We start from the raw sequence: 57,671 nt of genomic DNA on the forward strand, positions 1-57,671 counted from the left end.
ATGGGCTAGAGTGCTCCCAACTTTTTGAGGCTATCTAGGGATTATCTAGGCCGCATCGAAAAACGGTTGAACCATATTGGTGCAACACACTGAACAACACCCATTGAATTAAAACATATCAATAACAATTCAAACTAAGGCAGCATGAGCCTAAAAACGCGTTCAATCACTCAGAAACAGTGTGCAGATCATCCCACTTTGCCTGCTTTTAATGACCAAAAACGGCGAGCGGATAGCACCCAAGCAGGATGAGGCAACGACCTAAACCGTGAGCCGAATAGAAGGATCCATTTAGGCGCCATCAATTCACCCAGAACTACCAAAAAACTCACCTTTTGCCCTACCCTTTACGCCCCTCAATCGTTAACACAAAAGCAACAAAAGCGAGTCGTTGCATCCTCCTCTAGGGTTGATGCAACGACTCGCCTGTAGCCCTACTGCTGCATAGGTTTGAGTGCTCCCAACTTTTTGAGGGGATCTAGGGATTATCTAGGCCGCACCGAAGAACTGTTGAACCCTAATGGTGTAATCCCCCTATCACCACATAACATATCAGCAATAACTGCAACTAAGAAAACGTGTAGAATTCTCACTTGTCATCGTCGCACAGCACGTCAATATCTGCCCTATCAATGCAGGCTGCACCCACAGACATTAGCAAATGCCTAAACGACTAATACATCTGCAGGTAAAACAGCTGGCAAACGTAATACGCCTTAGTGGAGGCTTGAGCCGTATGCTGTGAAAGTTGCACGTACGGTTCTTGGAGAGCGGCACTAGGTAACAAGTGCCGCTTATCCGACCAAAGCTTGCTAACGTAAGTACTCTATTAACGTAAAAAACACGCCGTTGAAAGGCGTGCTTCTTAACGAGAAGTTAAGTATCAGCTAAGCATCAACGAACAAGACTTCACCATTGATAAAACCATCAACTGACCTTTCAAACGCCTTACCTACTAGTTTACCTGGCACTGGCTCGAAGCCAGGCATCATTTCACCATAAACCTCCCATGCTTCCTCAAGTACAGTTGGATTTACGACGTTGATTCGCGTCCCTCTTGGCATTTCGTGTGCGACACACTTAACAAAGGTATCGATTGCACCACTTGTTGTTGCATCCGCAATTGCATAAGGGATTGGTTTAACATTTAAAATGCCGCTAATTAGGGTGAATGAACCATTATCTGCGATATAATCTTGCCCAATACGAACAAGGCTTATTTGTCCCATCATTTTGCTCATAACCGTTGCCATCCATTGTGACTCTGTCATATCGGCAAAACTGGCATATTCACAAAAACCAACCGTGTTTACTACAGCGTCAAAGTGACCTACTTTCTCGTATAAGGCTCTGATAGAGTTTTCATCTGTAATGTCAACGATATGATCTACATCACCAGAGCGTCCTGCGGTAATAACTTTATGGTTACCTAAACCAGATAAAGCAGCTTGTCCCATCTTACCTAAAGCGCCAATTAGAATTACTGTTTTCATGACTCTCTCCGTCTTGCTGATTTGTTTCGACAAGGGCTATGTTAGTGCGAGATAAAAACAATTAGAAACAACATTTCTTTGTAAGTGATACAATAAAAATTGGTAATGAGTTGTTCAGCAAGAAGGGGACTCGAATGAACAAGCTTGATAGGTTGGATATTAAACAGCTCAGAGTTTTTCAGGCGTTAATTCGTGAGCAAAGCGCATCGAAGGCAGCTAGTCAGCTAGGGCTTACCCAACAAGCCGTTAGTGAGCAACTTAAGAAATTAAGGGACGTATTTGAAGATCGATTGTTTCTTCGAAAAACTAATGGTTTTGTACCAACGCCTTTAGCAGAAGAATTATCGCGAGAAATCGACAAACTGCTTAGAGGATTTCAGGAGCTTCTGTCTCCCAAAGTATTTGATCCAACAACGGTTCTAGGAACCTATGTCATAACAGCAACAGACTATGCACAACAAATCGTTCTACCACAGTTAATTGCGACATTGAGACTTAAATCGCCGAACTTAAAAATCATTGTTAGAGATTTTGAATTAGATAGGTTAAATGACTTAATGGAAAGCGGGAAAGTGAACCTAGCGATAGCATTTCCTGACTATATACCTAAACCTTACCCAGTAATTAAGTTGTTTGAAGAACACCATATATGCATAACATCAAATCATTCAACGATTTCTAAAGTAAATCCCTCATTAAAAGAGATAGCAAGCTATCCGACGATTATTGCTTCACCATCCAGACCTAATTTTAAAGGATCAATAGATGATTGGTTCAAGCAGTTTGGTTTAGAGCGTAATGTCGTTGTATCTGCACCTTGTTTTTCCGTAGTTCCACTTTACCTTGAAACAACGGATTCTATTGCTTTCTTGCCTTCTAGAGCGGTAGAAGGATTAAACGTGACACAAATAGTAATGAGCGAGTCACCTGAGCCATTTGATGTTATCGCTGCATGGCATCCCAGGTATAGCAATGATCCGCTACAGAAATGGATTGTTTCTCTGTTAAAAGAAAAATATCTCACATAGGTTGCACTATCTTCTAAGGATGGACAACTAACACGCTTATGTCCCGAACTGTTGTGTAGATTGAGCGCTTAGAGCTCACACTAGACAGCTCAAAATCTCGCAATTCCCCTGACCTATTCGAGCGGAAATAATTAACATCAAAAAAACAAAAACACGTCATTGCATCCTCCTGTAGGGTTGATGCAATGACTCGCCTGTAGCCCTACCGCTGCATGGGTTTGAGTGCTCCCAACTTTTTGAGGAGATCTAGGGATTATCTAGGCCGCATCGAAGCACGGTTGAACCCTAATGGTGCCCCCCCCCTATCCCCAAATAACATACCAGTAACAACTAAGGCTAAGAAAACGTGCGCTATTCTCACTCGCCATCGTCGCACAAAGCCCTATCAATGCCAGCTGCACCCACAATCATCAGCAAATGCTTGAACGACTAACGCACCTGCAGGTAAAGCAGCTGACAAAACGTAAACATGCACATTGATGCTAGGTATCAACACTTATCCGCCTAACTAAATCTCCCTGCCTCACAAAGACTATTTAGCCAGCGTGAGATTAGCGGACACATCGGCAGGTAAACACAGCAGGATCATAGGACCAGACGGAACAACACCCTTAGGTACCGGCGACATAGATCACCGGCATTAACGTATTACAGCCCACAGCTCATGAAGTTCATTGGGATTGGTTAAAGCTGACTACATGGTATGAAGCGTAAGGTGATCGAGTGACACGTCTGCAGGTGAAAAAAGTGGTCTAAGAATAGGTTAAACCGAACGCACGATTGAACTGGATTAGTCTTAACTTAACCTGTAAATATTCAAATCACGATGCAATTAGACCCGATAGATGGCTTTAACCCACTTCTACCCAAAGTTTGCCGCAGCTCGAAGTTCAGGCATTTGTTATCTGATAATTTGAGATACATAATGTAATGACTACCAAAGAGTAAGGTGTGATCATGAGGGATTTGATAAACCGTTACATTGAATCAGACTTGCCTAGTCTGGTTCACGCGCGAACGCGATCATTTTTCATGAGCTTTGGGCTAACAAATCTTTGCCCTATTCTTGGTTAGAGTAGAACCCCTAACTCATACTGCTAGTGCGTATTTGCCCTACCTCAAGTTATCCGTAAAAGTCAGCCTTTATAAAATTATTAGCCGTTTTGTAATCTAATCTCTAAATCTTTTCATTAACCTATTTGACTCTCTCTGGTTGAAGTTCGTCATGAGTTTGTGGTTCTCTCTGAGCGATAGGGACACAAAGGGTGATTTTCAGTATAATTAATGATTATTGAAAATGTATTTATTAATAATTATTGGTTTCTAACTATGCTCAATCCTATTTGGCTTAACACTTTTAAAACATTGGTCGATGTTGGACACTTCACCAAAACGGCCGAATTGCTCCACATGACGCAACCTGGGGTAAGCCAGCACATAAATAAACTAGAAGCTGCATGCGGTTATCCTCTAATAAAGAGATTTAACAAAAAGTTTGAGTTAACAATCTATGGGCGTAAAGTTTACGATTATGCTGTCAAACATTTTGAAGAAGAGTCTGAACTATTACAGAATTTGGCACACGACGAACCTTTCCGAGGTCGCTGTACTATTGGCTGTTCGGGAACTTTCGCCTGGTTGATTTATTCAGAATTACTTTCTTTGCAAACGAGTTATCCAGACTTATCCATTGAGTTAGAAGCAACACCAAACCAACGTATATTTGAGCAAGTACTACAGGGAAAATTGGATATAGGTTTAGTGACAAAAGAACCCAATCCTAAATATTTTGCGAGCCGTATTATTGGTGCGGAGTGTCTTGCTCTTGTGCTGCCACTTTCCGCAGACGAAAACTTATCTATAAATGAATTGTTAATGGAGTTGGGAGTAGTTCGTCATCCAGATTTGGCTCACTATTTCCAAACTTATGTTAATCAAGCCCACAATGATTTACTTAGTTTGGTCGATTTAGAGAATGTTTCGACACAAAGCTACATTAACCAAGTGCATCAAATATTGGTTCCTATAGCTAAGGGTATCGGTTTTACGGTGGTTCCTCGATGGTGCGTCAACCTGTTCGCAGCCAAAGAACAGCTAAAAATATTCAATATTACCGCAGAGATACAGGAGCCTGTGTACTTGGTTAGCAAACTTAATTCACCACTTGCTAGGCGTTATGAACAGATCATTAAAGTTATCGAGAACTCTTTTGATATTGGTTGATGTAAGTTAAGAACTACTATTCAGAAGCTATTAGCTTTTTGATCTTATATCTGACCTAGGAATGAATACAAAAAGGTTGGCATCAGAGCCAACCTTTTGTTTTACGTATTTACTTATTCATAGTCTGAAGCGTAAGTGTCTTCGTAAGAATGTGAGTAGAACTCAAACAGGTTGCCAAACGGGTCTTCCAGATAAACCATTTGTGCTTGTTTTAGCTCGTTTTCTGGATGGTAACGCATGATGTCCATCCGAACTTTACCGCCATACTCTTCAACACGTTTGATTGCTGTATCAAACTGCTCTTTAGGTAGCTGTAAGCAGAAGTGGAAGATACCTAGGCGAGCGAAGTCTACTTCATGACGTTCTTGACGATCTTTCATCTCAAACAGTTCAACGCCGATACCATCTGTTGTTACCAAGTGAGCGATGTTAAAGCCTTTAAAACCTTCACCGAATACCGCAATGCACATACGGCCAATCGCAGATTCTCGTTCTTCAATCACTTTAGTCTTGTTCATTACAATACGAAGACCTAGCGCTTTAGTATAGAATTCAACCGCTTTGTCCATATCACCAACCATAATACCTACGTGATTCATTTTCATAATGTGCTCCAATACATTTCTTTTTGTAACTATCGTTTCGATGGAATGGAATATATGGCTTAATCATTAGCAATTAAAATTATCGATATTTATAAAAATGATAATTTTAAGTTATAATAAAGGTAAGGTGTTACATATCGCCGCCTCAGCGCGATCTAGGCTAGCACGAAAATGTCCAAAAATGAGCCAGTGAATCACTCTACACCAGACTGATTCATGCTGACCTTAAAGCAGACCCATTTCGCCCCGTTTCTTCCTTTCAACGGGGCTTTTTTTTGCCTTAGCATGAATCAGATCTCTAGAGAACTGATTCATATCCCTGTTATGCCTATTCCAACTGGTGATATCGAGAGTTGATTAGTTTGTAGCCCAAAGAGGCGTTACTAATAAAATAGCTAATCCGAATCTGGCTAATAAGGTTTTGTCCCAGAAGTGTGGTGTTAAATAACGACTCTTCAATGTCTACACAATCAAGCCGGCCTAATCACACACACCAGCGCGGCCATAATGTAGCCCGCGACAACCACCTCATCTATGACAAAATCCAATCCGATATCAACGTCACATATACAACTAATATGTTGTATCCATACGCATAAACAACAAATTGGTTGTATTTATACAAATAAACATCTCATTAGTTGTAATCAATAGTAAATAACAACTAATATGATGTTTATAAGAAAAAGATAACCGAGCCAACACCATGAAGCACCTCAGCGAATTAGCCACAGAACTCAAGCACTACCGAGAAGAATTGGCACTAAGTCAGAAAGACATGCTGCTGAACATTGGTATGTCACAGCAACAATACCAACGAATAGAAAGTGGCAGTGATACTCGCTTATCGACATTACTGAGAGTCTTGGAAGGATTAAATCTTGAAATGATGCTCGTTCCTAAACAGCACATAAGTGCAGTAAAAGCACTCATTAACCAAGCAACTTTAGAACCAGAAATTGACCGTCATTCGCCTAACAACTTAACGAGAGAGACGGGCACATCTTGGGATAAGGTCCTACATTCAGTTGATGATAAAGAAGATAACCTATGAAACCGACTGAATCAGTAGAGGCCCTCACGCTTTATTTAAATCATCAACGGATTGCGATACTCACCCATTATTCTGGGGGTAAAAACATTCTGAAATTTGACCCTGAATATATCGCGATGCCAAAAGCACTTCGACCAACATTAACGCTCACCCAACTGCTAGACCCCCACTACATCGATAAAATACAAGTCAGAACACAAAGATTATCATCGGTGCTGTCCAACTTGCTCCCCGAGGGCGCATTGCGGCATTGGATGTCAGCCGCGCTAAAAGTACATGAAAACAACGAATTTCCCATACTGGCATGGGTGGGGAACAATCTTCCCGGCGGCTTAATCGCATCAGCCATAGCAAAAGAAGATATTCCAGCCTGGGCACTATCACCACGGGAAAGAACAGAAGCTATCGTAATCGACATCACCCACACCAGTAATAAGTTCTCACTTGCTGGTGTTCAAATGAAATTCTCGACAAGCAGAAACGATGGACGATTCAACATAAATGCCGATCAAGATGGCCGAGATAGTTGGATTATCAAGACGCCTTCAACAGTACATCGCAATGTCCCGCAAAATGAATACACTGCAATGAAGTTGGCACAAATAATCGGGGTGAATATCCCTGAAATTGAGCTCATTTCACTTAATGCATTGGATATTCTACCTAACATCAAACTCCCAGATGAACCAACGGCATACGCAATTAAACGCTTTGACCGCAGTGATACAGGCCGCATTCATGCAGAGGACTTTGCCCAAATATTCGAAGTTTACGCCCATGATAAATACGGAAAATACAACTACGAAGCCATCGCGAAAGCTCTATACATGAGCAGCTACAATGGACTAAAAGACGTGCAGCAAATGGCAAGGCGATTGCTGGCTAATATCTTGCTCGCCAACGGTGATGCCCACTTAAAAAATTGGAGTGTTATCTACCCAGATACCCAAAATGCGATACTCTCACCCGCTTACGATATTGTGAGCACCTTACCCTACATAGAAGGCGAAACCGCCATTGCCCTCAACATGAATAAACAAAAGCTATGGTACGCCATTGATATCACCAACTTCCAAGCATGGGCAACGAGAACAGGCCTACCATGGCCTGCAATAAAGGCTCATTTACTGGATGCCATGCAACAAGCCCGTACTCTTTGGCCAGAGGCACTTGCTGAACTCCCCATGCATGAAGAGCATAAAGCGATATTAAAAGCTCATTGGGCCAAACTACATAACGACTTTAAAATCCTCTGCTAGCTAATGATATCAGCCCCAATAACAATATTGATTTCGGTTGTAACATCGGGGGTATCAGTGTGAATCAGTCTGGTAGAATGACTCACTAGCTCGCTTTTGGACAAAGCGCGTTAGATTTTTACTATAATTCGTGAGATTCAAATTAAGTCGGTTGTTTGGATAGAACCTTTAGAAACACAAGTTTTCTTACAGCGAATCTCGCATTTTCAGAAATGTTCTCTTACCTCGATTCGGACTATCCGCAATCATACTGATAGGTGATTTTTCGGGATTGAAATTTTCATACCCAATTAACATTTTTCTGACTGTATTTTCATCGAGCACTTTAAATGCCATAGACCATTCAGAAAATGCTCTATGGTCAATATTCCCCTGATAAAAAACTTCGACACTAGTATGTCTTTCGTCCTTAAAAATAGTTTGAAAAAGAGCCCTGACGTTGAGTTCTTCACCCTCAAGAATTTGCATTATCTCCCGATTATGATAAACCAGCATTCCTGTTATACCTGAAGCTTTGTTTTTTGCTCTGGCTTTTTCTAATATGCTTAAAAGTTCAGTTTCTGATAAACCTGCCGGTGCGATACTCGTATAAAGTAATTCAAACAGCATTGTGCTTACGTCCCTTTTGGTTGATTGAAGTTAAATTTACCCTAACGCTTTATTTTTTATGCGCTGCGCTGTTTGCAGGGCATAAATCGTTTGTTGGACTTGGCCGCAGCCAAATCACAATTAATTGGTATGCTTAATGCTATAGGAATTTGAATTTTTTGAGGCAGGTTCTATCGTATCGAGCATTCTGAATTGATTGGATTGCTTAATTTGTAAAAGTTGCATTGAAATATCCTTGTCATAGTAGTGTTCCATCACATCTTTTAAGTCTAGCAGGTACTGGCAGGCTTACACATTTAGCTGAATCACAGTTAAGTGCCGCGCAACAGCTTTGTTCAACAACGTCCAGTTTAAGACCAATCTCCGGTGAGTCGTTTTATTTCAGTTTCACGAAGACAAAACGCTGTATTAATCGACGTTAGGTTATCAAACTTCTCACGGTGAGAAAGTGCAGCATCTTGTTTAATTTTACGTTCCGCACCAGTCACTTGTATTGATAACGTATCAAGATTCTTACTGGCTTTAAATTTACGAAACCAATGTAAATCTAACTCTGTCAGGGTGTTTCTATTAATATAATTCATAACTTCTCGTAGATACTTACCAAATATTGACTTACTTAAAGTGACTATTGATGACTTCATTATCATTGAGCTGAATAATGGAAATTTTTAAGCCCAAGCACTATATGAGTAGTAAAGCCTTGCAGAAAATTACCCGTCATTTTGCATCGAAACGCATAAAAAAGTATTCTACGACACCCCAACACATCACAAACTATTTTTGCTCGATTAAACAACTAATGACCAGCATTAAAATCAACAACAAAGAAACCATAATAAATAGCATATACAAACACTTATAGTTTCTAAGTTAAAGTTATTGCTCATTTTTTTACCATGGTATTATTAAGCTTAAACGTACTAAAGTATCATTATCCCAAGGTAGAATTGGCAAATATCCGGTCGAATTTACATCCATTTTTGCATAATTATCTAAATTGTATTGAGTGTGTTCCGTGTACAGTACTAACTGATCACCAAAACCTAAAAAATCAGTCTGATAGCTTAGCTCAAGTCGGTATTGATTCTCTAACCACTGCTCACTGTCTTGCCAAGTTTGTACGGCAACTTGCATATGTAACTTATCAGTCAAATCAACGCCTAATCGGCCCATAAAGCTATAGGCAAAGCCATCGTTACCAAAATCACCTCTATCGTAACCTCTTGTCCTTGGTACATCATCATCGATTTCAAGTGAGTAATAACCCGCCCCCACTTTTAATTGAGCCTGTAATTGCTGTCCTTCAAAGTTAGCCGCAATTCCAGGGAATACCTTAATTTGTTTTTCAACAGAACTGACGGTATTACGCTTGCCTTGCAAATCGAACTGCCAATCAAATGAATATTCGGAACTGAGGCGATATAGCTCACTTCCTATTGAGTAATCTGATTTAAACCAAAGAGGAATATGATCAGGATCGAGTTTATCAACATCCACGTCAACATAAGCGTCAATCGATGCTGCAAACAAGATGTTGTTTTGGGTTTTATGATCGATTAGCAAGCTTACATTCACACCTAATGTGTGAGAATCCTGTACTGCAAAATCATGACCACCTAAGCTGTAATGCCACTGAGTTTGTTCCTCAGCCACGACCGCAAAAGGTATACACAGGGTAGTCGATATTATTGCCGCGCTGAATTTTTTCAATTGTCCTCCTAATATATTTGATACTTACATCATGAACACGACATAAGTTAAAACGGTATAATCTAGCATGAGCTAATGAGACATACTGTTTTCTTTGTTTATTTTAATAGCTAATTTAGCCATCAAAAAATGTGTATTTGTAATTAATTTCACCATCTATTACTTTTTATCTTAACTAATAAAATGCATAACAAGCACCATATTTTCTCGCTTTTTAACACCTGCACTCATGATCATCGCCTACAAAATGTTAAAATTAACAGCTTTTAATTTATCTTTATGCTCGTTTTTTGTTAAAATTCAGAGCCATTAAGCTAGTCAAGGGGCAAGTATCTTATTCATTCCGTTAGTCATAAAAATCACAATATTACGATTCTCTTTTCATATTGACATTTAAATCTTAGTGTATAAGTAAATGTGATACATTATTTATTCACACAAATAGCACGCCAACTTAATCGGCAAATTTCATTTAATTGAATAGCATCATATTCAATCGCATCCCTTCTCAAGTATCGAGCCAATGCAACTGCTGACTCTAAAGATAGGGCAATTAAGTAATTGATACCAACATCAATTACTTCACCTTTAATTATTGCTTTTTGATATAAATCATAAAGAGGAGAGAAAAGCAATTTCTCGTATTCATTCGATTTTTCATCTGATGTGCCAGGGATTTTTAAGTATTGTTCAAAGCTGAGTTGATCGGCATTTCTTTCTTTAGCAAGTGTTAAAATATTAAACCATACAATACGATAATTATCCCAAGATGAGTTCTCACTTTTTATACCGCCAAGGACTTTTTGTGAAATTGTTGTTATTACCTTTTCCCTAAGTGATATAATCAAATCATCTTTGCAAGTGAAATGTAAATATATAGTTCCGGCCGAAATCCCGGCTTCTTTTGCTATCAATTGCATCGATAGTCCATCAAACCCGTTTAATACAACGATCTTCTCTGCGGCTTCTAAAATTCTATCTCTCTTAGATAACATATTAAATCCTTAAAAATAAAAACAACCAAGGTAGCATTGGCCTTGTACTATTTTATTCTGCAACATTATGTAAAGCATCATTTTTATTAAAAAATTACTTAATCAAAGATCTATCTATATCCAATCATTACTAATTCTGGCGTTAAAAAAATAATAAATTAAATCAGTAACCTCATTTAAAAGTAGTGATATAACATACCGTTTTTCAAAAAATTCTATTCCTCGGCGATAATTTATACAGAGAAATAATGAAAACTTGCCAATAGTCCAGAAAATTCTAAATATGGGATCTGCAAGTTACATCCCTCAAAAATATGCTCTTCAAAATGGGAGCCTTTCGGGCTCCCTCTGTAAGTTATTTTGGAATTCTAAATAACACTGCATAGAGCAATGGGATCACAATCAGTGTCAATACGGTTGCAAACAACAATCCAAACATGATGGTGACTGCCATACTCTTGAAAAAGGGATCCATTAATAAAGGTGCAACCCCCATAATAGTTGTTGCAGCCCCTAATACAACTGGCTTAGCCCGGCTTAAAGAGGCACCAACAACGGCATCGAATGGGGTCGTGCCATCACGGATATCATTATCCGCTTGATCAACCAGCACGATAGCATTTTTCACCATCATCCCTATTAAGCTTAAAAAGCCTAAGATAGCCATAAACTCAAAGGGTGTTTGGTATATCACTAGGCCAATAACGACACCAACGATTGCTAATGGCACCGTCATCCAGATAACGATAGGCTGTTTAAAAGCGTTAAACATGAAAATAACAGCCAAAATCATTGCTGCAAATCCATAAGGCGCAGATACCGCAATTCCTTCATTAGCATCGTTTGAAGCTTTATATTCTCCGTACCATTTCAGTTCATAACCTGAAGGAAGAATGATTTGTTCCATTTTGTCTTTGATACTGAGGAACGCATCGTTAGACAGTACTCCAGGAGCGGGATCAGCCTGAACAAGGATAGTTGGGATCCGATTGATCTTGCGTATTAGTGAGTCCTCCCATTCCAAACCTACAGACGAGACAAACTGGCTAATAGGTATAAAAGCCTGACTTTGTGCACTATATACATTAACGTTTTCAATGACTCTTTTATGTTGGCGCTCAGTTTCCGGTGCTCTTACCACCATTGGAATAAGATCATCATTTTGCCTGAACATCGCGATTTGTCGGCCTGTTAGCGATTGTGCTATTGCCTGATTCAAGTCTTTTGCGCTAAGTCCCTGTTGTTGCATAACTTCAGCAATATAATATGGCTTAATAACTGGGACTTGTTGTCGCCAATCATCTTGCACAGCAATCAGACTATTATCTGCATTCATTAATGCTTTAGCTTCTTCTGCAAGTGCTCGTAATACTTTGGGATCAGGACCTGAAAATCCCGCCTCAATTTTTTTGCCACCGCCGCGACCTAACATAAATTTCCATACTTTAATTGAAGCATCAGGAAAGTTAACAGAAAGTTCGGTTTGTAAGTCATCCAGTAAAACATCAATGTTTTTATAGTCATCAACATCTATCAATAGCTGACCATAAGCTGAGTTTCGTGGCTCCGGTGCATAGCTGAGCATAAATCTCAAACCGCCACTACCAATGAAAGAAGTCACATTTGTTACATGTTCTTTCTGTTTCACAAACTGACTCATGCTAACCATCATATCGGCAGTTTTGTTGATGTCGGTGCCTTGGGGTAAAAATGCATCCACCACAAATTGTGCTCTTTGGGATTCAGGCATAAAACCAGGAGGAATACGTCCCATATTGGCAATGGCGATGAGTAAGAGCGTGAGCAAAACCGCACCAGTGATTAATCGATTACGTAAAACTAAGAGTAAGATCTTATGATAAAAAGTTAAAATAAGACTTTCTTTGGCAGCCTTAGCATTTTTATCAACGGTTAAAAACTGATAGCACAGTAGTGGGGTTATTGTGATAGCAAATAGCCAACTTAAAAACATGGAGTAACAAATCACCCAGAATAATGACCCTGCATATTCCCCCATATCACTTGGCGATAACCCAATAGCGCTAAAGGCTAGAATTCCAACAACAGTCCCTCCAAGTAGGGGCCAGATTGTAGAGTTCACGACTTCTTTAATCGCCGAGAGTTTATCTTGGCCTTGTTGTAAACGAACTAACACACCATCGGTTACGACAATGGCATTATCAACCAGCATTCCAAGGGCAATAATTAACGCGCCAAGGGAGATCCGTTGCATGGCGATATCATCAATCAGCATAATGATAAGCGTACCGGCGACGGTCAGTAGTAAAACAAATCCGATGATAATTCCCGATCTCACTCCCATAAAGATCAATAAAACAACAAATACAATAACCACTGCCGCAATAAGATTATCGATAAAATTAGCGACAGAGGCACGTACAGAGTCCGATTGAATCGATATTTCATTGAGTTCCATACCAATGGGACGTTGGGATTCAAGTTCTGCTAGGCGTTGTTTAACAGCATCGCCCATTTCGACGACATTTCCGCCTGAAACATTAGAAATACCTAAGCCGATAGCATGTTCACCGTTGTATGACATCAACACTGAGAAAGGTTCTTTGTAGTCTTGATACACATTTGCGATTTGATTGAGCTGTAAAACAGTATTAGTGCTATTAATACCAATCTTTAGATTTTTTAAGTCATCCATTGTCTTTAAGGTGTTGTTGGGGATAACTGGAAGCCTCATGCCATCAAGTTCAATATCTCCTGCAACTGTGACTAACGTTTGATGCTGTAAAGTTTGGTATATCTGTTCAAGGCTGACGCCATATTGTTGTAGGCGTTCAGAGGATAGCTCAATAAAAATTTGCTCTGTTTTTGTTCCTAATGTCGCTGTCTTGGCGACACCTTTGACTAATGCAAGTTCCTTTTGTAAAAATTTTACATAATCATTGAGTTGTTTATCAGTATAGCCCGGCCCAGTTATTGCGTAGAACAGGGCATACACATCCGCAAAGTCATCATTAACAAATGACGGTCCAGCCCCAGTAGGCAGATTTCTTTGTGCATCAGAGACTTTGCGGCGCAATTTATCCCAAACTTGATCAAGTTCCGCTTTTGTTTTTGAGAATTCGAGCTTGATTTCAACGGTGACCTCAGAACTACCTTGTTTAGATATCGATTTTACTTCTTTAAGCTCTTGTAAAGATTGTACAGCAGTTTCAATCACTTCCGTTACTTCGTCTGCTACTTCTACGGCAGATGCACCTGAGTAGGGGGTAACAATAACGGCCTGACGAATAATAAACTCAGGATCTTCGAATCGCCCTAAATTTTTATAACTAATAAAACCACCAATTAATAGCAGAATTATGATTACCCATAGACTGTTCTTTTTCTGAATAGCGTAATTTGCAATATTCATTACTTGGCCCCTTCAGAATCTAATGGTCTAACCATATCCCCTTCTTTGAGTGAGTTTACGCCAGCGATTACCACTTTATCTTGCGGTTGTAATCCACTGGTAATGATTATTCTGTCTCCAAGTAATGTTCCTGTTTCAACCATTTTTTTGGTAACTTTGCTATCCATATCCACTAGCCATACATATTTTTTACCCATGTTATCGGGAGATATGGCGCTAAGAGGAAGCGATATTTGCATTGCATCAGTAGAATTTGCCTCAGGTGTTACATTTATCGACATGCCTGGCAATACATTTTGATTTTTCAAGTCAGAAAACCCTAGGATCACATTATATGTTTGCGTCAACTGCTCGGATTCTAAAGTGAAATATTTATAGTAAAGAGGAAAATCAATGTCATTAAGACCTTCAATATGTCCGACGGCATTTTTATTCCGACTACCTTCTGCAAAAAGTTTACTTGGCACATCAATGACTACTTCCAAATCATTCAGATTTTGCAAAATAAATATCATTTGATTGGGTTGAACGACAGAGAACTCATTCATGAGTTTTTTTGTGATGACACCGGAAAAAGGCGCTTTTATTTTAGTGTGTTCGAGGGCCTCAATAGCTGAATTGAATTTATTTTTGGCGAGATCACGTTCGGTTTTTAACTTTTCAAGATCACTTTTGGATATAGCTTGAGTTGAGTTATAAATGGACAAACCGCGCTGATAATCAGCTTCAGCTTTGCTGAATTGAGTTTTTGCAGAGCTTAAAGCAATTTTTTGCTCATAATCGTCGAGTTCCGCAAGTAGTTGCCCTTGGTTGACCGCGACACCTTCTTGAGCATTGATTTTAGCAATTTTCCCCGCAACCTTAAAAGATAACTCAACCCTCTGTGCTGCGCGGACTAGGCCAGTGAAGCTTAGCCCTGATACATCAGAAGCAGCGATTTCTTCTATCATTGCTGGGCGTGAAAATGAAGTATCAGTTGTTACCGTGTTGATTTGTTTATCACAACCGGTGGCAAATGAAGCTAATGCTATGATTAAAAAAGATTTTAAATGATTATTCTTACTCAAAAATGTATTCATAAGTTTTCCTAGTTAACCGTGTGATTAAGCCTATATCTCGTAAAAAATAATTATAAAACATACAATTACAATGTTACTAATTTGTTTTTTATAGCTGCAATTTAGGTCATACTAAATTGTGACAGTTTCACAATATCCTTCAATCAAAGAGTGAGATTAAACACACAAAACAAAGCACCTATAGAAATAGGTGCTTTGTTATCTAGGTCTGTTTTACTATTTTTTAGAAAAGCGTTTCCATTCACTGAGTTTTAAGAGTGAACGACATTCATTTTTATCTAACTTATCGCCTAAATATTGACCTTTACGATTAGCATTATCCCTTCCTAAGGCATAGCTTAACTTTTCTGAGCTCGACATCTTCCTGAACTCATCTGCTGCTCGTAAACGTGCCCATTTATAGCGTCCGTCATCCTCATATTTCTCTTCACAGTACTTCATTGCCCCTGTAAAGGCACCAAGTTTATATTCATGAGAATTAGGACTATCCGCTACTGCAACCCAAGATGTGAAGACGATTAAAATCAAAAATCCGCTTCTTACTATCTTATTCATATGTTACTCATACCCATTATGAAATTTTACGATTTAAATTAAACTTAAAACTGATACACAATTGAGACCATTGCCATAGTGAAACTATCACTATTAACAATCGGGGAGCGAGTAATATCATTATCTAATACAATATGTCTTAAAAATGCATTGGCATTTAATGATTTGGTCAGTTGATATGAAACTATTAAGTTTAGAGCTAAGTCTGTTGTACTATCTAGCTCATAGTTACTATATCCATAGTAATAATTAGCTACATCAGCACTCTTAAAGTTCACACCTACAGAAGGTATCAATGTTAAATCCTGAGTTAGTCTCCATGGATAGCTATAATTAACTTTGAAAATACTGCCTTCACTGTGGCCTGATATGTCATATAAAGCTGAGGTATTAAATATGCCTATGGCAGAGCTATAAGTTAGCTTAGCTCCAGAGTAAATAGATATCTTACGGTCGCCCAAAGCATTAACTACGGGATTAATAGAATCTGAAGCCTTCAAAAAATCTTCACCTAGTTCAGTGGCGAATGACAACTTGAGTCGATTACTCTGCCATAAATCATACTCTAAGTTAAAGATACTCGCTTTGAGTCTTTCACCTTTGTAATGAATTAAAGGGAGGCCATAGTTTTGATCATCAATACCTTTGTAGGGGGATGTTAAAGCAAGAACTCCGGCACCAATTGACCATTCAGCTTCATTAGCGATGGAATTTGTTGAAAACCCTAAAATTAATATGGACGTAAATATGACTTTACTGCACAGCTTGAACATAAAAAAACCTAATTTAAGTTAAAAATCACGAAAGCACCATTTTGGTGCATATATGAATACTCATTCATTTTGATCGGAATGCTACATTTCCAGCAACTTCTTGTCAAGGTGTTTGAAATTTAACCTACAAGTAAACAATAGAATCGAGAGATAAAAATTTTAGATAAAAGACTATTTTGTTTGAGGTGGTTATAAGCGTAAGAATATGAAATATTGAGATAAATTGTCAGTAATATTTTTAAATGATGGTGGCGTAGCTCATCTAATATTTCATTAGATGGCACTAGTGTATTATCTGGGATTTGTTTCCTAAATCGGTTCAGTGAACAAAACTTTCATCACAGTTTAAATAAAACGATATACTGGGTTTCAGGCATACCCTGCCCTATGAGCTTGTTCAGCCCCCTTATAATGACGTAAGTCTTTCCCACCTGTGCATGGCGGTTTCTGAGATCGACTGGCGATGATAACCTTCTGTTTCTTCTATTACTTATTTGAGGCATGAAGCTGTTGCCAACTGACGACTAAGTTTCGTGGATGCCCTTATTCCCATAACGCTGCGCCTTCCCGATGTGGGATCAGCGCCAAGGCACGTTTTCGGCGAACTGCTCCGTGACAGGCTTTCGTGTTGTAAACGTCATAACCCAGGATATTGAGGATTTTTAATGGATTCGTTTGAGTCAATTGGCCAAGACTTCAGCGTCTGTCACACCTGATAAACTGAGCTCTGTAGTTATAAACATATTTATTGAATTAAAAATGTCAAATAAACACGAACTATTAGCAACCATCCTCTGTTGTAAAAAGGTATTTATCGATTAGCACAAGATTAGTTTTAAACCAAAGAACTTTGGCCTTGCTAAACCAGAAGTAACTATATGTATCTCGGGTTTATTGATTTTTGATAAAAATGCAAAGGAGGTCACGCAAATAATGTCTTAGTCACATGCAAGGTTATGTTATCTTGCGGGCTGTTTTTTTGATTTGGTTATCTATATGAATAAATTAATATTATCTAGCTTTTTAATCATCATTGCAGGCTGTAGCGCTAAGCTTCAATACATTCCAGGAGCTACAGGAATCCAAGCTTTATCCAACAGTGATGATGCGATTGCGAAGTGTGTCGTGATTGGTACATCGAGTATCGAATCACAACACCCTAATAACTTCAGAAAAGCTATTGCTAATACGGTTTATATGGAAGGCGGTACTCATTATAAGATTATATCTACAGATGAAAGTTTAAGGGGGAAAATTACTGGAGCTGCATTTGATATTTATAAATGCAGTAACATTTAATATTCTGATATCTACAAAAATGATCACCTCGGTCTTGGCCGCATGCCGTGATTTAGGTTTTCAAAATCTGACTCGATGTGACCGATATAAGCCATAAGATCATCAGCGTTATCTAATTAAAACAGTTTTCCAAGACAAGGATGTTAACTGCTTAATATGCAATTCCCAAAATGGCAAGAAAGCTAAAAATAAGTTAAGTTGTATTCTTTTATGATCTGTATATTGAACGCGATATACAGATCATAAACTCCTTGTGGGAAATGGCGTATTTTGACAAGAGAACCATTCAGACAATTCTACATTCATGCACTTAATTACCACTGCACAACCCCATATAATACAAAGATAAATCCACAAAACAATCATTTGTAAAAGCATAGTTTCATTGTGGTCAATATAGAGATCACACCTAAGCTCAGTGCATCATTTAATAGCGAATGAGTTTGCATAGGTATCTGTCTGCATATTTGATAAAATCCGGTCAACGGGTTAGTAGTCTTGGTGGACAACCGTCTAACCCGCCAGCCCTCGTAAGAGGGCGTTCTTTCTAATTCATCCTATCTAGCAGTGCCATTTCGGCTTTTCTTAGCCAGAAGATGTAGGACTTTTTGCTGTCAAATCCCATTAAGGCCCACTGCTCTTTGCACAGATAATGGGCGCGGATAGCGCGTTTGCAGTTTATCGATAACTGCTCAACGAGGTGGTCAAAATGGGCGACGTGGGCAGGCACGTTGAGTTCGTGCTTTAGGTTGCCGCCGCCCAAGGCTTCACCTAAGCGGTCGCAGGCGCTGCGGTTTGAAAAACCCTTGCCCAACTCTTGGTGCACCCAATAACGGCCCCAGCGATGCAACCCTAACCGCAACGCCTTAATGTTCATCCTCTGCTCGGGTTCATCACTAAAGCCCATTGGCCACCTCATTTATCTTCTCAATCGAAAGCTTAAACACATCAAGGCATATCGATGTCACATCGTCATAGGGCGCAGTAGTACGGCCATTTTCCCAACGTTGGTAAGTGTTGCGGCTAATGCCGTAAATCTCAGCCACTTCGTCTTGGGTCATGCCCCGTAAACGGCGCCCTACTTTCAATACATCCGCGGCGCGATTAGCCATAAATCCTCCTGCGTGAAGTCCATAACCCAGTTGTGCTAATTGATATTGTTATTATTAGCGTCATAACCACCCCACTAACATTGGCTCGTCCGGCTCGCTCGGCTCAGTGGTCGATTGGCGCATAATCTCGGGCGCCACATCATCAAACCCTAGCGTGATTAAGTGCGCGTGGTAGGCATCCAACGCCATCAACATGCCCTTATCTAAGGTGCTGTTGACGTAAGTGCGCAGCAGTAATGGCAAGGTGTGATTCAAAATCCGCTCACCGACCATGGTATCTACGCCCATATCCGCAATAATGGTGCGGCACAGTTTTCTTAGTGCGTGCGAGGTAAACGCCTTAAACCGAATCGTTTCACTCCAATACTGTGCGGTGCGAATGCTCACCGGCCCCACCTCACCTGGGAACAAAAACGCCCGCTTGCCCACATGCGTGTATTGCCACTGGGCGTAATGGGTTATCAGCTTCTTGGCCGTCGGCGTCATGGGCAGTCGGTGCTCTTGGCGGTTCTTGGCATTCTCGGCGGGAATAAACCAATAATCGCCGGCAAAGTGGTCCCATCTGGCTAAACGGGTTTCACCAATGCGGGTCCCGAACATCAACATCAGCACAAACAACATGGCCACCGGTCTTGCTGCATTTCGCAATGCACTGAATAACGGGCCCACATCCGACTCGCTTAATTGCGTGCCCACCAAAGGCGGCATCTTCAAACTCATTTGCACCCGATACCCCGCCAAGCTATTGGTGTCTAACACCCGTAAATCGGCCGCAACCGATAACGCCCGTTTCAACACTTTCACCGCGGCTTTGATGTAATTGGCCGAGTAGCCCTGCGCTAACATGGGTTTGATTAAATAACTGTCCACCGCGATAAAGTTCAGCTCATTAAGCGGTAACTCAGCAAAGCAGCCGCTGAGATGTTTACTCACTAACGATTTACAGTTACTGCGCCAACTGTTGCTTAAGGTGCGGTTACACTCCACATGGCTTACAAACCACGCCAGCAATTGCGAAACAGTGGTAAATTCGTTGCTGATTACCGTTTGGCCCATGCTACGTTTGGCGAGCAAGCTAGGTAACTCGGTTAAAAAGGTCTTCAAGCACATCACTGGCCACACACCCTGTTTTTGCCACACGGTTTTGCCCGCTTCGTTCATCACTAAATACACTGAGGCTTGGCGTCTATCGGTTGAGGCCCGTAACCGCACCGCCGGAAACTGCGTGTCCCGAAAGTCCCGCGTTATCCCTGCCCGCAACCAACGGCGCAATACCGCATCGTTCAACTTGCCTTGCTCCACGCCTGTTGCTGTCACAATCTGCGCCATCTAGCCCTCCAACCGATATTCAAAGGTGTGATGGGTACCCGAGCGTATGCGCTTCACTCGCTGGTTAATCGGCATATCCCGAAACCGCGCACTTAAGGCTGTCTCACTGTCGTGAACCCCAAAGCGGTTAAAGCTCTCTTGCTGGATTTCAAACAGGGTCCAAAACCGTTTACCTGTGATGATGCGCATCAAGCGTTCGCGCTGTGTCAGTGGTTTATTCGCCATCGTTTGCCCCCTTAAGCCCAAGGTTGGTTCGTAAATTGGCAATAATTGATTTCGCCTTTGCCGCCTCAGTGGGCCGCGTCACCGTTTCAGGTAGTGCCTTTGGCAATTCCACATCGGTCAACTCGCCACGGCTAAAGCGCCGACACAACACTTTGTAATTGCGCTCAAAGGTCATTAACACGTCCTTTTCAAGCCCAGTCGCAAACATCCAACTGCCCGTCTCGCGCACCGCTAACCGCACCACATCATGGCTCCACGTATGCTTGTCGGGGTGATGGTAATGGCGCGCAGCCTCCTTAAACGCCGCCTCCAACTTGGGCAGCCCCAAATCACAAGCCGTGGGTTGGCACCAAAGCGCAAACTGGCGCGGTGTCGGCCAAAACTGCCTATCGCCCTGCTCGCGTCTAGCACGATTCAGCCCCGCTTGCACTTGCTCGCGGCTGGCAATCCCCTGCGCCGCCAACGTTTTAAGCCACTCGGCTTTGTGGGTCGCTTCATCCTCAGGCCGCGGTGCACTCACAGGGAACAACACCCGCAACTTGCTAAACACGCTGTCCACAATCGCCATGTCCATTGCCGTGGGCTCAGGTTGGCTAACACGCCCCTGCCCAACCAGCGGCTGGCGGATTAAGGTCTGCAGTGATTTCATGCTCGCATTTTGATTAGCCGTCATATCAAGGGGTCCTCTGGGTCATACACCGCGTAGCTCCAATCCACTTGCCCAACGGCGGTACCCATTGGTCTTGGCAACGGCGTTAGCCAATGGCGTTCGCGGATAAACTTGGTAATGCCGAGCACAAACTGGCCGTTAGCGCTAAAGCCCCAACTCGCATCCAGCGCCGCAGCCTCCTTCAACCACGTCACCGCCAACACACAATCAGCATCGGTCAGCTTTTCGGCCTTCCACGCTTTCCACGCAGCCGCATCCGACCCGCCTTTGCGATGGGCGGGGTACGCTTTGAAAAACGCATTGAAAACCGACTTAGCACTCGTTGCTGGACAAGAGTCTTTTAAAGATTCTTTGATAGATTCAAGATTGATAGATTCTGGGTGAACCAGATTCACTAGGGGTGGTGAACCACGTTCACTAGCTAGTGAACCATATTCACTAGGGGGTGAATTTGCTTCACTAGGGGGTGAATTTGCTTCACTAGGGGATAGTGAAGCACATTCACTAGGGGGCAAATCTGCGCCATTGGGGGATAGTGAATTTGCTTCACCCCTTAATACAGCAGCGTCTCCGTTGCATTTTGGCGCCACAGCCTCAAAACGAATGTGGAAAATATTGGTGGAGTTACCCTTCTCGCCCTTGCGATATTCGCGCCGTAAAAAGCCGTCGTCCTCCAACGTTTTTACGTGGTTCATCACACTGCGGCGGGTTATCTCACACTGCTCAGCAATGTTCTGGTAACTCGGCCAGCATTCGCCTTGGTCATTGGCGTTATCAGCAAGCTTGATCAACACCAGCTTGCGCAGTGGATTACCCACCTTGGCCTTCATCGCTTTTACCATCAATTCCATACTCATAAGTCACCCCCAAACAGAGCAACCCACAAACTTGAATTGACGCAAACTCTATGCTTCAGTAACATAATATTGCCTCACTTAGGTATTAAGCCCGCACCTAGTCGCCAAACTTTAGCGGGCTTTCTTATGTCTACAGCAACGGGTCAACTGCAATGCGCCCCGTTGCCCTCCGCTCGCTCGCCTTCACTGCCAAGCAAGTAAACCTTGTGCGCCAAGTTACTGCGCAACTGGCTAAAAAAATCACGCCGTTTAATGTGCACGTTGCGGCTAGTCGCTATTGCACTCATATCAGCGGCATTCACATTAGCTGCACTCGCATCAGCAGCGCCTACTTCCTCCGCCAATAGTGCAATAGAACGTTCCGCGCGTTGTTCTTCCATCAGCAGATAATTCATAATCCAATCAATGCTCACCGTTGGCAGCAACAACTGCTTACTACTGCCCAGCAACGCCTTATCCACGATGTCGGTCGCGATAACCGCCCAACGCTCGGGGCGACTATGCTGCAATTCATCGCAGCTCCTTAACACCTCAACCATTCGGCCCACCTGCGTTCGCTTAAACAACTCCGCCGTGGTATGCCCATGAAAACAGGCAATGTCTTTGCCCATGTTCACGCCACTTAACGGGGCCCGTTCAGAGCTTGCCGCGCTAAGCTCATTGGCGTTACGCTCAGCCACATTAGGCTCAGTGCTATTAGGCATGTTCGACTTAGATTTAAGCGCCATCGCCTTAAGCATTAACTGCTTTGCTTGCATCATGAGTAACGTCACTTGCGCGGTTTCCATTTCGGTAAGCGCGGTTACGGCGGGCCCATCATCACTGCCAACTTGCCCATGTACCGAACACGCGGCGCCACCCTCCAAACAACAAATTAAACATTCAGGATCAAACATCGTTATCCTCCTCACTTCATCTTAGGTATCAAGCCTGCATCGGTCGCCAAACTGTGGCGGGCAATTTGATAACGGCGTTTTTTACGCGCCCAGTTATCACTTAACTGATTTGTGAACATGCCATTCACTCCTTCTTTCATTTCAACAGCTCATTCCAACAAGTCATTTCAACAACTGCCACTTATGCCCATTGGCACACACGGCGCGTTTCGAGCCCGACTTGGTTTGCTTTAAAGCCAAACCGCACTGGCCACACGGCACATCAGCCACCCGCTTAAGCATCACCGCATTAATCTGTGCGCTGTGATCCGCCCGTTTAGGCCGATACCCTAACGCCCGCGCCACTTTTACATACTCTTTCGCAATCCATTTGCCATCGGGCTCCAAGTGCAAACCGTCGCCGATCATGTCGCCCAAGCGGATCAACTGCTGGTGCAACTCGGTTTTAGCACTGGCGATAACATTGATGTTTAGGTTCGATTGCGGCATCGCTATCACTTCTCGGCCGCGTATTGCGCCGCCTTGCCACCGTGACTCGCTAAATACGGATACGCAAGCTCTAACGCCGCCATGCTCGCTTGCGTGGTCGCCGCCGATTCTTTTAACTCGCGGTGCGCCGCCACTAACTGCTCGCGCTTGGGCGCCGGCCCCAAATGGATCACCGCCACTTGTGCCTCGGCGTTCTCTTTGGTGAGCGACGCCGCCATATCGGCCACATGCAACACATGACCATCATTCATGCGATCCGCAATTACCGTCACCCCAGTGCAACCAAACACATCGTTGAGATACTGCACCCGCAAATACTCAGGCAATGCCGCCACCAGTGCTTGCTCAACATGAAACAAGCGATCCGCCTGTGGATGTTGGCCCTCGTACTGGCCGAGCCAACGGAACAGCTTTTGGGCATTAATCCGCGCATCGTTGTGCACGTCTTGGCTGCTGGCAAAGCTAATGCCCTCCGCCGCAAGCACCTCACTCAGCCCGAGGCGCTCAACTGCCGCAACAAAATCTATCGCCAGCGCAAAGCGCGTCATCTTGGGTAACTCCAATACCCGATGAATCGTTTTCATCAACAAATTCAAACGGCTATCTTTTTTACGTGAATTGGTTTTCATGCTAATAAGCCTCTCTCTGTTAACTTACTGTTATTGAAGATTTGAAATTAATTAAACCGATGCTCTGTACTTACCAACTGAATCTCGGTTCGCGTACTAATGCATGTAAGTCGCTAATAGCAAGCCGTAACAGTTGATACTTCAATGTGCTTACTGGCATCGGGTTCGCAAACCGGTTTAGAAGTGGCAACGCTATCATCTGCTGATATATCCAATGGATTTGGAAATACATCAGCAAAAGAACATTGGGCGCCAAGACGGTTAAGTGCGTTTACGATTTTCCAGCATTGATTGAAGTCAGGAGTTCTTCGCCCTGTTTCATAGTGATAGAAGGTTGACACATCCGTACCAATGATTTGAGAGAGGGCTTTAACGGAAATTCCGGCACTCTCTCTGATGTTTCGAATCTGTTGCATGCTCACCTCAGAATTGACACTTTACGCAAATGTACATTATGTATATTGAGCAAGCAACAATAATGTACATTTTGTTCGTTGATAGTATTTGTACATAATGTACATTTTGGGGATGAAAATGAATTGGACTGATCTGGTTAAAGCCAGAATTAAAGAAATTGGGATGACCCAAGAAAAGCTCGCAGAGTTGATAGAAGTAACTCCGGGAGGAATGGGCCATTGGTTGAATAAACGCCGTGAACCTTCATTAAGCCAAATAGCAAAAATTCTAAAAGCTGTCAGTCTTGACTCGCTTTTACTCCATTCTGATGGAACTTTAGAATATCCTGATGAAGCGATTTCAAACGTGGTACACACGAAATCACCTGTTGCATACCAGAAAAAATTTCCCGTTATTAGTTATGTGCAGGCTGGAGTTTGGACTGAGGCTTTAGAACTATGCATGTCGTCTAGCACAGACGAATGGTATGAAACAACAGAGCGAACAAGTGATCGATGTTTTTGGTTACGTGTACAAGGAGATTCTATGACGTCTCCCGCTGGAACAAGTTTTCCAGAAGGGACGCTTGTCTTAGTGGATACAGAGAAAGATTTCCAAAATGGGTCTTTTGTGGTTGCAAAGTTAACGGATGTAAATGAAGCAACGTTTAAAAAATTGGTGATCGATGCAGGTCAGAAATTCCTAAGACCACTTAATTCAGCATATCCAACGATGCCAATAAATGGGGATTGCAAAATTATAGGTGTTGTTGTAGACGCTAAAATTAAAATTTTTTAGATAGTGATATAATACATAAATCTTGCGACATTGTAACACTATTAAAAAATAGCATAAAAATTAAATTTATATCATGCCATTTGAGTTTCATCCTTGAAACTCATTTAGCCAGTGCCAAATTAAATTTAAAATCAATAACACATTATAAATATGAATAATACAACCTACAAACCATATTTCAATTCGTTAAATGCTTCGTCAAAATAATCCATAAACTCTTTTGGAAGCCCCCCTACACTTATCAGATAGGCAGCCATCTGCTGTGAATATTGTCTAATTCGATTATTCTCAACGATAATTTTTTTGCAATACTCTTCTTTCAATACATTTTTTTCAACAACAGTTCTAAAACCTAACTCACGCATAGGCGTTATACATTTTTGAATGTCATTTGGTGAGTCTAATAAGTTTCGACATAACTCAATAAACTCCATCCACTTATTCATTTTTAGTTCAGAATCAATTTCAGGATGCATTTGATTAACAGCATTATAAGCTTTTTGCAGATTCTGCTTTAAAGTATAACTCTCCCTTCCGCCCCATATGTAATATTTAAGGATTTTTTCAAAGCTTAATTCATCAGCATCAAAATCAACAATATTTCTTAAGTCATGCACTATTTGAGACATAATAAATGAGAATATTGACAACGTATAGTAAAATATTGCTTGATGCTTTGGTTTTTGTGGATCTAACTCACCTTTTACTTTTTTTAAGGCACTTGTAAATTTTCGATAGGCTTTTACATAATCAACTTCCATAGGTACAACATTTGAAATAAATTCAACAAAAGTTTGTAATTCGACATTGCCTTTTGAGCAATCATATAGTTTTAACCAACTACTAATGTTTGAGCTGTAGCAATAATCAATATTGAAATCTATTGAACAAGATTCACCGTAGTTATTGAATTGCTTTTCGTCGAAAAGATGAACATCTATCTGCCGAGCTGATAATCTGTGTGCCTCAGACGCTCTTTTTCGTAAAACTATAAATGCTTGTTCACAATTTGAAAACCTCATTAACCCAGAAGCCCAAAATGCTCTATTAATAGGGCTTGTTTTATTAAGTGTTTTACAATCAAAAATAGTTTTTCGAGCTTTCCCTGAAGGTAGACTCTCTATCCCCATCACATCAATATCAGTGATAATTGTGGATGTATCAGATAACTCACGATGATTTTGTATATTAACCTCAAGGAATGGAGTCATATCGTTTACTAGACAAAAACGAATTGCCATTTCTTTTTGATGAATATCCTTATCTAGTTTTCCCATTATGCATCCAACCCCAAAATTAGTTGCTGAAATTGCTCATTCGCCTCACTAGCAATAGGCATAAGTTGTTTCTTTTTAAGATCTGATGCAGAAATTATAGACTGTATATATTTATCATCTTTTGACAAAGCAATTTGAGCATCTTTCTTGATATCCATCCCAGCTAAATCCCCTGTTTTAAGGAGGTTTATTGCAAGTTCTAATGCATCTCTATTTTCTTCTGTTTTATTGAGAACAAAACGGTGTCGGTTGCCGACATTTGTTTTTTCGAGATAACCTACCTTTAGAAAAGCTAAGTTTTTATATTGATTTGCGGCTTCTGAGTTTGAGCCAATATATCCTCTATCTCTAAGTGCAGTAAGTATCGATAAAGGACTCCATATTCTGAATTGTTCAGCCAGTAACTGTCCTTTCCGCACACAAGAAACTAGTGCCATAGCTCGTTCGTAAATTTCACGCTGTGATACGTCTAATCTTGAGTTACCAGGCCTTGGTGTGAAAACAAAAGTCTCACTCTTATCTCTAAAATTAATAGATGGTGGTTTCAAAATGCCTTCTTGGCATAACTGCAACAAAATTTGACTTTGTGTATTAGTAAGTTTCTTTCCACCTAATTCCAGTTGACTCTGAATAATTGAAAGCGGCCAGCCTTGATTTTTCTTGATAATATCCAATACAACAGCAATATCCTCTGCCCCTGATTTTGCAGACATATCAACTAAACCATCAAGATTATCCGCAAAATAAAATGGGCTTGCTATGATATTTTTTTCTCTTGCTCTAAATGTTTTAAAGTAATTACCAAAGTTACCAATCTCAACACAACGATTGAATACAGAATAGTCAAGCCCGATTTTGCTTTTGATTCTATCGACATTTTCAGGCTTTTTTTGTAGTGCAGCCAGTATAGCGAGAGTCCCTTGCTCGTGCTCATTTAGCTCTGAAAAAGTAAAGTAGTTCCCAACTCCTTCGTAAAGGTCTTTAAATCTTGGAACCTGAGGAATGATACTTAAAATAGTAGATCCCTTTTTATTGACTTTTACGTATTCAATTTCAGCTAAAGTTACTATTATTTCTTTAATTGCCATTGACGGAATACTGAAGTAATACTCACTAACTTTTCTCAATACTTCATATTCAATTTCAGGCATACCACGAAGGTGCATCGCAAGAGTTGCAGCCATCCCCATAACACGTAATCTTTAGAAATCAGGTATGTCACTACTACCTAGTCCTGATTGAACATCATAAGAAAGCTCTACAAGTTCACGACCAGCAATCATATATAATCCTTTAATCTTATTGTGTTAGTAACATCCTTCGTCAAATAATAACAAAATGCCATGTTTATGCCACTGTTACTGACATTTTGACAGGTACTAAATCAAAAATCAGTTTTTGGCGGTATGACTTCAAAGCTTTGAATCGAATATGACACAAGTGGAACTTGGAATTTCAGGTTAAATTACATCTTCTTAATCGACATACTTTTTCGTACTTTCTTCACCAGAGTTCCATAGGCTAGAGATTAAAACTCAATTTTTCCCAAAAACAAGTCTACGAAGTTAAACATCTGTTCTTACAAGCTTACAAAACCAATATCTAAAATTTTATCCTAAAACACAGAAGTTCAAGCAACTATTACTTAAAAATCTAGTTTTCCACATGGAAACGCCCCTCCAATTGACACCTAATATCAGTGCCCTAGGCTTGCCAAATTCTACCCGTTAGATACATCCCAATTTTTTAAAGTTCCTTTTCCCACAAAAAAGAATACATTTTGTATTGACCCAAATATGTACATAATGTACATTTAACACAAGCATGATTAATCACTGCTTACCCACTACCGAGGACAAGGAAATGATTCTAGCGAAAGTTCACACCACACCTAAGCAACGCGATGAGTTTCGTCTACTGGTTGCAATACGTTTTGCCTGCTTGATGGCGCTGGCCAAGGGCCACACCGACCCAATGGATTGCCCACGGGTGCAAGTCCGTTGCGCCGAACTGGTCAAGCATTTTGCTTATCACCACCCAAGTCCTGCCTTTTACCGCCAGTTTATTCGCCACACGGGTGAACTCGGGCTCAACTTCTGCCTGCGCTTCACCGAGCCCCAACAAGGTTTGTACGGCAAGGTGATGGTGTGGCGTAACGACCCGCAGGCCGCCACTAATGTGCATCCGCTGCACACCATGACGCCAGCCGCGCCAATCGGCCGCTAAGCAGTAGAGCCGCAGCGCACATTCACGATTTAGGCTAGCTAAGCAAAGCAGCCAAAGCAAAGCAACCAAGGGGTGATGGTCCATATCCCGATAACGATAACGGCGACAGTTTCACCTTGTTGGAGGCAATTATGTTTTTTGTTTACGGCGTGTCCATGACCTTAGCGAAAAAACAAGCGGCCAAAAAGTGCAGCACCTCAGTCGGCGCGCACCCTAACCGCCGTCAACTGAGCCCCGACGAGTACCAAGCTAAGTTGGATGATATGGCGCAGCACTTGTTTGACACCATGAAGCCACAACGCCTGTCGCATTCGTTATCGACGCCCGCGCTGTGCCAGCAATATATCGTGTTAGCCATGACCCAAGAAGCCCACCGCGATGTGCATATTCGCTATCACAAGCTGTCGGACAAGGTGAACCCCAAAACCAAGAAACCCATCATCAATCTGGTGGTGTTTAACGGCGAAGCCGCAGCTTAGCCCTGCTGATTCAAAAGAAGGAATAGCGCATGAACCACTTACTCCCGGGCTTTGAATCACAAGAGCGCGTTGCGTTATTGCTGTCGCTTACCCGCATTAGTTCGCCCGAGGTGATTGCCGCGTTAACGCTGCATTACACCAGCGCCCTGCCAGCTGAACGCGCGGCGGCTCGCCACGGGATCGAACTGTCGAACTTTATGCGCGGGCAAAAGAAGTTAGAGCAAATCGCCGCCACGGTCGAGGCCATTAAAGCCATCGACTGGGCCAAGCTGCAATTAACTCATTTGCAATCAAGCCCTTTGCAACCGAAGCAGGTGGCCTAAATGACTCAATCAGCGGCGTTTCGCCATCTGTTAAATCATTATCGCAGCCATAAATTAAGCCTGTTACTCAAGGCCAAAACGGGCGACAGCATCAAAATCGCGCTGGCACTGGGCGCGTTAGATTGCCTGTACTGGCAAGCATTGGGCAACGGCTTAACCAACTTAGCCAAGGGCATTAGCCGCACCATAGTGTATTCGTACCGATATCACCCTATGCGTCTGCCCTGCCATCCGCCAGTCATCCAAACAAGCAACAGCCAAAACAAGGAGGCGGCATGAATACGTTCAGCACTAAAGCGGGCGTGGTCACGTTATCTAAGCCCTACTCCACCTTGATGTGCGATCAGCAACAAATCGAAGTGAAGTACACCCCCAACAATTACCACGGCTGGGGCATTTGTAAGTCATTTAACGCCATCGAGTGCAGCGACTTCGGCCAAGCCGACGCCGAAGTATTCGCACTCAACGCAGAATCAAAACTCAGGATAAAAGGAGAAGCAGCATGAACCCGATACAAGCAGCAACTGTAGAACGTGAAGAAGGTTATTGGACCCATCCAGACATGCCCGAGTGGGATGAAGGGGTGACCCGCGTGGAGTGTGAAGCATGGGCGGCACGCCAAGGCGGCGAGTTTGTGGCGATTTGGTTTGAACTCGATGCGCCTGAAAACCTGATCGAGCGTTACTTTGACGAGGGCGACAACGATATCAGCGATTGGCAACCCATTTGCGACAAAGCCGGCTCATTCTTACTGAGTATTCACGACACCGAAGATGGCCCCGTCGCACTGTTTTTCGCACCGAAAGATAAGGAAGCGGCATGAAGCAGCTTTCACTATCTGAACGGCTAAAGCAGTTCGCTACAGATCAAGACGACTTATCTCGTCGTGGTGAAAAGGCTCTTGCGGCTGAGGCAGCGCAAGAAATTGACACTCTAACAGCTGAGCGCGGCCAGCTGGCGATGCAGGTGGATAAGCTCAAAACCTTCATATCTACACAAGCACTGCCAAACCTATTAGTACTAAGTAATGACTATCCACAGTGCCTAGGAATCGAGAGTGCAATAACTGATGCGAACGAGCTTCTAAAAATTTGCGGCCAAGAAAAAAGCGTTACAAATGGTGGTAAACAATGAAGAAGATGGCAAAGCCTGCTGGGCTAATAGTTTCATGTCCACACTGTGGCGGTGAAAATACGATTTACGCATCAGATCTATGCGAAAACGAATTTGTCTGTTCATGGGCGCATTGCGAAAAGGAGTTTGCAACGTGTGGCGAGGATGATTTTCATCGTTACATTGAGGATGGCAAACAATGAGCTGGTCAAATTGTGGTGAGGATAGTAACGGCAGACCCATTGGTTATGCCTTCGAAGCAACCTGTGATCATCCGGGTTGCCACAAACAAATCGACCGCGGCCTTTCTTATGCGTGTGGTGGTATGCATGGCGAAGATGAGATCAGCTGCGAGGGTTATTTCTGTGAAGCACATAGACCAACCTTTGTCGAACATTGCGGCAGTACCCATCAGATTTGCAGTCAATGCACCAAAGCATTAATCGACTCAGGTGAATGGCAAGAAGATGAGGATGAAGGCTGTTTAAAGCAGGTAGGTGCAGCATGACGATGAATGACAGACTTAACCTAGCTATCGCTGAGAACATTGAGATTAAAGCCAGAATTGCCGAGCTTGAGCAACAAGTGGCAATGCTGAGTAAGCGCCCTGAGTTTGATCTATCAACTGTTCAAGGACGTGAGCAAGCAGTGATTGCTCGATTAGATAGGATGATATTAAAAGCAGATAACCTTAACTAATTGAATTAATTGGAGTTTAATATGTCATTTAAAAAACCGTCCAAACTAATGAGGGCCAGTGAGTGGTCTGAACGTGAGTTTGCTGCCAATTCCGCGCCTCAAAATCGCACCATTAAAGGTTGGATTTTACGTGGTGTGATTCGCGGGCTCATTGTAGATAACAAGGTCTATGTTTACGAAGACCAGCACTTTGGTGTGGCGCCCGCCGTTAGCAGCGCGGTGTCTGATTTAATTGCAGCCTCAAGGTAATCAATATGGTTCGCCCTAAAAAGTCGCATAATAAAAATCTGCCTCAGCATCTAATGTTTGATAGCTCCAAGGGCACTTACCGCTTTACGCTGGTAAATGGTGTTCGCAAAACATTAGGTAAAGATAAAGTGCAGGCGATTCAAATTGCGGTTGAGTACAACCGCATTATGCGACCTACCGTTGGGTTAACGGTGGATCAATTGATTGAAGCCTCATGCGCCTCACCTCAAGCTGATGGACTGTCCTTTGCCAGCCATGTGGACCGCCTTTTAGAGTTGATTTTTAAAGAGGAAGCACCAAGTAAGCAACTGGGCAGCACTATGCGCAACGATGCCGAACGGGTTAAAACCTATTTTGCTGAGGTTAGCAGCCAAGATATTAGCCTTGAGCACATCAACGGCTATCTAAACCAATACCATCCTGATGCCAGCCCCAATGTGCATAACCGCAAACTTGGATTTTTGGAGAAACTGATTAACTACGCGATCGACCAGTCCATCATGTTAGATAATCCGGCCTCTCGAAAGATGAAAAAACGCAAAACCAAAGGTAAGGAACGCCAACGCTTAAGCTTTGAAGTGTATCAACAAATCCATGCTGCTGCGCCACTGTGGTTACAAACGGCGATGGACCTTGCTTTGCAATCAACCCAAGCACGCCTTGAAGTATCGCGGATAAAATACAGCATTAAAAAACCTAAGGAAGGCCAATGTGGTTGCCTATGGTTTGATGAACCTGTCGATGGCATTTACGGCACGTTATTTATTCATCGCCAAAAAGTGGAAGAGCAAGAAGCCAGCCATGTGGCAATCCCTATCGGTGAGGTATTAAAGGCCGTTATTGATAAAAGTCGTGATGGAGTGCTTTGTCCTTATGTGGTTCATCGCCGACCAGACAAACACAATAAGCAAAGTGAAGCGACTGATCACCGCTATCAGCTCGATCCTAATTATCTCAGCAGAGCGTTTTCAGCATTAAGGGATGAGTTAGCGTTGTTCAATCATTTAGAAATGAGCCAGCGCCCAACCTTCCACGAGATCCGTGCGCTTTCCGCCAGATTGTTTTCTGATATGGGTGTTGATCCTCAAGGCCGAATGGCTCACACCGATGCTAAGTCCACCAAAATCTATGTGCGGGATCATCTGCAATGGACCGAAGTACCTCACGCTGAAATTAAATTCAGCCATTAATAAAACTAATGCAACCAGCGCACTTGACCACTGTAATTCTGAAACCCGTTTCACCCCGATTTCACCACAGTTTCACCACCTCTAAGCAGTAAAAAGCCAAATTATAGACACAAAAAAGCCCGCAACTGATTAAGATTGCAGGCTTTTTTGTTTATGAATTTGGTCGGTATGAGAGGATTCGAACCTCCGACCCCTGACACCCCATGACAGTGCGCTACCGGGCTGCGCTACATACCGAAATTGTTTAAGTGAATTGTATTATTAGCGCTGACTTAGTCCGTTATAACGTACTGGCTATTTCAAGCTAATTTTTTAAATCACTTATCACCTAAGATACTGTTTATGGGGTTTATCTTAAGTGAGCCAGAACTGTAGCAATTGCCTTGCAACTGCGCAAGGGCTTCATGAGATCTCTTTGAACAACTGCTTAGTTTATGTTCTGAATGACACAATTTTCATCGATAACGGTTCTGAAATGGCCCCATCCATTGGTTATAGCATTCGTCAGCCTGCGACTGACGAGAATTGACCTATCTTCAGCGAAATCATCTAGTGGCACTATTTGTTTCGACAATCCATTTCTATCATCGGCTTCAACAATCTATTTACGTTATAGCTTTGTTTGGGGAGGTAATTGAATGACTGGGATAGAGGCGTTGGGTTTATTTGTGTCATAATCACAGACAGTTAACACAAGCCATTTTCTAAAGGGTCTTTTCTTTGCATCTACCCGCCTTCCAAACCACCCATCTCAGACTGGCCATTATTCTTGGGGTATTCGGCTTAGTTCTGAATCTTTTTCCCATCCCTCTATTCGCTAATGTGCAATTGATTCTCGGCAACGTGGCCGTGGTGATAGTGGCAATACTCGTAGGGCCTTGGTATGCGTTGATCACCGCCCTATTTACCGCAACGGGGCTCATGATCGTGTGGTCGAGCCCCCACGTGTATTTACTGTTTTTACTGGAAGCATTATGGCTTGGTTTTGCAAGGCGCCGAGACATTCAAATACTCTATGCCAGTGTGAGTTATTGGGTGTTATTGGGGATCCCGCTGTTAGCCATTTATGTGGCAGTCATTGCTAAAATGCCCGCCAGCCACATTCCTTTTACCGCGATCAAACAAGCAGTTAATGGCATGATTTACGCTGCAATTGGTGAACTCTGTGTGGTTGCTATTCCAAGCCTATGGCATTTTAAAGGCAAGCTGACCAATCTTAATCGCCGTACTTTTAGCTCGCAGCTCAGTTACTTGTTTACCTTAATTATTACTGTGAGCTTATTGGTCTCATCCTTAGCTTTTAATCACTTTTTTATTGATAAACAACAAGTGATGATTAATCGCAATCTGGACGATACGGCAACTCATTTGAGCCATGCAACCGACAACTACCTCGCTTACAACACGCAAGTCATCGCTAGCACGGCCAAGTTTTTGAGTCTGTCGAACGCTGGCATCAATGAGTGGCAGGCATTACTGTCGAGCATACACGATAGTAATCAAGGCTTTAAAACCATGTTACTTGCTAATGAACAAGGCAACTTACTCGCTGCCAGTCCAATGGCCAATATAGTTGAGTTTGATCGCCTAGCAGAAATCCCTTCTGTGATGGATAGGGAGTACTTTACCCAAGCGTTTTACAACCATAAAACCTTTGTATCACCTGCGTTTATCGGCAGAGGTTTTGGTAATGACGTGATCGTTGCCATCAGTGCTCCCATTTTTAGTCCAAATGATCCCAATCAAGCCAGAGGGATAGTCGAAGGCAGCTTAGATTTACGCTATTTTTCCAGCATAGATAAACAAAACCTGCACCATGAGCAGCAATCTATTTTACTGACAGATGAGAACAATAATCTGATTTATGCCTCCGAAGGGTTAGGACTAGCACCGCTCACCCCCTTGTCATTCAGCAAAGGCAGTGAGATTTATCGCGCCCGGCTTCAACTGATGAACCTGCATAACCTAGATTCAAATACTCCTGAGTACATCTATGCCCAGCATAAGTTAAACAATGGGTGGCAACTCTATGTTTTAGAACCTTTTGTGCCGCTTCTAAAACTGGCTGAGCGCCAATATGTCAACACGGTAATTTTGCTGTTTTGCTCCTTAGTCGGTGCCTTTTTTATTACTAAAGCTATCAGTAAGTTACTGACCGAACCTCTGTCGCTTTTAGCGCAGCATTTCGGTCCCGCTAAGCAAGAAAAAGCCAGCGACGAGAAGTTTGAGCATGATCTACTCGATAAAAGCACCCCTAAAGAAATCTATAGCTTGTATGAAAGTTTAGCCTCGAACCAACAAGCCTTACTCGAACACCAACAAGAACTTGAACAAAAAGTACAGCAGCGCACCCAAGATTTAGAGGCCGCTAATGTGAAATTGAAGGATTTAGCCGAGCGCGATCCGCTGACGAATCTCTATAATCGCCGCTATACCGAGCATCAATTTCCACTTATCCAACAAATGTGTGAACGGGGTCAAGATGCCATGACGCTTGCCATATTGGATTTAGACCATTTTAAGCAAATCAATGATACTTATGGCCATTTGGGCGGCGACGAGTGTTTAAAAGTGGTTGCTGAACTCTTAACCTCGCTCTTCAAGCGAGATATTGATTTGATCTCCCGCTACGGCGGCGAAGAATTTTTGCTGATTTTACCTATGTGTAATGCCTTGAAAGTCGAAGCACATCTCAATGAGTTTAAACGGCAGCTCGCAGGTACAGTGATCATCAATCCGCAGGATCATCGAAGCTTTAATGTCACGGCGAGTATTGGCGCTGTGATTGCCAATGCCACCTATAGCGACTCCTTAGAGTACTGGCTTAAACAGGCCGACAATAACTTGTATCTGGCAAAGGAACAGGGACGTGATCGGGTTGTTTGCAGCCTGATTGTTTAACTGGCGCTTGTTTAAGAGAAAGCCGCTGAGGAGACAGTCGTTCAAAGGTAAAGAAGGTTTAGGTCAGATTAACTGGGTGGCATTCAATCACTATTAGATTGCGCAGGATTGTACTGAATGCTAGCGGGCTAAGTTGCACGGCTCTGCTTGATCCTGAGCGCACATTTACATAGCGTGATCATCATTGAAAGCTCAGGCGTTATGACACCTGAGCGGTTAATCAATCACAAAATCCTAGTGCATATGGGCGAGTCGATACTCATCTATGCGCTCAAGTAGATACGGGAAGAAGGGATTCCATTTCTGGCGCAACATTTCCGATGCCGACACACTATACAAACCGCGCTCTCCCCGTGAAGCCGTCGCACCGATTTGGATCCGATGTGAATCAGGCTGAATGATCGCGCCATAGAGGCCATCATCCACACCAAAGGGTAGCGCAACATGGGACAAGGAATACACGCCAGCGGGCCAATACAGATCTAATGCTCGCACTTGTTCATTGCCTTCTGTGACCACTTTACCCTGCGCAGCTAAACCAAAGCTGCGCGCTTGAGCTTGCGTGGTTTCATGACTGATATTTTCCACCACAGTGCCGCGATAATGCAGCGCAGGACTATTGATACTCGCCAACAAGCCCGCCAGCGGATCATTGGATACCATTTTGGCATTCACATCGAGTCGGTTCATGTCGAACAGCACGAGTTCGTGGCCATTTTGAGGCAATGTCTGATAAAGATGATTCACCACAGCCGAGGTTGAAACGGTTGCATCCACTACCGACTGAAAAGTGAGTATCGATGGAATTTGTGCCCTTTGCGGCAAAGTTAATCCAGCCAATAAACCTTGGTTACGTAGCGCTAATTGATACACCACATCCCCCGCATTGACCGCAAAAGAAGTGTATTTAAACGGATCGTACTCCACTTGAATGCTGTTCCACTGCAGTTTATCCAGTTCTAGCAATCGGCCTATCCAACTCTGCCAGCGCGCGGCCGCCGCTAATGGCGCTAGCCCTATGGCGGGAGAGATAAAAATCATCCCAGCATAATCTGGTTTTTTATCTTGGCTAATACGTTCTAACTCATGGTTAAGCGCTACGGCGGCACCGGTCGAAAAGCCTACAACAAATAGCGGTTTACCCTTCAGAGATTGCCGCATATGCGCTGTGGCTAAGTTCACTGCGGCGGCGAGATCTTGCCAATAAACCTCAGTCAAGCCACTCGGAATCGTGCCATGTCCTGGTAGTCTTAAACCCAGCACATGGGCTTTACCTTTAAAATGCGCTGCCACATTGGATAAGGCATAGGGCGAGTCTGACATGCCATGGAGCAGCAATACCCCAAACTCGGCATCGGCTTTGGGCCATTCATAACTGCGATTCCAATTTTGTGACCAATGGGCAGGATCGGATAAGCTATTTTTGACATAGCGGTTCACGGGAGAAAATTCATTGGTGGGAATCTTTTGGACGACTTTGCGCTCAACTTCGGCGAATAAGCGCTCTTCTAGCGCTAAGTACTCATTAAAATTAGCGAGTTTCGTATTGTAATGGAACTCATTTTCTAACTCGACCGTATGCCAAAGCGACAATTCTGGACGCGCATTGAGAAAATAAATCCCCGTTGCGAGTAACGCCAGCGCTATGCCAATGCTCGCATACACTGCGGCTAAGAATAGGTGTTTTGTCGAACCTATGATGATGGCCTTCATGGCTGTTCCTACATAACAATAAGATAAAATGAGCAAGCCAATTATACGGTTAGAAAAAAACATCCTTCAAACTTTTTACCACAATAATATCCACTGCCATAAGCTGCGCAATTTTGTCACCTCAGCTTAATCACCTGAATAGAGTCACTTAAACTTAATCACCTAAACAGTGTCACTTAAACTCAGTCTCCTAAACAATGTCACTTAAACTCAGTCACGCTAATTCAATCACTCTTATTCAATTTCAATCAAATGACGTCGCTAGCCAATTCAGTCACTCGCAAGATAGCCGCCGCGCAATTTTATTAGCCGCATAGGCCTTAATCGGGTTAGGATCCAAAGCAGTCTTATTCCAATGAAACTTATACGCCCTCGATGATAATCGGTAATCCACACGCTACATTCGCCTACTATCTTCCTACTGCGCCGCTGATACCTGACAGCTGGCATTACACTCAGCCAGACGCTGTCGGGGCTCTCATAGCTCTTAATGGCAATCATTGGCGTAAGATCTTCACTATTATGGCAAAAATCAGCGCGGTCGGAGAGGATTGGCGCAGCTATCGTGACCAAGTGTTACTCAAGCAAAATGAACTGATCTGCATAGGCGGCACTGAGTTGATGGCAAACACGAAGATCCATCTCATCGCGGGGCAAGTGGCAGCAAAGTGTTTAGGACTCACCATGTCTGCAAGCGATATCCATGCGCAGCATTTAACCGCCCAAAACAAATCCATAACCGCGATGACGCTTCCATCTTCGCAGGGGCAGCATTGTTTACTCACGCCCTATTTGGATTATCGCCAATACCCAAATCAACTGATCGCCCTGACACGCCAACACTTAGCCATTCCATAATCCCTACTAGAAGATGCATTGCCAAATGCAGTAAGCTCAATGACTCAGTAAGAAAAAGACATAAAAAAGCACTCGTGAACTGAGTTCCAACGAGTGCTTATTCGAGTATGATTTAGCGTTAGTCGTAGATCGTTGGGATAGGCTGACGCTTATGCTGCGTCGCCTTATAAATACCAATTAACTTATCTTCAACTGCCTTACCGACGTCTTTTCCCTCAAGGAAATCATCGATTTGGGCATAGGTTAGCCCCAGTGCGACTTCATCTTCGAGTAACGGTTTATTATCTTCTAGATCCGCGGTCGGCGCTTTATGCACTAAAGACTCTGGCGCACCAAGATGCGCGGCAAGTTGGCGAACTTGGCGCTTGTTAAGACCAAATAAAGGCGCTAAATCGCAGGCACCATCGCCCCACTTAGTGTAAAAACCTGTGATGTTTTCGGCGCTGTGATCTGTCCCCACGACGAGTCCACCTACGAGTCCGGCGAGTTCGTATTGAGCGATCATCCGCATACGAGCTTTAACGTTACCCTTAACAAAATCCACTTTTGCCACATCGGGCAAAGGCAATCTGGCTTCGGCTAACGCGGCGACGGTAGCGCTGTGCACGCCATCGACACCTTGATGAACATTCACTGTGACCAATTTAGAGGGCTGAATAAACTGACAGGCTAATTGCGCCTCATGCTCATCTTTTTGGATCTGATAGGGTAAACGCACCGCGATAAACTGGTAACCGCCTTGGCTATTTTCGTGGTTTAAACTGTCCACCGCCAACTGACACAAACGCCCTGCGGTAGAAGAATCCACCCCACCGCTGATCCCTAATACCAATGCCTTGCTGCGCGCTTCTTTTAGTTTGGTTTTAATAAACGCGACCCGACGTTGCACTTCGAACTCAGGCTCTATGGCCGTGAGTACTTTCATTTCTCTTAAGATTTGCGCTTTCACCGAAAATTCCACCTTAAATAATCGCTGTATTTGGACTATCTGAACCCGACTAACGTTAACATTTATTCGCAACTGCCTGTAGTTAAAATTAGCGCTTGGCCGATTGATTGTTGATAAACGCCATAAAAATAAAGGCAACAACGGTTTGCCGTTATTGCCCTAGCGTAAATCAGTCAGCTTAATACCAATACAGGTATCGGCTTATCTTTCCCAGTAGGATTCTTCTAAGCTGTCTTCGCGCTCAGGTAAACCACGGGATAAACGCGGGCTATGCTGGGCTAAGACTTCATAGGCAACGCGGTTAGCGTACTTACATACTTGAGAAAACGAGGAATAACACAGGCCATCGCGCTTATGTTTACTCGAACCCGGCACGTTCGTCTTGTGGAAAGTATTAGCCGCCAGATCGTGCAATAACGCCGATAACGCGCCATCACCTGCCCCATTAGTATTCCCAATTTTTTCTGGACCGCCCATATAAGGTGAAATGTGGGCAAACACTTTAATCGGTGTTTCACAGTCATTCTTAAGCTTTGGACGGGAGAACTCATAACGGTTAAATTCTGGGATCGCACCCGGCAACAGGGTATGTACGGTTTCGCGCTTTTCAGAATCTTCAGTATAACCCGCAGTATAAAGCCCGATTGGACCCGCTGTGGTTAATACCATGTCACACCATTCCAAGGCTTTTTCACTGGCGAGCAGAGGATCCCGTGAACCGGTTAAGGCTTCACCTTCATCTTCATTCATCGCCAAAATGGTGACATGTTCTTTGATGAAGTTTTGCCACCATTGAGGATCTTCTTCAATCAAAAAACGCGTGCCTAAGGTCAATACTACCGGCACCTCGGCGGCTTTTGCGTATTCGATGGCGCACATGGCCGCATCGGTAATTCGGTCGCCATCGCTAGCGCGCATTAAATATGCGGTCAGCACTAAGGCAGAGCTGCCCTGTATTACATCTTTATCAATATATTCAGGCGTGAGTTTATCCATCGAGCCTTTGCTAATCGCAAATGTCCGCTCGCCACACTCAGAAATCAAGGTAAAACAGCGACCGATAGGGCCATCTACAGGCTGTAGAAAGTTAAGGTCGACTTTAGAAGAGGTATTACATAAATAGCGATAAGCGTAACTGCCCACTTCGATATTCTGACTCATCACCCCGAATAACACTGAACGGTCATCGGCCAGAATAGAATAGTTGTGCACTGTGTTGCCAATCGTGCCACCAGCAAACTCATCGCTAATCAAGCCATGAATTTTTAACTCAGTGTAGAGTCTGTGGGCCTGTTCATCATTGATCAAGGTAGAATTACCTTTGGGCAAGCCATAACGGCTCAGCAATTCGTCTTCCACTTTCGCTTCGATATCCACTAAGGTTTGATCAATACCGCTGATATAGGTCGCAAACGGCTGAGGCTGTTGAGTCAGCTGTTCAAGCAGCGGATCTCGGGTTTTAACCGGAAAATAATGTTTTGATTTACGCTGACCGGGAAACTTCATAGTGGCTCTCTTTTCCTGGCATCCATGCTAATTGGCGTCTGCCGAGGCGGTCAAGCCAAGCAGCATCCTAAAAATATTGAGTCTAGGCTAGCGAGACAAAAAAACCACCCCTTAGCCGGAAGGGCGCAGATTCTATCACAAAATCAGTTCGAAGCCAGTGCTCCAATACCCAAACAACCTGAAGATGTAGGATTCAGCGGCTGAAGTTAACGGAATGGTTTAGGCAAGGCCATTTATTGCTCCTGCATAAATGTCATTCACGCCATCCATGGCGATTGCGGTTATTTGCAGACCTAGTGGGCTAAGTTAAAAATAGTCAACACAGTATAAAGTGCGTTACCCCCGTGAATAACATCAGCCGCCGGGACGGAACGCCTAGGGCACTCCACTTCCGTGTTGCATCAATTCAAAAGGTGGCCGACATTCTGTCATTGATGCGCCTTGAATTGAATCACCCTAGGCGCTCTGAAACTCGACTCTTCAGGTGGCTTGGGTATGGGCCCAAGATACCGCTTGTTCTTGGATTAATTGCCGTAATAATTCAATGTGTAACTCATCGTCGTTCAAACAAGGGATAAACCGATAGTCGCTGCCACCTGCATCTAAAAAGGTTTCCTTGGCGCCGATGGAGATTTCTTCTAAGGTTTCGAGGCAGTCAGTCGCAAACGCTGGGCAAATCACATCGACACTTTTGATTCCTTGCGCAGGTAACTCGGTCAATAGTTTATCGGCGTAGGGCGTGAGCCACTCTTCGCGGCCAAAGCGCGATTGGAAGCACACCTGCCATTGCGACTCGCTAAGCTCAAGTTTTTGCGCCAACAGTTTCGCCGTGACAAAACACTGCTCACGGTATGGATCGCCCTCTTTCACATAACGCAGTGGAATACCGTGAAATGACAAGAGCAACTTGTCGGCCTGCCCATGGGTTTTCCAGTGACGCGTCACACTATGCGCCAGCGCTGCTATGTAAGCATCATGATCAAAATAGTCTTTATTAAATCGAACCTGAGGTATGTCACGCACGGTTTTAAGATAATTGGCAACGGCATCGAACACACTTGCCACAGTCGAGCAGGAATATTGGGGATACAAAGGCAGCACAATAATGCGCTCTGCCCCTTGGTCTTTCAGGCGTTCAAATCCCGCATCGATGGAGGGATTGCCGTAACTCATGCCCAGTTCAACCGGGATGGTCTGGTTAAACGTGGCGCTTAAGTCCACCGCCAGCTTTTGTGCTTGGCGTGCACTTATCACCATCAAGGGCGAGCCTTCCGGCGTCCACACGCTTTGGTAGAGTTTGGCGACTTTCGCCGGACGGGTGTTGAGGATAATGCCGTTCAGCAGCGGTTGCCAAATCCACGGCGATAAATCAACGACACGGGGATCACTTAAAAACTGCCTTAAAAATCGTTTTACGGCCTTAGGGCTAGGTTCATCAGGCGTGCCGAGGTTAACCAATAACACACCAAAAGCAGGGGAAGGATTCAACGTTAGGCTCATGGTTAATGAAGTTCACTTGGAGGCTAACATTGCGATACCCATAAAAAAAGCCTGCATCGGCAGGCTTTTTTCTAATATGAGAACTCGTTCTCGTAAATTAAGCTATTTCGGTTATTTCAACACGCTGGCAAGCTGCTCACTCACAGCCGCAACCGATTGAGTACCGTCAAACTTGTTGTATTGAGTTTGACCAGCTGCAGCCACTTTACCGTAGTATTCAACCAGCGGCTTAGTTTGCTCGTGGTAAATCGCGAGGCGTTTACGCACTGTGCTTTCTTCGTCGTCTGGACGAATAGCTAAATCTTCGCCAGTTACGTCGTCTTTACCTTCCACTTTAGGTGGATTGAAAACCACATGGTAAACACGGCCAGAACCTGGGTGAACACGGCGACCACTCATGCGCTTAACGATTTCTTCGTCTGGCACATCGATTTCAATCACGTGATCAATGCTAATACCGTTTGCCGCCATCGCATCCGCTTGTGGAATAGTACGTGGGAAACCGTCTAACAAGAAACCTTTAACACAGTCTTCCTGTGCGATACGCTCTTTAACCAGACCGATGATCAGATCATCAGAAACCAGTTGACCAGCATCCATCACTTTCTTCGCTTCCAAACCCAGTGGAGTACCGGCTTTTACCGCGGCACGTAACATATCACCAGTGGAAATTTGTGGGATACCATACTGTTCCATAATGAACTGGGCCTGGGTACCTTTACCGGCACCTGGGGCGCCCAATAGGATAATGCGCATCTCAAGAGTCCTCTTTTCGCATTGATATTCTTCTTAGGGCGGCGATCTTCGCACATCTGGCCGCCATTGAGAAGGCTTTTAGCTTCGACTTTAGCCTCAGAAACCGCAAATAAACTGCCGTTCCTTAGGCATTTCTATCATTAATAGAGCAAGGTATAGAGCTTACGGCGGTATTGATTGGCTATGGGATTACCTTGGCCAAGTGCGGTTAATACTTCCATAAATACTTGTTTTACTGTGCCATTTTCAGCACCTAAATCTTTACTGAGCACACCGAATAACAGTTCTAATGCTTCATCATCGCGGTGGGCAGCATGCAATGCCTTACTCAGCTCGAGTAATAACACTAAATCTGTTGGATTTTGCTCAAACTTTTGCTGTAAATCGCGAATTTCAGGGGTATCCGCTGCATCTAGGGCAAGTGCGAGCTTGGCTTTTAAACTCTGGTAGTAACCATCTTGGTCGGCAAGCCCGACTTTCTCAAGCATAGCTTGCGCTAACACTAATTCGCCCTGCATCAGATACACATCGGCAAGCACTAAACTCACCTCACCCGCTTGATTTGAGCCTGCATGCGCGTCTTTAAGCAACACGGCAGCAGTGGCAAGATCCTCTGCGCTTACTTGGCTAAGGGCGAGTAATGCTTTGGCCTGTGCTAACTGTAACTGCCACATAGGCGGTAAATGTTTGTCCAGCATGGCTGTGACTTGCGCCGCATCTTGCAGGCCAGCAAAACCATCGACAGGCTGGCCTTTATCCAATACTAACGTGGTCGGTAGACTTTGAATGCGAAAGTAATTGGCAATTTCTAATTCTGCTTCACAGTCAACTTTAGCGAGCACGAATCGACCCGCATTTTGCGCGGCAATTTGCTCTAAGGTGTGCAGCATAGCCACACTTTGTTCCTGCGGCTGTGCCCAAAATGCTAACACCACGATCTGCTGCATCGAGGCATCAACCACTTGCTGAATATTGTCTTTAGTCAGGCTGAGGATATTGTCCATAGTATTCCCTTAACGTTTAAGGCCTCAATCATGGGAGGCCTTATGCTTTTAAAACGAAGCGCTAGCACTGAGTGTTAACGCGCTATTTTAAAATCGTTGTCTTAACAGCTTGTATACCCAAGCAACCTGAAGAGTCGAGTTTCAGAGCGCCTAGGGTGCTTCAATTCAAGGCGCATCAATGACAGAATGTCGACCACCTTTTGAATTGATGCAACACGGAAGTGGAGTGCCCTAGGCGCTCCGTCCCGGCGGGTTTTAACGCACTTTATGCTGCGTTGGTTATTTTTAACTTAGCCCACTAGGTCTGCAAATAACCGCAATCGCCATGGATGGCGTGAATGCCATTAATGCAGGAGCAATTAATGGCCTTGCCTAAAGTGCGTTAAATTCCCGCTGAATCCTACATCTTCAGGTTGTTTGGGTATATTCTCGCTAACGAATTTGAGTGACAGGCTAGGCTCAAACCACTCTTCCTGCACTAGAAACAATATCGGGGCCGTTCAAAGAAAGGCCCCGATAGTCATTTACTTCATGTTAGCCAGTAACATTTGGTTCATCAGCTTGATAAAGGCCGATGGATCCGCAAGGCTACCTTTTTCAGACAATTGCGCCTGTTGCAGCAGCAGATTTGACCAATCCGCGAAGGCGGCTTCATCTTGAAGATCATTTAAGCGCGACACTAATGGGTGCGCGGGGTTGATCTCAAATGTCGGCTTCACTTCTGGCACAGGTTGACCGGCAGCTTGCATCAGCTTGATCATCTGAGTCGACATTTCGCCTTCACCCGCCACGACACAGGCTGGAGTGTCGGTTAAGCGTGACGTGACTTTCACATCCGCAACACTCGAGCCTAATGCCGCTTTAATGCGTTCAACTAAAGCTACTGATTCTTGCTCAAGCTTTTCTTGCGCTTCTTTTTCAGAGGCATCTTCCAGCTCGCCAAGTTCTAAGTCACCACGGGTCACTGAGTGCAGTTGTTTCTCTTTGTACTCAGTTAAGTGGTTGATTAGCCACTCGTCGATACGCTCTGACATCAGTAAGACTTCAATGCCTTTCTTACGTAACAACTCTAAATGTGGGCTGTTAGCGGCGGCTTCATGACTGTCGGCAACAATGTAATAAATCTTAGTTTGGCCTTCTTTCATGCGGCTGATGTAGTCATCGAGTGACACAGTCGGCGCAGCACTGCCCGTATGGGTCGAGGCAAAACGTAATAAGCCTGCAATACGTTCACGGTTGGCGAAATCTTCCGCTGGCCCTTCTTTCAACACTTGGCCAAATTCAGCCCAGAACTGTTGATATTTTTCCGCATCGTCTTTCGCCAGTTTTTCCAGCATGCCAAGCACACGTTTGGTGATACCTGTTCGCATCGCTTTGGTCACGTGGTTATCCTGCAAAATTTCGCGGGATACGTTCAGCGGCAGATCGTTTGAGTCAATTAAGCCCTGCACAAAGCGCAGATAAGATGGCATAAATTGCTCAGCGTCATCCATGATGAACACTCGTTGCACAAACAGTTTCAGGCCGTGCTTACGATCGCGGTTCCACATATCCCAAGGTGCTTTGGCAGGAATATACAATAGGTTAGTGTATTCTTGCTTACCTTCTACCCGATTATGACTCCACAGTAGTGCGTCGGTATAATCGTGGGAAATGTGTTTGTAAAACTCTTGATACTCTTCGTCACTGATGTCAGCTTTGCTGCGCATCCACAAAGCAGTCGCTTTGTTCATGACTTTCCATTGACCTTCGGTCGCAGGTATTTTTTCGCCATCAGCACCATCACTTTCTGGCGTACCCTCTTGCCACATTTCGACCGGCACAGAAATATGATCTGAGTATTTAGTGATGATCGAGCGCAGGCGCCAATCATCGGCAAATTCTTTTTCTTCATCACGCAGGTGCAGCGTGATTTCAGTACCACGGCTCGCCTTAGTGATGGTATCAACGGTGAAGTTACCCTCGCCTTCTGATTCCCACAATACGGCTTCATCGGCCTTATGACCGGCAGCGCGAGTGCGAACCGTGACTTTCTTGGCCACGATAAAGGCTGAATAGAAACCGACACCGAACTGGCCGATTAACTGTGAATCCTTTGAGGATTCGCCCGATAGATTTTTAAAGAAATCAGCGGTGCCCGACTTAGCAATTGTGCCTAAATGCTCAATCACGCCGTCACGGGTCATACCCACGCCGTTGTCTTCGATGGTCACAGTGCCTTTTTCTTTATCAGCACTGATACGGACTCGCAGTTCACCGTCGCCTTCATACAGAGCATCATTGGTCAACGCCAGATAACGCAGCTTGTCCGCTGCATCCGCAGCGTTGGAGACCAGTTCACGCAAGAAAATTTCTTTGTTGGAATACAAAGAATGGATCATCAAATGCAACAGCTGTTTGACTTCTGTTTGAAAACCATGAGTTTCTTGTTGTGACATGAAATTTTCCTTTATTTGTTACGCAATTTGGTAAAAGTAACGCTTAGTGTTTACTTAAATGGGGCTCCAAATTTGCTTTTCAAGGGCAAGGGCTAAAACGAGGTTCGAATGGCGAAAAATAAGGCGCTTGATGAATACCAAGCGCCTATATGTGGACTTTCGTGTGCTTTCAACATCAGCCTACGCGAGGCGTTAGTCTTCGGCTAATTCTTTTTCTAACTGTTGGGCTATGGCTTCGGGCGATCCGCTGTTACGGGCAAACAGTCCATAGGCGGCGGGGATCACGAAGATAGTGAATAGGGTTGCCAATAAAATCCCCGACAACACCACTACACCAATCACGAAACGAGTTTCAGCGCCCGCGCCTGCGGCCATAACCAAAGGTACAGCGCCAGCGGCGGTGGTGATGCCAGTCATGAGAATGGGTCGTAAACGCTGCGCTGAGGCTTGGATAATCGCCTTGTCAAAGTCAACGCCTTTATCCCGCAATTGGTTAGCAAACTCGACAATCAAGATGCCGTTTTTCGCCGCCAACCCGACCAGCATAATAATACCTATCTGACTGTAAATATTAAGACTCTGCCCCGTGAGCCACAAACCAATTAACGCGCCCACGGTCGCCAGCGGTACAGTCAGCATAATCACCATAGGATGAATGTAACTCTCGAACTGCGCCGCGAGCACGAGGAACACAATCCCCAACGCGAGCAAGAACACGAAGTACATAGAGCTACCCGACTCTTGATAATCGAGGGATTGGCCCTTGTAGCTGATGACCGCTTCTGCAGGTAAATAAGCACGCGCCAATTGATTCATATAATCAAGGGCTTCACCTAGGCTATAACCATCTTCTAAACTGGCTTCTATGGTGATCGCGCGCATACGGTTGTAACGGTTAAGCGAACTGGCGTCGGCAAACTCTTCCACCGTCACTAAGTTCGACAGCGGGATAAGTTCTTGAGTCCGCTCGGAACGCACGTAGATATTTTGCAGATCCGCTGCGGTATTTTGATTACCGCGCTCGCCTTCAATGATCACATCGTATTCTTCACCGTCACGCATAAAGGTCGTGACTAAGCGTGAGCCCAGCATGGATTCCAGCGTACGGCCAATATTTGAAATCGACACCCCAAGGCTTGCCGCTCTGTCTCTGTCAATGACGACACGAAGCTGCGGCTTAGTCTCTTTATAGTCGTGATCTAAGCCGAGTAATTTAGGATTCTGTGCCGCCTTTTGCATCATGATATCGCGCCAACGAGCCAGTTCTTCGTAGCTAGGTCCACCAATCACAAACTGTACAGGTTTACCGACGCCACGGCCAAAGGCTTGGCGCATCACAGGAAACGCTTGCACCCCAGCGAGATCGGCAAGACGTTTGTTAATATCTGCGATCACTTCTTTCACCGGGCGACGTTTACCCCAATCTTCCAGCACGACAATGGCCATACCGTTAGAGAAATCCGCCGAACGGCCAAAGCCACGGGGAGCACGGATCAGCAGACGTTTGATATCACCCGTGTCGACCAGCGGCATCAAACGGTTTTCCACCTCATTCATATAGGATTCTATGTATTCATAACTCGCGCCTTGCGGTCCGTTGACCATCAAGAATAACGAACCTCGGTCTTCCTGCGGCGCAAATTCCTGCGGCACTTTTTGGACCAAATAAGCGCTAGAGCCTAACGCGATCAACACCAAAATCGACATCAATAACGGGTGGGCCATGGCAGACTTTAACGATAATTGATAACGGTTTGACACTTTGGTCATGATGCCGTCAACCTTACGCACCAACCAAGAATCCTGCGAGCTAGGCTTAAGCAACTTAGAACACATCATAGGTGTGAGCGTTAGTGCGACTATGCTTGAGAACAGCACTGCCGCACTCATGGTCACAGCAAACTCTTTGAATAGCTTACCTAAGTCGCCCTCAAGGAAAGTGATAGGCATAAACACCGCTACCAAGACTAAGGTGGTGGCGATGACCGCAAAGGCCACTTCACGCGCACCGAGGAAAGCGGCTTTGAGCGGTGAGTCCCCTTCTTCGATACGTCTATGGATGTTTTCTAGCATCACAATCGCATCGTCCACCACCATGCCGATGGCAAGGATCATCGCCAACAAGGTCAAGAGGTTGATGGTATAGCCAAGCGCATACAGCACAATAAAGGTGCCGAGCAAGGATACAGGCACAGTGATCGCGGGGATCAACATGGCGCGCACACTGCCAAGGAACAGATAAATTACGATAATCACTAAGACCATCGCAGTGAACAGGGTTTGGTACACTTCTTTAATCGAGGCTTCGATAAACACTGAGCTATCGTAGCTGCGCTTAATTGACATGCCCGCTGGCAAGGTCGGGTTAATTTTATCAACCAGCGCATTCACTGCGCGCGCCACTTCCAAGGTATTGGCGGTTGATTGCTTAGACACACCTAAACCTATCATCGCCTCTTTGTTACCACGGAACATAATCCGCTCTTCTTCAGAGCCAATTTCCACCCGCGCGACATCCCCCAGTTTAACTAAATAACCGTCCTCCCCTTGGGTGATCACTAAATTCGCGAAATCTTCTGCAGTGCGATAACCCCGCTCGAGCCTCACCGTAAAGTGCCGCTCCTTAGATTCAATCGAACCTGCGGGTAACTCGACGTTCTCGGCTCTAAGCGCAGCCTCTACATCAGCAACCGTTAAACTGCGCGATGCCAAGGCTTGTCTGTCTAGCCATATCCGCATCGCATACACTTTGCCGCCGCCGATACGCATCCGCGCCACACCATCGACCACTGAAAAGCGGTCGGCTAAATAACGGTTAGTGTAATCGGTCAATTCGAGGGTCGTCATTTGATCCGACACCAAATTGAGCCACATGATCACTTCATCGCCGCCATTGGCTTTTTGCACTTCAGGGGGATCGGCTTCCTCGGGTAAATTGTCGAGTAAGCCAGAAATACGGTCGCGTACATCGTTAGCCGCATCTTCAATATTACGGCTAATATCAAACTCTAAGGTGACGGATGAACGGCCATCACTGCTCGATGAACTCACGTGCCGAATGCCTTCGACGCCGCTGATCCTGTCTTCAATCAATTGGGTAATGCGGCTTTCCACCACGGCGGCACTGGCGCCGCGGTAGTTAGTGTCGATAGACACCACAGGCGGATCTATGTTTGGGTATTCACGCAGGGGTAATTTATCAAAGGAGACAAGCCCGAAAGCGACCAGCAGCAAGCTGATCACAGAGGCAAATACGGGACGTTTTACCGAGAGATCAGTGAGGATCATACACTTGGCTCCGCGCTCGTATCCGCAAGATAACTAAACTTTTCCGCGAACTCTGTTTGCACTTTATCCCCAGGATGGACTTTCAATAAGCCACGGATCACCACGTTTTCACCCAAGGCTAAACCGTCTAAGATCTCGACCCAACCACGGGTACGAATCCCGATAGTGACTTGTTTACGCTCAATCACATTGTCGGCATTAACGCTGTAAACAAAGTGATCATTTTGGATTGGGATAATGGCTGATTCTGGCAACATCAAGGCTTCGCGGCTACGTTTGATGAGTTTGACCTTCATCAACATGCCCGGTAATAAACGCAGCTCAGGATTAGGGATTTCGGCGCGGACAATCACAGTGCGCGTCGTTGGGTTTACGCGGCTATCAATCGATGTCACTACGCCTTTGAAGGTAAAATCAGGAAAGGTAACAGCTTTGGCTTCAACTTTCTTACCTGGGGCTAAATCTTGAATAAAACGCTCAGGCACTGAAAAATCGAGTTTAATCTTAGAGATATCATCCAAGGTGGTGATCGCAGTGCCGGGCGACACTAAACTGCCGACACTGATTTGACGTAAACCTAAACGGCCATTAAAAGGCGCCAGAATACTGCGATCATTGAGTGATGCTTGCGCCTGTTCAAGCTCTGCGCGGGTGGTATCGATAAGGGTTTGTAATCTGTCGCGTTCTAACTCTGCCACAGTGCGGCTGGTGACTAACGAACTGATACGGTTGAATTCACGTTGATTATCACTGACTTTAACTTGCGCGGCTTTTACCTTAGCGATTTGCTCGGCATTTTGCAGTTGGACTAGCAAGTCACCCTTTTTGACTATGTCGCCATCATCAAACTTAAGTGCTATCACCATGTCGGTAACTTTAGGGGTTATGGTCACAGATTCTGCGGCTTTATTGGTGCCGATGGCTTCCACTTCATCGCGAATAGGTGCCATGGCGGCGGTGGCAATCACCACGTTAGGCATGAGTTTCATTTGCGCAGTGGCAATCTCTTGCGGTTGCATGGCTTGATATCCAAACCATGCCGCGGCCAATAGGGCGATTATTAGAATAATTTTTTTCATCGGGCTTCCAAGGGATGACTCGCATTAATGACGGCTAGTTTACTCACTCACATCATCGCATCAATACGTTTTACTTTTTCTTACAAATTACGCCAATAGCGCAAAATATGTGTGATTAAGTGTCTTTGGCGATATACATGGCAGAATAGCCAGAATGCAGTACGATAACGAGAGTGATTAGTGATTATCTCTAAAAATGACAAATCCAGCGGAGCTTATTGCTAAAACCATTCAAAATATTGATATGTAGACAATTAAATCCTAAAACACCGTTTGCTTAGATAATCGTCAACCACCGTTCCATAAATCGCAGCCAATAAAAAAGGGCGATAATTCGCCCTTCTCTCATCAACCATTGAAATTAACGCAGTTTGCGTTCTTCTTTCATCAGGTTTGACAGTGACTGATACACATTGGTAACGACTTCATCGCTCAATGGCTGATCTTCAGCATCGCGGAGGAAGATCTTAGTCTCTTCAGGCGTATCGCCATCTTCAAGCAGTATACGGTAGCTGCCTTCTTTGAGCGCTAACTTATCGTCGCCCCACAATGAACTCCAGAAACCCGAGTTATCGTCAAACTTGATAAAGTACAATCCTTTCGCGCTATCCATATCGGCAATTTCGAAGCCCATTTCCGGCAGCACGATACGCAGACGATCCCACACTTGTTTGTAAGGGGCTTTAGCAGACCAGTAGGCTTTGCCTTCTTCTGGCGTGACTAAATCGACATTGATACCTAAGGTTTGCTTCAAACGATTCGCTTGAATAGATTGGTCACGTTTAATACTGATGTAGGCAATCGCACTGTTCAGCATATCAATCGTGTATCTTTGCTTATCTTCGCCGCTTAATAACACGTTTTGTGCTTTATCGTCGTAAAACTCTTCGTGTTCAACTAAGTGAATAACGATATTGGCAGTGCGACCATGTGGACGTGTTTCCACATCGAAACGGTAACGTTGGCGCAGCAGATAAACTTTATCTGAACCCCACATGTTTGATTCGATCACTTCGCGACTTTCGATCCAATCGGTTTCTATGTTGCCTTTATCAAAATCACGGCTACGAACAGCGATACCTTTTTGGGCCAAGAAACCATCTAAGTTGCTAAAGATCTCTTGTTTCAAGTCCACCGTATTATCGATAGATTCGACCACGATTTTAATGTTGTCGCTGCCCTCTTCCACGTGAGTACCTTCAGCCATAGGCAGTACTTGCAGTGGCGGACGGATATCCAAATTTTTACCGTAGACAGTAGCATTGGCTTTAGGGCCCAATGCTGGCACATCAAATTCTTTATTGTAGGGCGGTGTTTTTAATCCAGCAGGGATTTTAAGCAAAGGCGCTTGCTCAGCCTGAACATAGTCTTCAGTACCATTCGCTTGACGGCGATCAAGTGGCGAACTACAGGCTGCAACGGCAGCAACTAAGATCAGTGGGGTGACTTTCTTTAACATTAATTATTTAACCTCTATCTGGGCACGAGTCATTGCTTCTATCAACAGACCATGACATTGCTCAGAAAGTTCAGTCAAAGGTAAACGAATATGGCCACATTCAATCAAACCCATGCGATGGGCAGCCCATTTAACAGGGATAGGATTGGCTTCACAAAAGAGTGTGCTGTATAAACCGCGCAGTGGTGTGTCTATGCTCAGCGCAAGCTCAGCATTGCCGGCAAGCGCCGCATCACACATAGCTTTAAAGGCTTGTGGCACTATGTTGTTCGCCACTGAAATGACACCATTGCCGCCTAAGAGTAAGAACTCTCTGGCAGTGGCATCATCGCCGCTATACAAAAGGAAATCGTCGCCGCACAGTTCGCGCAGACGTTTTACACGGGATAAGTCACCGGTCGCTTCTTTCACGCCAATAATGTTGCTCACGCTGACTAACTCGGCAACGGTTTCTGGCAACATATCAACGGCAGTACGGCCAGGGACATTATAAAGAATTTGTGGAATATCTGTGCTGGCAGCAACTGCTTTATAATGCGCAATCAATCCCTTAGGAGTTGGCTTATTATAATATGGCGTTACGCCAAGCATAGCGGCAACACCCACCTTAGATAAGGACTTGGTGAGCTCAACGGCTTCAGATGTGGCATTGGCACCATTGCCACCAATGACAGGAACGCGGCCCGCAGCAAATTTAACGGCTTGTGAAACGACCGTTACATGCTCAGACATAGGCAGAGTCGCTGACTCGCCAGTAGTACCAACGGCCACAATGGCATCTGTGCCTTGGTCAATATGGAATTCGACTAACCTTTCAAGACTTGCAAAATCTACTGAGCCATCACTGTTCATTGGCGTGATTAAGGCTACGATGCTTCCGTTTATCATCTGACTTTCCCCAAGATTTCAGGATTCGCTATGGTACTGATGCCAACCACTAATGACAAGCATTAACGGGGCTCTCAAATTGAATTAGTTATGGTAGCATTACATCCCGCACAAAAACTCAGCTTCAACCCTGAGTTTTCGCTCTATGATATCGAAAAAGTGAGGAAAATTCATGACCAATTTCCTGGTCGTAACAGCGATGGGTCTCGACCGTCCTGGACTCGTAAGTAAACTAGCTCGTCTTGCCAGTGACTGTGACTGCGATATCGTCGACAGCCGTATGGCATTATTTGGTAACGAATTTACCCTTATCATGATGTTGTCAGGCTCGTGGGCATCAATAACGAAAATTGAAAGCATGCTCCCCAGTCTCTGTGTCGAATTAGAACTGATGACAGTGATGAAACGTACCTCTAAACACACACCACAAAATTACCTTTCTCGCCTTGAAGTTCGCTTCACGGGTAAAGACCAGCGCGGCACGATAAAACGCATTACCCAGTTCCTTGCCGACAGGTCATTAGATCTGGCTGCAGTGCGCTCTTTCTCCGAAGAATTACCTGACAGTGAGCAGACGCAAAACGTGTCGCTGACCATTAATATTCCTGAAAAAGTTGAACTAGAAAAGCTCGAACAGAGTATCTATCAACTCGCCCAAGATATGACCTTAGATTGCACTATTCGTCGTATGGAAGGCACAGCCATTTTAGAGGACAGAGGATAATAGATGAATACCTTAACGGCTGGGGCAAAAGCGCCTCAATTTACCCTACAGGATCAACATGGCACGTCAGTTTCACTGGCCGACAGCCTTAAGCAAGGTCCTGTTTTAGTGTACTTTTACCCTAAAGCAGCTACCCCGGGTTGTACAGTGCAAGCCTGCGGTCTACGTGACAGCAAAGCCGCGCTCGATAGCCATAATGTGACGGTATTTGGCATTAGCCCAGATCCTGTGGCTAAGCTGGCCAAATTTGCTGAAAAACAAGCGCTCAACTTTACCTTACTGAGCGATGAAGACCACAGTGTCGCCGACGCTTTTGGGGTCTGGGGTGAGAAAAAATTCATGGGTAAAACCTATGATGGCATCCACAGATTAAGCTTCCTTATCAATACAGATGGCACTATTGCCCACGTGTTCGATAAGTTTAAAACCAAAGATCACCATGAAGTCGTACTCGCGCAAATCGCGGGTTAATGGCTGATATGACGACGAATAAGACACGTCAAGCTGCTGCTTTAATCGGCAGCAAAGTGTAAACGTCGTCAGTTGATGTCGGTAGGCTGAATAAATAATCGGCAATCGATAACGAAAAGGTCCTGAAATCAGGACCTTTTTCATGAAAAATTTTCACTTTCATATCACAACACACTGTCTAACCGAGCAAAAATTCCGCAAATGCATTCAGCCATGCCCACATGTCATGGCATCCAAACGCCAATTTATCCTGCTACATAGGGCCAAATAATCGCGGCGGCAATGCTCCACATGGTTAGCCATATAAAACGGTCAAGGTAACGCCATGCCGCTGGGCGAGTAAAAATAGGCGCCAGCAAACGCGCACCAAAACTTAAGCCGAAGAACCAAATAAACGATGCCAACACGGCGCCTGCGCCAAACCAAGGTCGATGTAAATCGTCGAATTGAGTGCTGATACTGCCGAGTAACACCACAGTGTCGAGGTACAAATGCGGATTAAGCAGACTGATCCCAAGCGTGGTCAACACGGCCTTTTTGAAGGTATCGGCATTATCAGCCTGCTCCATCTCAATGCCCTTGGCCACAAACGACGCCTTGAGCGCATTTGCACCGTACCAGAGTAGAAACGCGGCGCCACCGAAACTCGCCACATGCTTAATGGTCGGGAAAGATTCAATAATGTGCCCCAGCCCCGCCACACCCGCAGTGATCATCAGCGCATCAATCATAGAGCAGAGCAAGGCAATCGGTAACGTGTACGAACGCTTAATGCCTTGCTTGAGCACAAAGGCATTTTGCGCGCCTACAGCAATAATCAAACTGCCACCAATTCCCATACCTTGTATAAATGCCGCTTGCATAACCACCTCTCATGTTCGAAGAAGGCGCTAGCATAGTCAAAACAACAAAATTAATATAACTAATGTTTTTTATGTATCATAAGTAAAATTAATAACCATCAAACACAGATCGATTAAGGATGATTATGCTGGAATACGCCAATCTCAAAGCCCTCGCCGTTGTCGTCTCGGAAGGCGGGTTCGACCGCGCCGCTAAAGTGCTGCACATCACCCAGTCGGCGGTATCGCAACGCATTCGGCAGCTTGAGGAAAAAGTCGGTCAGTCATTACTTATTCGCTCCAATCCCGTGGTCGCCACCCCCACAGGCAAACGCCTGCTGCGCCACTATTCACAGGTTCAATTACTTGAGAGTGAATTAAGAGCCGAGATGGACGCCGACGATCCCAACCATCCAACCACAGTGCGTATTGCTGTGAATGCCGACAGTTTAGCCACTTGGTTTTTACCAGCGCTGGCAGGCATGTTCAGTCGCCATGCTTGGTTATTGGAATTGATTGTCGATGATGAGTCTTACACCCATCATCTATTGAAAAACGGTGAAGCGGTCGGCTGCGTCACCACAACCGAAGTGCCGATGGCGGGTTGCAGCAGTGAGTTTTTAGGCACCATGGAATATTTATGTGTGGCCACGCCCGAATTTGCCGCGCGCTATTTTGGTGAGCCGAGAGACTCGCTATCGCTTAGCGACACTCGGCTGTTTAACGGCATTAGCCAAGCTCAGTTAGCAAAGGCGCCAGCAGTGGTGTTCTCCACCAAAGATAAGCTGCACGAGAAGTTTCTCGCCCAATATTTCAATATGACGCCAGGGCAATGGTGGCAACATACAATCCCCTCTTCAGAAAGTTTTTTAGAAGCGATTAACTTAAGCTTAGGTTATGGACTCGTCGGTCATCTGCAAGCTAAGCCATTAATCGATCAAGGGATACTGATTGAGCTCACGCCAGAGCGGCGCATGCGCGTGCCACTCTTTTGGCAGCATTGGAATATTAAGGCGAAGCAAACGACACTGGTCTATCGCGCCCTTGCAGCAACCGCGCAACACAATTTGCTGCATCAAGAATGAACGCACAACCCGCATGAATCTTCAGCGATTTACCCGCGATGGTGTTTAACGCGGTGTGATGATTCCCATAGCGGCGCCTTTTTGCTTCATCAAATGTGAGTTAAATGGCAGGCATAAAAAAATCGGGCTCAAACCAAAGTTTGAGCCCGATATTGAGAGTCATAGATCTAATCTCAAGTGAGGCTTAAAACTTAAACCTAACTCTCTCTTTATTAGCTTGCTCTTAACGCTGCAATACGTTTTTCTAATGGAGGATGACTCATCATCATTTCCGCCATTGAACGTTTGCCGTTAATACCAAAGGCAGACATTTGTGCAGGCATTGCCGTGCTTTCTGGACCTTGGCGTAAACGCTCAAGCGCAGCAATCATCTTGCCTTTACCCGCTAAACGGGCCGCGCCTTCATCGGCTTTGTACTCACGAATACGTGAGAAGTAAGCGACGATGATTGAAGCCAAGATACCGAATAACATATCCAGCACGAAAACCACGGCCATGTAAGCGAACATGCCTAAACCTTCGCCTTCTTCATCATTGCTCGACACAAAGTTGTTAATAATGCCAGCAACCACACGAGCCGCGAAGATCACGAAGGTGTTAACTACCCCTTGGATCAGTGTCAAGGTCACCATGTCACCGTTAGCAACGTGGCTCACTTCGTGGGCCAATACGCCTTCGATTTCATCTTGGCTCATGCCATATAACAGACCCGTACTCACAGCCACTAATGAATTGTCTTTGCTTGGGCCTGTAGCGAACGCGTTCATGTCGGGTGATTGATAAATCGCCACTTCTGGCATTTTAATTCCCGCTTGTTTAGCTTGACGGGCAACCGTCTCTACTAACCAACGTTCAGTACTGTCACGTGGGGTGGTGATCACTTCACAACCCATGGTCTTTTTCGCCATCCATTTTGAAATGGCTAAGCTGATAAAGGCCCCACCGAATCCAAAAATGGCAGCGAACACCAGTAGTCCACCCATAGTAGACGTGTTCACGCCTAGAATAGACATTACAATTGAGGCTACTAGCAACACAGCTAGGTTAGTCGCAATCAATAAAAATATACGCTTCATTTCAGCTCCTTTAGGGCAAGAATGTGCCATTTAACTTTGTTCAAAGACATAATATGTCCAAATCATCGAAATTCAAGTGGTAAAAGAAAAGAGTTTTTAAA

57 protein-coding genes, 1 tRNA gene and 1 pseudogene are annotated in these 57,671 nt (G+C 44.3%); 22 read left to right on the forward strand and 37 right to left on the reverse strand.

Annotated elements, in window-relative coordinates; genetic code table 11:
- Positions 1-887: 887 nt before the first annotated feature.
- Entirely contained in the window at positions 888-1,493 is a 606-nt protein-coding gene (locus Q4Q54_RS17615; RefSeq protein ID WP_311989133.1) for a short chain dehydrogenase, read from the reverse strand.
- Between the two features lie 134 nt (positions 1,494-1,627).
- On the opposite strand from Q4Q54_RS17615, the gene Q4Q54_RS17620 reads away from it, so the two are divergent.
- Both Q4Q54_RS17620 and Q4Q54_RS17625 read left to right on the forward strand, forming a co-directional pair.
- Positions 1,628-2,521, forward strand: coding sequence for a LysR family transcriptional regulator (locus Q4Q54_RS17620; protein ID WP_012196890.1), 894 nt, complete (start codon positions 1,628-1,630; stop codon positions 2,519-2,521).
- A gap of 1,284 nt (positions 2,522-3,805) precedes the next feature.
- On the forward strand, positions 3,806-4,744 hold the full coding sequence (locus tag Q4Q54_RS17625) for a LysR family transcriptional regulator (RefSeq protein WP_006087342.1): 939 nt from the start codon (positions 3,806-3,808) through the stop codon (positions 4,742-4,744).
- Positions 4,745-4,857: 113 nt separating this feature from the next.
- On the opposite strand, the gene Q4Q54_RS17630 is transcribed toward Q4Q54_RS17625, so the two are convergent.
- A complete protein-coding gene (locus tag Q4Q54_RS17630) occupies positions 4,858-5,349 on the reverse strand; it encodes a VOC family protein (RefSeq protein ID WP_006087343.1) in 492 nt (163 codons plus the stop codon).
- 706 nt (positions 5,350-6,055) lie between these two features.
- Here Q4Q54_RS17630 and Q4Q54_RS17635 point away from each other — a divergent pair.
- On the forward strand, positions 6,056-6,403 hold the full coding sequence (locus Q4Q54_RS17635) for a helix-turn-helix domain-containing protein (protein ID WP_115334829.1): 348 nt from the start codon (positions 6,056-6,058) through the stop codon (positions 6,401-6,403).
- Entirely contained in the window at positions 6,400-7,662 is a 1,263-nt protein-coding gene (locus Q4Q54_RS17640; RefSeq protein WP_311989134.1) for a type II toxin-antitoxin system HipA family toxin, read from the forward strand. Before Q4Q54_RS17635 ends, Q4Q54_RS17640 begins: the two co-directional genes overlap by 4 nt.
- A 186-nt stretch (positions 7,663-7,848) precedes the next feature.
- Here Q4Q54_RS17640 and Q4Q54_RS17645 read toward each other — a convergent pair whose 3' ends face one another.
- The 9 genes and pseudogenes from Q4Q54_RS17645 to Q4Q54_RS17685 form a co-directional block, all read right to left on the reverse strand.
- Positions 7,849-8,271 (reverse strand): BLUF domain-containing protein, encoded by a 423-nt coding sequence (locus tag Q4Q54_RS17645; RefSeq protein WP_311989135.1) that lies wholly within the window; start codon positions 8,269-8,271, stop codon positions 7,849-7,851.
- A gap of 350 nt (positions 8,272-8,621) precedes the next feature.
- Complete coding sequence (locus Q4Q54_RS17650; protein WP_311989136.1) at positions 8,622-8,855, reverse strand: hypothetical protein; 234 nt, start codon at positions 8,853-8,855, stop codon at positions 8,622-8,624.
- Between the two features lie 310 nt (positions 8,856-9,165).
- Positions 9,166-9,984 (reverse strand): hypothetical protein, encoded by an 819-nt coding sequence (locus Q4Q54_RS17655; RefSeq protein ID WP_311989137.1) that lies wholly within the window; start codon positions 9,982-9,984, stop codon positions 9,166-9,168.
- A gap of 425 nt (positions 9,985-10,409) precedes the next feature.
- The gene (locus Q4Q54_RS17660) at positions 10,410-10,979 is read right to left on the reverse strand and encodes a TetR/AcrR family transcriptional regulator (protein ID WP_311989139.1); all 570 of its coding nucleotides are present in this window, start codon (positions 10,977-10,979) and stop codon (positions 10,410-10,412) included.
- 355 nt (positions 10,980-11,334) lie between these two features.
- A complete protein-coding gene (locus Q4Q54_RS17665; protein ID WP_311989140.1) occupies positions 11,335-14,370 on the reverse strand; it encodes an efflux RND transporter permease subunit in 3,036 nt (1,011 codons plus the stop codon).
- Entirely contained in the window at positions 14,370-15,449 is a 1,080-nt protein-coding gene (locus Q4Q54_RS17670) for an efflux RND transporter periplasmic adaptor subunit (protein WP_261274006.1), read from the reverse strand. Before Q4Q54_RS17670 ends, Q4Q54_RS17665 begins: the two co-directional genes overlap by 1 nt.
- Before the next feature lie 216 nt (positions 15,450-15,665).
- The gene (locus Q4Q54_RS17675) at positions 15,666-16,004 is read right to left on the reverse strand and encodes a hypothetical protein (RefSeq protein WP_131525966.1); all 339 of its coding nucleotides are present in this window, start codon (positions 16,002-16,004) and stop codon (positions 15,666-15,668) included.
- 44 nt (positions 16,005-16,048) lie between these two features.
- On the reverse strand, positions 16,049-16,777 hold the full coding sequence (locus tag Q4Q54_RS17680) for a MipA/OmpV family protein (RefSeq protein ID WP_261274005.1): 729 nt from the start codon (positions 16,775-16,777) through the stop codon (positions 16,049-16,051).
- Between the two features lie 338 nt (positions 16,778-17,115).
- A pseudogene (locus Q4Q54_RS17685) lies at positions 17,116-17,514 on the reverse strand (IS5/IS1182 family transposase); the annotation flags it as partial.
- Positions 17,515-17,773: 259 nt separating this feature from the next.
- Between Q4Q54_RS17685 and Q4Q54_RS17690 the strand changes: the two are divergent.
- Entirely contained in the window at positions 17,774-18,076 is a 303-nt protein-coding gene (locus tag Q4Q54_RS17690) for a hypothetical protein (RefSeq protein ID WP_311989141.1), read from the forward strand.
- A gap of 547 nt (positions 18,077-18,623) precedes the next feature.
- Here the strand turns inward: Q4Q54_RS17690 and Q4Q54_RS17695 are convergent.
- The 10 genes from Q4Q54_RS17695 to Q4Q54_RS17740 all read right to left on the reverse strand — a co-directional run bounded on the left by Q4Q54_RS17695 (position 18,624) and on the right by Q4Q54_RS17740 (position 24,699).
- A complete protein-coding gene (locus tag Q4Q54_RS17695; RefSeq protein ID WP_311989142.1) occupies positions 18,624-18,983 on the reverse strand; it encodes a hypothetical protein in 360 nt (119 codons plus the stop codon).
- Entirely contained in the window at positions 18,973-19,188 is a 216-nt protein-coding gene (locus Q4Q54_RS17700; RefSeq protein ID WP_006082023.1) for a helix-turn-helix transcriptional regulator, read from the reverse strand. The genes Q4Q54_RS17695 and Q4Q54_RS17700 overlap by 11 nt, the downstream gene beginning before the upstream one ends.
- 60 nt (positions 19,189-19,248) lie before the next feature.
- The gene (locus Q4Q54_RS17705; RefSeq protein WP_311989143.1) at positions 19,249-20,517 is read right to left on the reverse strand and encodes a tyrosine-type recombinase/integrase; all 1,269 of its coding nucleotides are present in this window, start codon (positions 20,515-20,517) and stop codon (positions 19,249-19,251) included.
- Positions 20,518-20,742, reverse strand: coding sequence for a hypothetical protein (locus tag Q4Q54_RS17710; RefSeq protein WP_048908676.1), 225 nt, complete (start codon positions 20,740-20,742; stop codon positions 20,518-20,520).
- On the reverse strand, positions 20,732-21,415 hold the full coding sequence (locus Q4Q54_RS17715; protein WP_311989144.1) for a replication protein P: 684 nt from the start codon (positions 21,413-21,415) through the stop codon (positions 20,732-20,734). The genes Q4Q54_RS17710 and Q4Q54_RS17715 overlap by 11 nt, the downstream gene beginning before the upstream one ends.
- Entirely contained in the window at positions 21,412-22,269 is an 858-nt protein-coding gene (locus tag Q4Q54_RS17720; RefSeq protein WP_311989145.1) for a helix-turn-helix domain-containing protein, read from the reverse strand. The genes Q4Q54_RS17715 and Q4Q54_RS17720 overlap by 4 nt, the downstream gene beginning before the upstream one ends.
- Positions 22,270-22,412: 143 nt before the next feature.
- Entirely contained in the window at positions 22,413-23,165 is a 753-nt protein-coding gene (locus tag Q4Q54_RS17725; RefSeq protein WP_311989146.1) for a hypothetical protein, read from the reverse strand.
- Positions 23,166-23,327: 162 nt separating this feature from the next.
- The gene (locus Q4Q54_RS17730; RefSeq protein ID WP_115334839.1) at positions 23,328-23,654 is read right to left on the reverse strand and encodes a hypothetical protein; all 327 of its coding nucleotides are present in this window, start codon (positions 23,652-23,654) and stop codon (positions 23,328-23,330) included.
- A gap of 5 nt (positions 23,655-23,659) precedes the next feature.
- Positions 23,660-24,283 carry a hypothetical protein gene (locus tag Q4Q54_RS17735; RefSeq protein WP_311989148.1) on the reverse strand — a complete coding sequence of 208 codons (624 nt, stop codon included), beginning with the start codon at positions 24,281-24,283 and terminating at the stop codon, positions 23,660-23,662.
- A 113-nt stretch (positions 24,284-24,396) separates the two neighbouring features.
- A complete protein-coding gene (locus Q4Q54_RS17740; RefSeq protein ID WP_311989149.1) occupies positions 24,397-24,699 on the reverse strand; it encodes a helix-turn-helix transcriptional regulator in 303 nt (100 codons plus the stop codon).
- Positions 24,700-24,817: 118 nt separating this feature from the next.
- On the opposite strand from Q4Q54_RS17740, the gene Q4Q54_RS17745 reads away from it, so the two are divergent.
- Positions 24,818-25,477, forward strand: a complete 660-nt coding sequence (locus Q4Q54_RS17745; RefSeq protein WP_311989150.1) for a LexA family transcriptional regulator — start codon at positions 24,818-24,820, stop codon at positions 25,475-25,477.
- A 164-nt stretch (positions 25,478-25,641) separates the two neighbouring features.
- Here Q4Q54_RS17745 and Q4Q54_RS17750 read toward each other — a convergent pair whose 3' ends face one another.
- Together Q4Q54_RS17750 and Q4Q54_RS17755 are read right to left on the reverse strand one after the other, a co-directional pair.
- Positions 25,642-26,754, reverse strand: coding sequence for a hypothetical protein (locus tag Q4Q54_RS17750; protein WP_311989151.1), 1,113 nt, complete (start codon positions 26,752-26,754; stop codon positions 25,642-25,644).
- Positions 26,754-27,944 (reverse strand): hypothetical protein, encoded by a 1,191-nt coding sequence (locus tag Q4Q54_RS17755; RefSeq protein WP_311989152.1) that lies wholly within the window; start codon positions 27,942-27,944, stop codon positions 26,754-26,756. The genes Q4Q54_RS17750 and Q4Q54_RS17755 overlap by 1 nt, the downstream gene beginning before the upstream one ends.
- Positions 27,945-28,617: 673 nt before the next feature.
- Between Q4Q54_RS17755 and Q4Q54_RS17760 the strand changes: the two genes are divergently transcribed.
- From Q4Q54_RS17760 to Q4Q54_RS17810, 11 genes are all read left to right on the forward strand, one after another.
- Entirely contained in the window at positions 28,618-28,980 is a 363-nt protein-coding gene (locus tag Q4Q54_RS17760) for a hypothetical protein (RefSeq protein WP_311989153.1), read from the forward strand.
- Positions 28,981-29,111: 131 nt separating this feature from the next.
- Positions 29,112-29,459 (forward strand): hypothetical protein, encoded by a 348-nt coding sequence (locus Q4Q54_RS17765; RefSeq protein ID WP_220592641.1) that lies wholly within the window; start codon positions 29,112-29,114, stop codon positions 29,457-29,459.
- Between the two features lie 29 nt (positions 29,460-29,488).
- Positions 29,489-29,782 carry a hypothetical protein gene (locus Q4Q54_RS17770; protein ID WP_012089044.1) on the forward strand — a complete coding sequence of 98 codons (294 nt, stop codon included), beginning with the start codon at positions 29,489-29,491 and terminating at the stop codon, positions 29,780-29,782.
- Positions 29,783-30,061 carry a hypothetical protein gene (locus Q4Q54_RS17775; protein WP_311989154.1) on the forward strand — a complete coding sequence of 93 codons (279 nt, stop codon included), beginning with the start codon at positions 29,783-29,785 and terminating at the stop codon, positions 30,059-30,061. It abuts the gene before it with no gap.
- Positions 30,058-30,288 carry a hypothetical protein gene (locus Q4Q54_RS17780; RefSeq protein WP_012089043.1) on the forward strand — a complete coding sequence of 77 codons (231 nt, stop codon included), beginning with the start codon at positions 30,058-30,060 and terminating at the stop codon, positions 30,286-30,288. The genes Q4Q54_RS17775 and Q4Q54_RS17780 overlap by 4 nt, the downstream gene beginning before the upstream one ends.
- On the forward strand, positions 30,285-30,605 hold the full coding sequence (locus Q4Q54_RS17785) for a hypothetical protein (RefSeq protein WP_311989155.1): 321 nt from the start codon (positions 30,285-30,287) through the stop codon (positions 30,603-30,605). The genes Q4Q54_RS17780 and Q4Q54_RS17785 overlap by 4 nt, the downstream gene beginning before the upstream one ends.
- Positions 30,602-30,916 carry a hypothetical protein gene (locus Q4Q54_RS17790; protein ID WP_311989156.1) on the forward strand — a complete coding sequence of 105 codons (315 nt, stop codon included), beginning with the start codon at positions 30,602-30,604 and terminating at the stop codon, positions 30,914-30,916. The genes Q4Q54_RS17785 and Q4Q54_RS17790 overlap by 4 nt, the downstream gene beginning before the upstream one ends.
- 178 nt (positions 30,917-31,094) lie before the next feature.
- Positions 31,095-31,403, forward strand: coding sequence for a hypothetical protein (locus tag Q4Q54_RS17795; protein WP_311989158.1), 309 nt, complete (start codon positions 31,095-31,097; stop codon positions 31,401-31,403).
- A gap of 2 nt (positions 31,404-31,405) precedes the next feature.
- Entirely contained in the window at positions 31,406-31,594 is a 189-nt protein-coding gene (locus tag Q4Q54_RS17800) for a hypothetical protein (RefSeq protein ID WP_311989159.1), read from the forward strand.
- Between the two features lie 21 nt (positions 31,595-31,615).
- Entirely contained in the window at positions 31,616-31,843 is a 228-nt protein-coding gene (locus Q4Q54_RS17805) for a hypothetical protein (RefSeq protein WP_115334402.1), read from the forward strand.
- A gap of 53 nt (positions 31,844-31,896) precedes the next feature.
- Complete coding sequence (locus tag Q4Q54_RS17810; protein WP_311989160.1) at positions 31,897-33,033, forward strand: recombinase; 1,137 nt, start codon at positions 31,897-31,899, stop codon at positions 33,031-33,033.
- 160 nt (positions 33,034-33,193) lie between these two features.
- On the opposite strand, the gene Q4Q54_RS17815 is transcribed toward Q4Q54_RS17810, so the two are convergent.
- Positions 33,194-33,270: transfer RNA gene (locus Q4Q54_RS17815), tRNA-Pro, on the reverse strand.
- Positions 33,271-33,753: 483 nt separating this feature from the next.
- Here Q4Q54_RS17815 and Q4Q54_RS17820 point away from each other — a divergent pair.
- A complete protein-coding gene (locus Q4Q54_RS17820; protein ID WP_311989161.1) occupies positions 33,754-35,934 on the forward strand; it encodes a diguanylate cyclase in 2,181 nt (726 codons plus the stop codon).
- Between the two features lie 234 nt (positions 35,935-36,168).
- On the opposite strand, the gene Q4Q54_RS17825 is transcribed toward Q4Q54_RS17820, so the two are convergent.
- On the reverse strand, positions 36,169-37,647 hold the full coding sequence (locus Q4Q54_RS17825; RefSeq protein WP_311989162.1) for an alpha/beta fold hydrolase: 1,479 nt from the start codon (positions 37,645-37,647) through the stop codon (positions 36,169-36,171).
- A gap of 375 nt (positions 37,648-38,022) precedes the next feature.
- On the opposite strand from Q4Q54_RS17825, the gene Q4Q54_RS17830 reads away from it, so the two are divergent.
- On the forward strand, positions 38,023-38,505 hold the full coding sequence (locus Q4Q54_RS17830) for a DUF6942 family protein (RefSeq protein ID WP_259482205.1): 483 nt from the start codon (positions 38,023-38,025) through the stop codon (positions 38,503-38,505).
- A 118-nt stretch (positions 38,506-38,623) separates the two neighbouring features.
- On the opposite strand, the gene nadE is transcribed toward Q4Q54_RS17830, so the two are convergent.
- The 10 genes from nadE to dapA form a co-directional block, all read right to left on the reverse strand.
- Positions 38,624-39,454 carry an ammonia-dependent NAD(+) synthetase gene (nadE, locus tag Q4Q54_RS17835; protein ID WP_259482204.1) on the reverse strand — a complete coding sequence of 277 codons (831 nt, stop codon included), beginning with the start codon at positions 39,452-39,454 and terminating at the stop codon, positions 38,624-38,626.
- Positions 39,455-39,655: 201 nt separating this feature from the next.
- Positions 39,656-40,960, reverse strand: coding sequence for an inosine/guanosine kinase (locus Q4Q54_RS17840; protein WP_006086215.1), 1,305 nt, complete (start codon positions 40,958-40,960; stop codon positions 39,656-39,658).
- 480 nt (positions 40,961-41,440) lie between these two features.
- Entirely contained in the window at positions 41,441-42,460 is a 1,020-nt protein-coding gene (gene hemH, locus Q4Q54_RS17845; RefSeq protein WP_311989163.1) for a ferrochelatase, read from the reverse strand.
- Between the two features lie 111 nt (positions 42,461-42,571).
- On the reverse strand, positions 42,572-43,216 hold the full coding sequence (gene adk, locus Q4Q54_RS17850; protein WP_006082054.1) for an adenylate kinase: 645 nt from the start codon (positions 43,214-43,216) through the stop codon (positions 42,572-42,574).
- A 140-nt stretch (positions 43,217-43,356) separates the two neighbouring features.
- The gene (locus tag Q4Q54_RS17855; protein WP_311989164.1) at positions 43,357-44,220 is read right to left on the reverse strand and encodes a tetratricopeptide repeat protein; all 864 of its coding nucleotides are present in this window, start codon (positions 44,218-44,220) and stop codon (positions 43,357-43,359) included.
- A gap of 524 nt (positions 44,221-44,744) precedes the next feature.
- A complete protein-coding gene (htpG, locus tag Q4Q54_RS17860; RefSeq protein WP_006082056.1) occupies positions 44,745-46,658 on the reverse strand; it encodes a molecular chaperone HtpG in 1,914 nt (637 codons plus the stop codon).
- Positions 46,659-46,850: 192 nt separating this feature from the next.
- The gene (locus Q4Q54_RS17865) at positions 46,851-49,946 is read right to left on the reverse strand and encodes an efflux RND transporter permease subunit (protein ID WP_311989165.1); all 3,096 of its coding nucleotides are present in this window, start codon (positions 49,944-49,946) and stop codon (positions 46,851-46,853) included.
- The gene (locus tag Q4Q54_RS17870; protein WP_311989166.1) at positions 49,943-51,025 is read right to left on the reverse strand and encodes an efflux RND transporter periplasmic adaptor subunit; all 1,083 of its coding nucleotides are present in this window, start codon (positions 51,023-51,025) and stop codon (positions 49,943-49,945) included. Before Q4Q54_RS17870 ends, Q4Q54_RS17865 begins: the two co-directional genes overlap by 4 nt.
- 361 nt (positions 51,026-51,386) lie before the next feature.
- The gene (gene bamC, locus Q4Q54_RS17875; protein ID WP_311989167.1) at positions 51,387-52,484 is read right to left on the reverse strand and encodes an outer membrane protein assembly factor BamC; all 1,098 of its coding nucleotides are present in this window, start codon (positions 52,482-52,484) and stop codon (positions 51,387-51,389) included.
- 3 nt (positions 52,485-52,487) lie between these two features.
- Complete coding sequence (gene dapA / locus Q4Q54_RS17880; protein ID WP_311989168.1) at positions 52,488-53,372, reverse strand: 4-hydroxy-tetrahydrodipicolinate synthase; 885 nt, start codon at positions 53,370-53,372, stop codon at positions 52,488-52,490.
- Positions 53,373-53,544: 172 nt separating this feature from the next.
- On the opposite strand from dapA, the gene Q4Q54_RS17885 reads away from it, so the two are divergent.
- Positions 53,545-54,096, forward strand: coding sequence for a glycine cleavage system protein R (locus Q4Q54_RS17885; protein WP_006082061.1), 552 nt, complete (start codon positions 53,545-53,547; stop codon positions 54,094-54,096).
- 3 nt (positions 54,097-54,099) lie between these two features.
- A complete protein-coding gene (gene bcp / locus Q4Q54_RS17890; protein ID WP_006086208.1) occupies positions 54,100-54,567 on the forward strand; it encodes a thioredoxin-dependent thiol peroxidase in 468 nt (155 codons plus the stop codon).
- 245 nt (positions 54,568-54,812) lie between these two features.
- Here bcp and Q4Q54_RS17895 read toward each other — a convergent pair whose 3' ends face one another.
- Positions 54,813-55,430: a LysE/ArgO family amino acid transporter gene (locus Q4Q54_RS17895; RefSeq protein WP_006082063.1), complete on the reverse strand. Its 618-nt coding sequence runs from the start codon at positions 55,428-55,430 to the stop codon at positions 54,813-54,815.
- 125 nt (positions 55,431-55,555) lie between these two features.
- On the opposite strand from Q4Q54_RS17895, the gene Q4Q54_RS17900 reads away from it, so the two are divergent.
- Positions 55,556-56,494: a LysR family transcriptional regulator ArgP gene (locus tag Q4Q54_RS17900; RefSeq protein WP_311989169.1), complete on the forward strand. Its 939-nt coding sequence runs from the start codon at positions 55,556-55,558 to the stop codon at positions 56,492-56,494.
- Positions 56,495-56,706: 212 nt separating this feature from the next.
- On the opposite strand, the gene htpX is transcribed toward Q4Q54_RS17900, so the two are convergent.
- Positions 56,707-57,570, reverse strand: a complete 864-nt coding sequence (htpX, locus tag Q4Q54_RS17905; protein ID WP_006082065.1) for a protease HtpX — start codon at positions 57,568-57,570, stop codon at positions 56,707-56,709.
- Positions 57,571-57,671: the final 101 nt, after the last annotated feature.

The organism is Shewanella sp. SP2S2-4 (genome assembly GCF_031932025.1).
GTDB classification, from domain to species: Bacteria; Pseudomonadota; Gammaproteobacteria; order Enterobacterales; family Shewanellaceae; genus Shewanella; species Shewanella baltica.

Coding starts and splice junctions, on each gene's coding strand:
- Q4Q54_RS17870 (WP_311989166.1), bottom strand. CDS start 51,025: ATGAAAAAAATTATTCTAATAATCGCCCTATTGGCCGCGGCATGGTTT.
- Q4Q54_RS17900 (WP_311989169.1), top strand. CDS start 55,556: ATGCTGGAATACGCCAATCTCAAAGCCCTCGCCGTTGTCGTCTCGGAA.
- Q4Q54_RS17695 (WP_311989142.1), bottom strand. CDS start 18,983: ATGGGCTTTAGTGATGAACCCGAGCAGAGGATGAACATTAAGGCGTTG.
- Q4Q54_RS17765 (WP_220592641.1), top strand. CDS start 29,112: ATGTTTTTTGTTTACGGCGTGTCCATGACCTTAGCGAAAAAACAAGCG.
- Q4Q54_RS17735 (WP_311989148.1), bottom strand. CDS start 24,283: ATGAAAACCAATTCACGTAAAAAAGATAGCCGTTTGAATTTGTTGATG.
- Q4Q54_RS17780 (WP_012089043.1), top strand. CDS start 30,058: ATGAATACGTTCAGCACTAAAGCGGGCGTGGTCACGTTATCTAAGCCC.
- Q4Q54_RS17660 (WP_311989139.1), bottom strand. CDS start 10,979: ATGTTATCTAAGAGAGATAGAATTTTAGAAGCCGCAGAGAAGATCGTT.
- Q4Q54_RS17675 (WP_131525966.1), bottom strand. CDS start 16,004: ATGAATAAGATAGTAAGAAGCGGATTTTTGATTTTAATCGTCTTCACA.
- Q4Q54_RS17720 (WP_311989145.1), bottom strand. CDS start 22,269: ATGAGTATGGAATTGATGGTAAAAGCGATGAAGGCCAAGGTGGGTAAT.
- Q4Q54_RS17700 (WP_006082023.1), bottom strand. CDS start 19,188: ATGGCTAATCGCGCCGCGGATGTATTGAAAGTAGGGCGCCGTTTACGG.
- Q4Q54_RS17625 (WP_006087342.1), top strand. CDS start 3,806: ATGATTATTGAAAATGTATTTATTAATAATTATTGGTTTCTAACTATG.
- Q4Q54_RS17775 (WP_311989154.1), top strand. CDS start 29,783: ATGACTCAATCAGCGGCGTTTCGCCATCTGTTAAATCATTATCGCAGC.
- htpX (WP_006082065.1), bottom strand. CDS start 57,570: ATGAAGCGTATATTTTTATTGATTGCGACTAACCTAGCTGTGTTGCTA.
- Q4Q54_RS17745 (WP_311989150.1), top strand. CDS start 24,818: ATGAATTGGACTGATCTGGTTAAAGCCAGAATTAAAGAAATTGGGATG.
- Q4Q54_RS17755 (WP_311989152.1), bottom strand. CDS start 27,944: ATGGGGATGGCTGCAACTCTTGCGATGCACCTTCGTGGTATGCCTGAA.
- Q4Q54_RS17620 (WP_012196890.1), top strand. CDS start 1,628: ATGAACAAGCTTGATAGGTTGGATATTAAACAGCTCAGAGTTTTTCAG.
- adk (WP_006082054.1), bottom strand. CDS start 43,216: ATGCGCATTATCCTATTGGGCGCCCCAGGTGCCGGTAAAGGTACCCAG.
- bamC (WP_311989167.1), bottom strand. CDS start 52,484: ATGTTAAAGAAAGTCACCCCACTGATCTTAGTTGCTGCCGTTGCAGCC.
- Q4Q54_RS17865 (WP_311989165.1), bottom strand. CDS start 49,946: ATGATCCTCACTGATCTCTCGGTAAAACGTCCCGTATTTGCCTCTGTG.
- Q4Q54_RS17635 (WP_115334829.1), top strand. CDS start 6,056: ATGAAGCACCTCAGCGAATTAGCCACAGAACTCAAGCACTACCGAGAA.
- Q4Q54_RS17680 (WP_261274005.1), bottom strand. CDS start 16,777: ATGTTCAAGCTGTGCAGTAAAGTCATATTTACGTCCATATTAATTTTA.
- Q4Q54_RS17895 (WP_006082063.1), bottom strand. CDS start 55,430: ATGCAAGCGGCATTTATACAAGGTATGGGAATTGGTGGCAGTTTGATT.
- Q4Q54_RS17690 (WP_311989141.1), top strand. CDS start 17,774: ATGAATAAATTAATATTATCTAGCTTTTTAATCATCATTGCAGGCTGT.
- Q4Q54_RS17800 (WP_311989159.1), top strand. CDS start 31,406: ATGAATGACAGACTTAACCTAGCTATCGCTGAGAACATTGAGATTAAA.
- Q4Q54_RS17710 (WP_048908676.1), bottom strand. CDS start 20,742: ATGGCGAATAAACCACTGACACAGCGCGAACGCTTGATGCGCATCATC.
- Q4Q54_RS17855 (WP_311989164.1), bottom strand. CDS start 44,220: ATGGACAATATCCTCAGCCTGACTAAAGACAATATTCAGCAAGTGGTT.
- Q4Q54_RS17645 (WP_311989135.1), bottom strand. CDS start 8,271: ATGCTGTTTGAATTACTTTATACGAGTATCGCACCGGCAGGTTTATCA.
- Q4Q54_RS17790 (WP_311989156.1), top strand. CDS start 30,602: ATGAAGCAGCTTTCACTATCTGAACGGCTAAAGCAGTTCGCTACAGAT.
- Q4Q54_RS17770 (WP_012089044.1), top strand. CDS start 29,489: ATGAACCACTTACTCCCGGGCTTTGAATCACAAGAGCGCGTTGCGTTA.
- Q4Q54_RS17810 (WP_311989160.1), top strand. CDS start 31,897: ATGTTTGATAGCTCCAAGGGCACTTACCGCTTTACGCTGGTAAATGGT.
- Q4Q54_RS17640 (WP_311989134.1), top strand. CDS start 6,400: ATGAAACCGACTGAATCAGTAGAGGCCCTCACGCTTTATTTAAATCAT.
- Q4Q54_RS17785 (WP_311989155.1), top strand. CDS start 30,285: ATGAACCCGATACAAGCAGCAACTGTAGAACGTGAAGAAGGTTATTGG.
- Q4Q54_RS17725 (WP_311989146.1), bottom strand. CDS start 23,165: ATGTTTGATCCTGAATGTTTAATTTGTTGTTTGGAGGGTGGCGCCGCG.
- Q4Q54_RS17750 (WP_311989151.1), bottom strand. CDS start 26,754: ATGGGAAAACTAGATAAGGATATTCATCAAAAAGAAATGGCAATTCGT.
- Q4Q54_RS17840 (WP_006086215.1), bottom strand. CDS start 40,960: ATGAAGTTTCCCGGTCAGCGTAAATCAAAACATTATTTTCCGGTTAAA.
- Q4Q54_RS17795 (WP_311989158.1), top strand. CDS start 31,095: ATGAGCTGGTCAAATTGTGGTGAGGATAGTAACGGCAGACCCATTGGT.
- Q4Q54_RS17760 (WP_311989153.1), top strand. CDS start 28,618: ATGATTCTAGCGAAAGTTCACACCACACCTAAGCAACGCGATGAGTTT.
- Q4Q54_RS17670 (WP_261274006.1), bottom strand. CDS start 15,449: ATGAATACATTTTTGAGTAAGAATAATCATTTAAAATCTTTTTTAATC.
- bcp (WP_006086208.1), top strand. CDS start 54,100: ATGAATACCTTAACGGCTGGGGCAAAAGCGCCTCAATTTACCCTACAG.
- Q4Q54_RS17740 (WP_311989149.1), bottom strand. CDS start 24,699: ATGCAACAGATTCGAAACATCAGAGAGAGTGCCGGAATTTCCGTTAAA.
- Q4Q54_RS17630 (WP_006087343.1), bottom strand. CDS start 5,349: ATGAAAATGAATCACGTAGGTATTATGGTTGGTGATATGGACAAAGCG.
- Q4Q54_RS17805 (WP_115334402.1), top strand. CDS start 31,616: ATGTCATTTAAAAAACCGTCCAAACTAATGAGGGCCAGTGAGTGGTCT.
- Q4Q54_RS17830 (WP_259482205.1), top strand. CDS start 38,023: ATGATAATCGGTAATCCACACGCTACATTCGCCTACTATCTTCCTACT.
- Q4Q54_RS17615 (WP_311989133.1), bottom strand. CDS start 1,493: ATGAAAACAGTAATTCTAATTGGCGCTTTAGGTAAGATGGGACAAGCT.
- Q4Q54_RS17715 (WP_311989144.1), bottom strand. CDS start 21,415: ATGACGGCTAATCAAAATGCGAGCATGAAATCACTGCAGACCTTAATC.
- Q4Q54_RS17730 (WP_115334839.1), bottom strand. CDS start 23,654: ATGCCGCAATCGAACCTAAACATCAATGTTATCGCCAGTGCTAAAACC.
- Q4Q54_RS17650 (WP_311989136.1), bottom strand. CDS start 8,855: ATGAATTATATTAATAGAAACACCCTGACAGAGTTAGATTTACATTGG.
- Q4Q54_RS17665 (WP_311989140.1), bottom strand. CDS start 14,370: ATGAATATTGCAAATTACGCTATTCAGAAAAAGAACAGTCTATGGGTA.
- Q4Q54_RS17885 (WP_006082061.1), top strand. CDS start 53,545: ATGACCAATTTCCTGGTCGTAACAGCGATGGGTCTCGACCGTCCTGGA.
- Q4Q54_RS17825 (WP_311989162.1), bottom strand. CDS start 37,647: ATGAAGGCCATCATCATAGGTTCGACAAAACACCTATTCTTAGCCGCA.
- Q4Q54_RS17705 (WP_311989143.1), bottom strand. CDS start 20,517: ATGGCGCAGATTGTGACAGCAACAGGCGTGGAGCAAGGCAAGTTGAAC.
- hemH (WP_311989163.1), bottom strand. CDS start 42,460: ATGAGCCTAACGTTGAATCCTTCCCCTGCTTTTGGTGTGTTATTGGTT.
- dapA (WP_311989168.1), bottom strand. CDS start 53,372: ATGATAAACGGAAGCATCGTAGCCTTAATCACGCCAATGAACAGTGAT.
- htpG (WP_006082056.1), bottom strand. CDS start 46,658: ATGTCACAACAAGAAACTCATGGTTTTCAAACAGAAGTCAAACAGCTG.